The sequence below is a fragment of the Paenisporosarcina sp. HGH0030 genome (assembly GCF_000411295.1).
In the GTDB taxonomy this organism is placed as follows: Bacteria; Bacillota; Bacilli; order Bacillales_A; family Planococcaceae; genus Paenisporosarcina.
This window is the reverse complement of the sequence record NZ_KE150424.1, coordinates 54964-112634: the sequence shown is the minus strand read 5'-3', so window position 1 is coordinate 112634 and position 57671 is coordinate 54964. Positions and strand designations below refer to the sequence as shown.

Genomic DNA, 57671 nt, shown 5'->3' with positions numbered 1-57671 from the left:
CAGATTTGATGTTTTTTTCCGTAGCACGTTTAGCGATTGATTCACCGATTGCGATTGCAGACTCTACATTACCTTTACCATCGAAATCTTTTTCCATAGTAGAAGCACTTACAAGTGTTACACCAGCAGTATCATCGATCAATTGCGCGTATAGATGTTTATTAGAACGGAATACGTTTAAACGAGGACGTTCAGCTGTACCCGTGATTTTAGAACGTACACGTGCATGACGTTTTTTACGAACTTGATTTTTATCTTGTTTCGTAATCACAGAGGTCACTCCTTTCTAATGCTTAGGCAGCATTATTTACCTGTTTTACCTTCTTTACGACGAACAACTTCGCCTTCATAACGAATACCTTTACCTTTATACGGCTCTGGTGGACGTGTTTGACGGATGTTAGATGCTAATGCACCAACGCGCTCTTTGTTAATTCCTTTGATGCTGATCTTAGTGTTTGTAGGAACTTCTACAATTAAGCCATCTTCAGGAGTAAATTCTACTGGATGAGAGTAACCAACGTTCAATACAAGTTTTTCACCTTGTAAAGAAGCACGGTAACCAACACCAACTAATTCAAGATTGCGTTCGAACCCTTTAGATACACCTTCAACCATGTTTGCAAGCAAAGCACGAGTTGTACCGTGAATCGTACGGTGTTCTTTAGATTCAGAAGGACGTGTTAAAGTAACAACGTTTTCTTCTTTTTCGATTTTAATATCTGCATTAAAAGTACGAGTAAGCTCGCCTTTTGGACCTTTTACAGTAACTTCATTGTTTGCACCAATTGTTACAGTAACGTCAGCAGGAACCTCAATTGGTTTTTTACCTACACGAGACATTTATTTGCACCTCCATTCGTTTGTTGCTTTTTACCAAACGTAAGCTACGATTTCGCCGCCAACTTGTTTAGCGCGTGCTTCTTTATCAGTTAATAGACCATTAGAAGTTGAAACTAAAGCAATCCCAAGTCCATTTAATACTCTAGGTACTTCATTAGTTTTCGCATATACACGAAGACCAGGTTTTGAAATACGTTTTAAACCAGTAATAACGCGCTCGTTGTTTTGACCGTATTTCAAGAAAATGCGAATGATACCTTGTTTGCTATCTTCAACATATTCTACGTCACGAACAAAACCTTCACGTTTAAGGATCTCAGCGATCTCTTTTTTCATGTTTGAAGCAGGTACTTCCAGTTTTTCGTGTCGAACCATGTTCGCGTTACGAATACGTGTAAGCATATCTGCAATCGGATCTGTCATTGTCATTACATTAACCTCCTTCCCAGTTTAGGGGATTACCAGCTGGCTTTTTTCACGCCAGGAATTTGTCCCTTGTAAGCAAGTTCACGGAAACAAATACGGCAAAGTTTAAATTTACGTAAGACCGAATGCGGACGTCCGCAACGTTCACAACGTGTGTAAGCTTGTACATTATGCTTTGGCGTGCGCTTTTGTTTAGCGATCATTGATTTTTTAGCCACGTTTACGCCTCCCTTATGTTTACTTTTGGAACGGCATTCCGAATTGTGTTAGTAACTCACGAGCTTCTTCGTCAGAGTTCGCAGTTGTTACAATTACGATATCCATACCGCGTACTTTAGACACTTTATCGTAGTCGATTTCAGGGAAGATCAATTGTTCTTTCACACCTAATGTGTAGTTACCGCGACCGTCGAATGCTTTTTTAGAAACACCACGGAAGTCACGTACACGTGGAAGAGAGATAGCAATTAATTTGTCCAAGAATTCGTACATACGCTCACCGCGTAATGTTACTTTCGCGCCGATTGGCATACCTTCACGAAGACGGAAGCCAGCGATTGATTTCTTAGCTTTAGTTACAACAGGTTTTTGACCTGTGATGATAGTTAATTCTTCTACAGCAGCGTCAAGTGCTTTAGTGTTTTGAACAGCGTCACCAACACCCATGTTGATAACGATTTTGTCCACTTGTGGCACTTGCATTACTGATTTATATTCAAACTTGCTCATTAGAGCAGGAGAAACTTCCTTAAGAAATTTTTCTTTTAGGCGGTTCATGTGTGTACCTCCCTTCTTCTTTTACTTATTTATCGATTTGTTCGCCAGATTTTTTTGCAACACGAACTTTTTTGCCATCTTCCACTTTATAACTTACGCGAGTCGGCTCGCCTGATTTAGGGTCGATTAACATAACGTTCGATACGTGAATTGATGCCTCTTGGCTGACAATTCCACCTTGTGGATTTGCCTGGTTTGGTTTCATGTGCTTTTTCACAAGATTCATACCCTCAACTAGCACACGGTCTTTCTTTGGAAAAGCAGCAATGATTGTACCAGTTTTGCCTTTTTCTTTCCCTGAGATCACCATAACTTTGTCGCCTTTTTTAACATGCATTCTGTCGCACCTCCTTGTTTAGCACTTTCGAGTTGATTAAAGAACTTCCGGAGCTAAAGATACGATTTTCATGAAGCTATTGTCACGTAATTCACGTGCAACAGGTCCGAAAATACGAGTTCCGCGCGGGCCTTTATCGTCACGAATGATAACGCATGCGTTTTCATCGAATTTGATATAAGTACCGTCTTTACGGCGTACACCGCTTTTAGTGCGAACGATAACAGCTTTAACGACGTCACCCTTCTTGACAACGCCACCTGGTGTTGCTTTCTTAACTGTACACACGACGATATCGCCGATGTTAGCAGTTTTACGACCAGAACCACCAAGCACTTTAATTGTTAAAACTTCACGTGCACCTGAGTTGTCAGCAACTTTCATACGACTCTCTTGTTGGATCACTTAGGTAACCTCCTCTCGGAATTTGGTCTGTTCCGAAATTTCTATTTAGATAATAACCGCTTTTTCTACAACTTCCACTAGGCGGAAACGTTTTGTAGCAGACAACGGACGAGTTTCCATGATACGAACTACGTCGCCTAATTTAGCTTCGTTTTGCTCATCATGCGCCTTGAACTTTTTAGAGTACTTAACACGCTTACCGTAAAGCTTATGCTTTTTGTATGTTTCTACCATAACAGTTACAGTTTTGTCCATTTTGTCAGAAACAACACGGCCCGTGTATACTTTGCGTTGGTTACGCTCAGTCATGCTCGAAAACCTCCTTTATCAGTTATTTGCACTGATTTCTCTTTCACGAATCACAGTTTTCATACGCGCAATAGCTTTACGTACTTGGCTAATGCGAGCTGTGTTTTCTAATTGACCAGTCGCCAATTGGAAGCGAAGGTTGAAAAGCTCTTCTTTCAGTGATTTCACTTTTTGTTCGATTTCTGCAGTGGTAAGGTCACGGAGTTCATTAGCTTTCATTAGATTCACCACCAATTTCTTCACGTTTTACGATTTTACATTTCACAGGAAGCTTATGTGATGCAAGTCGAAGTGCTTCGCGTGCTACCTCTTCAGAGACACCAGCGATTTCGAACATGATCTTTCCTGGTTTAACTACCGCTACCCAACCTTCAGGAGAACCTTTACCGGAACCCATTCGAACCTCAAGAGGCTTTTTAGTGTAAGGTTTATGTGGGAAAATTTTAATCCATACTTTACCGCCACGTTTCATGTAACGTGTCATTGCAATACGAGAAGACTCGATTTGACGGTTAGTGATCCAGCTAGCTTCAACAGCTTGTAAGCCGAATTCACCGAAAGTGATTTCTTTACCGCCTTTCGCTTCTCCGCGCATTTTTCCGCGGTGTTCGCGACGATATTTAACGCGTTTAGGCATTAACATATTATTTGCCTCCTTCCACAGAATTCTTCTTAACTGGAAGGACTTCACCACGATAGATCCAGACTTTAACACCAAGCTTACCATAAGTTGTGTCAGCTTCAGCGTGTGCATAATCAATGTCAGCACGTAAAGTATGAAGTGGTACAGTTCCTTCACTGTAGTGTTCAGCACGCGCGATGTCAGCGCCGCCTAGACGTCCAGATACTTGAGTTTTAATACCTTTAGCGCCTGCACGCATAGTGCGTTGTAATGATTGTTTTTGTGCACGACGGAAAGATACGCGGTTTTCTAATTGACGCGCAATGTTTTCAGCAACTAATTTTGCGTCTAGATCCGCACGTTTGATTTCAACGATGTTGATATGAACACGCTTGCCAGTAGTAGCGTTTAGGTTTTTACGAAGTGCTTCCACTTCAGTACCACCTTTACCAATTACCATACCTGGTTTCGCAGTGTGAATTGTAACATTAACACGGTTTGCAGCGCGCTCGATTTCTACTTTAGAAACAGAAGCCTCTTTCAAACGTGTTTCGATGTAGCTACGAATTTTTAAGTCTTCGTGAAGAAGAGTTGCATAGTCTTTTTCTGCGTACCATTTAGACTCCCAGTCACGAATAATGCCGATACGTAATCCTATTGGATGTACTTTTTGACCCACGAATTATCCCTCCTTCTTCTCAGATACCACGATTGTAATGTGGCTTGTGCGTTTGTTAATTGCGCTTGCACGCCCCATTGCACGTGGACGGAAACGTTTTAATGTTGGACCTTCGTCAACAAAAACTTCAGAAATAACTAGTTTATTTACATCTAAATCATAGTTGTGCTCAGCGTTTGCAACCGCAGATTTCAACACCTTTTCAACAACAGGTGATGCCGCCTTAGGTGTAAGGCGCAAAATCGCAACTGCTTCACCGATTTGCTTGCCTCGGATTAAATCAACGACTAATCGTACTTTACGAGGGGCAATACGCACTGTTTTAGCAATAGCTTTAGCTTGCATCAGGATATCCTCCTCTCAATTAGCGTCTTGTTTTCTTATCGTCATTGCCATGGCCTTTATACGCACGTGTTGGTGCGAATTCGCCCAATTTGTGCCCTACCATATCTTCAGTCACATATACAGGAACGTGTTTACGTCCGTCATATACTGCGATCGTTAATCCGATAAAAGTCGGGAAAATTGTTGAACGGCGAGACCAAGTTTTGATCACTTGTTTTTTCTCAGAGTCCTTTTGTGCGTCAACCTTCTTCATAAGATGGTCATCAACAAAAGGTCCTTTTTTCAAGCTACGACCCATTTTGGAACCTCCCTCAGTGATCTCGCTACGGCTCTCTGTTCGAACCGCAGAAGAATCACATTATTTTTTACGACGACGAATGATAAGTTTGTCGGATTTGTTTTTCTTTTTACGAGTTTTGTAACCAAGAGTTGGTTTACCCCAAGGAGTCATTGGTGATTTACGACCGATTGGAGAACGTCCTTCACCACCACCGTGTGGGTGATCGTTCGGGTTCATTACAGATCCACGTACAGTTGGGCGTTTACCTAACCAACGGTTACGACCTGCTTTACCGATGTTGATTAACTCATGTTGTTCATTACCAACTTGACCAATTGTAGCACGGCAAGTTCCCAAAATCATGCGAACTTCACCAGATTGAAGACGAATAATTACGTACTTATCTTCTTTACCAAGTACTTGCGCAGAAGTACCAGCAGAACGTACTAATTGTCCACCTTTACCAGGTTTCATTTCGATGTTATGGATTGTAGAACCCATAGGGATGTTTTGTAATGGTAGTGCGTTACCTACTTTGATATCAGCTTCTGGACCTGACATGATAGTCATGCCAACTTCTAAGCCTTTAGGTGCTAGGATGTAACGTTTTTCACCGTCTAAGTAGTTAATTAATGCAATATTCGCAGAGCGGTTTGGATCATACTCAATAGTAGCAACGCGTCCTGGAATGCCATCTTTAAATCGTTTGAAATCGATGACACGGTATTGACGCTTATGGCCGCCACCATGATGACGAACAGTTAACTTACCTTGGTTATTACGGCCGCCTTTACGTTTGACAGGCTCAAGCAATGATTTCTCAGGCTTGTTAGTCGTGATTTCAGCGAAATCAGAAGCTGTCATGTTACGTCGACCATTGGAGGTAGGTTTGTACTTTTTAATCGCCATGTTTATTCCCTCCTTCTTGTTAGTTCAATTTGAATCCTGTATGGATTAAACTTCGAATAATTCGATGTCTTTGCTATCAGCAGTCAACTTAACAATTGCTTTACGGCGTTTGTTAGTGTATCCACCAAATTTACCAACGCGTTTGAATTTACCTTTGTAGTTCATGATGTTAACTTTCTCAACATCTACTCCAAAGATTTCTTCGATTGCGTGTTTAACTTGAGTTTTGTTGGCGCGAGTGTCCACTAAGAAAGTGTACTTTTTCTCTTCCATGATTTCAGAAGAACGCTCGGTAATGACCGGACGTTTAATAATATCACGTGCTTCCATTATCCAAGCACCTCCTCGATTTTTTCTACTGCAGCTTTTGTCACAACAATTTTGTCGTGTCCAAGCAAGTCAAGAACATTAATGCCTGTTGCTGTTACGACTGTTACTCCTGGGATGTTACGAGCAGATAATGCTACGTTTTCATCAAGTTCAGCTGTAACGAACAAAGCTTTTTTCTCGATAGAAAGGTCTTTCAACACTTTCAAGAAATCTTTAGTTTTTGGTGCGTTGAAAGCTAAGCCTTCAAGAACTACGAAATTCTCTTCTAACACTTTCGCAGAAAGAGCAGAACGTAGAGCTAAGCGACGAACTTTCTTCGGTAATTTGTAGCTGTAGCTACGTGGAACTGGACCGAATACAACACCACCGCCACGCCATTGTGGAGAACGAATCGAACCTTGACGAGCACGACCTGTTCCTTTTTGTTTCCATGGCTTACGACCACCACCAGCAACTTCAGAACGGTTTTTAACTTTATGATTACCTTGACGAAGTGACGCACGTTGAGCGACTACAGCATCAAATAATACATTACTGTTTGGCGCGATTCCGAAAACCGCATCGTTTAATTCGATTTCACCAACAGATGAACCTGTTTGGTTAAGTAAAGATACCTTTGGCATTCCTGTTTCCTCCTTCCTCTATATAATTAGTTAGCTTTGATAGCAGTTTTAACTACTACTAATGCTTTACGAGAACCAGGAACATTACCTTTAACAAGTAGCAAGTTACGACCAGCATCAACTTTTACGATTTCTAAGTTTTGGATTGTTACCATTGTGCCACCCATTTGACCAGGTAATTTCTTTTGTTTGAATACGCGGTTCGGAGCAACAGGCCCCATTGAACCAGGACGACGGTGGTAACGAGATCCGTGAGCCATAGGTCCGCGAGATTGTCCGTGGCGTTTAATAACACCTTGGAAACCTTTACCTTTTGTCACACCTGATACATCTACTACATCGCCTTCTGCGAAACTTTCAACCTTGACTTCTTGACCAACTTCGTACTCAGCAATATTCAAGCCGCGGAATTCGCGGATGAAGCGCTTAGGAGCAGTGCTAGCTTTTGCTACGTGTCCTTTAGCAGGTTTGTTAGAAAGCTTTTCACGCTTATCTTCAAAACCTAACTGGATCGCTTCGTAGCCGTCTGTTTCAACTGATTTCTTTTGAAGCACTACGTTTGGAGACGCCTCAATTACAGTTACAGGGATTAAGTCACCGTTCTCAGCAAATACTTGCGTCATACCGATTTTTCTACCTAAGATTCCTTTGGTCATTTGTCACACCTCCTACAGTAATTGTGTTTAGTTCTATTTGTTGTTTACCATTAAAGTTTGATTTCAATATCAACGCCAGATGGTAAGTCAAGCTTCATTAACGCATCAACAGTTTGTGGTGTTGGGTTAACGATATCGATCAGACGTTTATGCGTACGCATTTCGAATTGTTCACGAGAATCTTTGTACTTGTGAACCGCACGAAGAATTGTGTACACAGACTTCTCAGTTGGAAGTGGAATCGGACCTGATACACTTGCACCTGAACGTTTCGCAGTTTCCACAATTTTTTCAGCAGACTGATCAAGAATTCGATGATCATACGCTTTCAAACGGATACGAATTTTTTGTTTTGCCATAATTTTCCCTCCTTTTCGCCTATTTACTAGACATTCTCAACGAAAATTTTCCAACATCCCGCCATGGCAAAGCGGCCGGGTGTGTCGGTAACCTCTCGCATCATCGCAGTCAGATAAAGACCAACTTCAATATTATACATAAAGAAAAAGAATAACGCAAGTGGTTTCACGAAATTCTTTTTATCGCTTTCCTATTGTATGATGAATCCTTTTTTCTTTCAATAGCTTGAGTAATTGTCCGAACATTAAGTTCTTCCATTAAAGAACCATAATCGCAATCCAACCGAAAACCAGTAGCGGAATATTGTAATGGATAAACGTCGGTACGCACGTATCCCAAATGTGATTGTGTTGGCCGTCTACATTCAATCCAGCAGTTGGTCCCAGCGTACTATCTGACGCTGGCGATCCAGCATCTCCAAGTGCACCAGCTGTGCCAATCAAAGAAATAATGGCGAGCGTGCTGAATCCGAACTCTACAGCAAGCGGCACGAAGATTGCTGCGATAATCGGTATCGTCGCGAATGAAGAACCAATTCCCATCGTGATTAATAATCCAATGACAAGCATGAGCATTGCTGCGAGCGCTTTGTTTCCTTCTAATAATGAAGAAGCACTGCCTACCAATGATTCAATGTCTCCAGTTACTTGAATAACAGAAGCAAATCCATTTGCAGCAATCATTACGAAACCGATGAATGCCATCATGCGCATACCTTCAGTTAATAAGTTATCGGCTTCCTTCCATTTGAGAACTCCAGCAACGTACAGCTTCAGAATTCCAGCAAGAGCTCCAATTATCATTGACTCGGTTTGTATTTGAGCTACGAGAGCAGCAACTAACGCAACAATTGTAAAGACAATATCTTTTTTACTAACTAGAATTGCTTCTGAAGCTTCTATAGTAATATCTTGTTCATACTCTCTTGGTCTTCTGTAAGAAAAGAAGATGGCAATCAACAGTCCGACGACCAATCCTCCTGTTGGAATTAACATGGCATACGGGATATCTTTCATATCAATTGCAAGACCCGCGGCTTCCATTTGCGTTGCGATGATCTCATGGAAGATAAATCCGAACCCATACGGCAATAAAATATAAGGTGCTGTTAAACCAAATGTCAGAACAGATGCAATCAGCCGACGATCAAGTTTAAGCATATTCATTACATTCAAAATGGGAGGTACAAGTAATGGAATAAAAGCAATATGAATAGGGATTAAATTCTGGGAGAATACAGCCATTAATAGTAACGTCAAAATAATGAGCGTTTTAGCCAAAGCGGTCTTTTCTGTTTCTCCATCTTTTTTAATTAGTTTTAGTATGCTTGCAACAAGAAGCTCTGGAATCCCTGTTTTAGAAATAGCGACGGCAAACCCACCGAGCAATGCATAGCTCAACGCAATGGAAGCCCCTCCGCCTAGTCCGTCTGTAAAAGCAGTGATTGTATCTGTCATGGTTAAACCACCTGCTAGCCCACCCGAAACGGCCCCTACAAGTAATGCAAACACAACGTTAACTCTCAACAAGCTTAATAGCAGCATGACTCCTACAGCGATTAATACAGCATTCATCTATATAATCTCCTTTACGCTTTAGTTCACTAGTGTAGTAGAACAACAGATTAAAGAATATCAAGTTGTGTTGAAAAAGTCAACAATCCAAGGTGTTGAGAATCATTCCAATAATAATATTGGTAGTGGATTTAGAGGTTAATAGAAGGGGTACCTAAACCGAGGCTAATTTAAACGATATTGTTGTTTACCGTACATTTGCACTTGCCACATATTCGGCGTGCACGTGAGACTCACACTTCACACTCTTGCGGATAGCTAGTCGCAATGCAGACTTTCGTTCTTTATTAATTATTTATTACCTTAGTTAATTAGCTTTCTATAGAAATAGCTAAATTCAGTGTTTGCGCTTTAGTGAATCTATGAAAAAGCACTGCTTCTGTTTCTGCATCGCTACACTTGCTTCGTCCGCTGAAAGGGAGAAGCATTCCCTCTTTTATTATGAGCTTGTTGAACGATAGCTATTTATCATACATTTCGCTTGTACCATCTAAGGTGCAAATGCACTTTTTTCCTTATTCAAGATCAACATCTTTAATTAACATTGCTTAAACAGAAAAAAACCTTGCCAGCGTCCCGGCAAGGTTTATGAAAAGGTTAAATTATTTAGTGATAGTAGCAACTACGCCAGCACCAACAGTACGTCCACCCTCACGGATAGAGAACTTAGTACCTTCTTCAAGCGCGATTGGAGCGATAAGAGCAACAGTCATTTCGATGTTGTCTCCAGGCATAACCATTTCAACGCCTTCAGGTAAGTTACAGATACCAGTTACGTCAGTTGTACGGAAGTAGAACTGAGGACGGTAGTTAGTGAAGAATGGAGTGTGACGTCCACCTTCTTCTTTTGATAAAACATAAACTTCTGCTTTGAATTCAGTATGTGGAGTGATTGAACCTGGTTTAGCCAATACTTGTCCACGTTGGATATCTTCACGAGCTACTCCACGAAGAAGAGCACCGATGTTGTCACCAGCTTCTGCATAGTCAAGAAGTTTACGGAACATTTCAACGCCAGTTACTGTAGTTGATTTCGGCTCTTCAACGATACCGATGATGTCAACAACGTCTCCAACTTTAACTTGTCCACGCTCAACACGACCAGTAGCAACTGTACCACGACCTGTGATTGAGAATACATCCTCAACAGGCATCATGAATGGTTTGTCAGTTTGACGTTCTGGAGTTGGGATATAAGAGTCAACAGCGTCCATTAATTCAACGATTTTCTCTTCCCAAGATTCTTCACCTTCAAGAGCTTTAAGAGCAGAACCTTTGATTACTGGAATGTCGTCGCCAGGGAAGTCATATTCAGAAAGAAGATCACGAACTTCCATTTCTACTAATTCAAGTAACTCTTCGTCGTCTACCATGTCACATTTGTTCATGAAGACTACTAGGTAAGGAACACCAACTTGACGTGAAAGAAGGATGTGCTCACGAGTTTGTGGCATTGGGCCGTCAGCAGCAGATACTACTAGGATCCCGCCGTCCATTTGTGCAGCACCAGTGATCATGTTTTTAACATAATCGGCATGTCCTGGGCAGTCAACGTGTGCATAGTGACGAGCTGCAGTTTCATACTCAACGTGAGAAGTGTTGATTGTGATTCCGCGCTCTTTTTCTTCAGGAGCGTTATCGATTTGTGCATAGCTCATTGCAGTACCACCAGAACGTTTTGCAAGAACTGTTGCGATTGCAGCTGTTAAAGTTGTTTTACCATGGTCAACGTGACCGATTGTACCAATGTTAGCATGTGTTTTAGAACGATCGAATTTAGCTTTTGCCATTAGGGATGTCCTCCTCAAAATTATATGATTAGTTTTTGTTATGAATGATGATGGTCTAGATCCATCACCATTCATAGCTTACAAAATAGTTATACAAGATTAAAAATCAAACTTCAATGATTAACCTTTATTTTTTTTGATAATTTCTTCTGAAATTGATTTTGGTACTTCTTCGTAGTGATCGAAAGTCATAGAGAATACTCCACGACCTTGAGTTGCAGAACGAAGTGTTGTCGCATAACCAAACATTTCTGCAAGTGGAACCATTGAACGAACAACTTGTGAATTACCACGAGCGTCCATACCTTCTACGCGACCACGGCGAGAAGTGATGTTACCCATAATATCTCCTAAGTATTCTTCAGGAATTACTACTTCCACTTTCATCATTGGCTCAAGAAGAACTGGTTTACATTTTGAAATTGCGTTTTTCAATGCCATAGATGCAGCAATTTTGAACGCCATTTCATTTGAATCGACATCATGGTAAGAACCATCAAATAGACGAGCCTTAATGTCGATAAGTGGATATCCAGCTAGTACACCATTGTTTAAAGAGTCACGAAGACCTGCTTCAACAGCTGGGATGTATTCACGTGGTACAACACCACCGACAACGCCATTTACGAATTCAAAGCCTTTTCCTTCTTCGTTTGGAGAGAATTCAATCCAAACGTGTCCGAATTGACCACGACCACCTGATTGACGAACGAATTTACCTTCAACTTGAGCAGACTCACGGAATGTCTCACGGTAAGATACCATTGGAGCACCAACGTTAGCTTCTACTTTAAATTCACGGCGCATACGGTCAACTAAGATATCAAGGTGAAGTTCACCCATACCAGAGATGATTGTTTGTCCAGTTTCTGTGTCAGTATGAGCACGGAAAGTAGGATCTTCTTCTTGAAGTTTTTGTAAAGCTTGACCCATTTTATCTTGGTCAGCTTTTGACTTCGGTTCTACAGATAAAGAGATAACTGGCTCTGGGAATTCCATTGATTCAAGAATAACTTGGTTTTTCTCGTCACATAGAGTATCACCTGTTGTAGTGTCTTTAAGACCAACAGCAGCAGCGATATCACCAGAAAAAACTTTAGAAATCTCTTCACGGCTATTCGCGTGCATTTGTAAGATACGACCTACGCGCTCACGTTTACCTTTTGTAGAGTTTTGTACGTATGAACCTGATTCAAGAACACCAGAGTACACACGGAAGAATGTTAATTTACCAACATAAGGGTCAGTCATTACTTTGAATGCTAATGCAGAGAATGGTTGTGAGTCGTTAGATTCACGAACAACTTCTTCATCAGAATCAGGTAAGATACCTTTTATTGCTGGTACGTCTGTTGGAGCTGGAAGATAATCAACTACTGCGTCAAGCATTTTTCGAACACCTTTGTGTTTGAATGCTGAACCACAAATAACTGGGTAGAATTCAACTGCGATTGTTGCTTTACGGATAGCCGCTTTCAACTCTGCATTTGAGATTTCTTCACCTTCTAGGTATTTCTCCATAAGATTTTCGTCAACGCTAGCTACCGCTTCGATTAATTTCTCACGATATTCTGCAGCTTGAGCTTTATGTGATTCAGGAATTTCGCCTTCTGTAATTGCAGTACCATCTTCGTTACCGTAGAAAGTAGCATTCATTTCAATAAGGTCGATAATTGCACTGAAATCTTCTTCTGTACCAATTGGAAGTTGTACTGGATGCGCGTTCGCTTGAAGACGCTCGTGTAGAGTTCCTACAGAATACAAGAAGTCTGCACCCAATTTATCCATTTTGTTAATGAAAACAATACGTGGTACGCCGTATGTTGTAGCTTGGCGCCATACTGTTTCAGTTTGTGGTTCAACACCAGATTGTGCATCAAGAACCGTTACAGCACCATCAAGTACGCGAAGTGAACGTTCAACTTCAACAGTGAAGTCTACGTGACCTGGAGTATCGATGATGTTTACGCGGTGGCCTTTCCATGCAGCTGTTGTTGCAGCAGAAGTGATCGTGATTCCACGCTCTTGCTCTTGCTCCATCCAGTCCATTTGTGATGCACCTTCGTGCGTTTCACCAATTTTATGGATTTTACCAGTGTAATAAAGAATACGCTCTGTAGTAGTTGTTTTACCAGCATCAATATGGGCCATGATACCGATGTTACGTGTATTCTCTAAGGAGAATTCTCTAGCCATTTTGTATTTCTCCTTCCATCTCAAATTAGAATGATTAGTGGATGAAAAATCCTACCAGCGGTAATGAGCGAATGCTTTGTTCGCTTCCGCCATTTTGTGCATATCTTCACGTTTCTTCACAGAAGCACCTGTGTTGTTAGAAGCGTCAAGAATTTCATTAGCTAAACGCTCTTCCATAGTTTTCTCCCCACGAAGACGAGAATAGTTAACTAGGTAGCGAAGACCTAATGTAGAACGGCGTTCTGGACGAACTTCGATTGGCACCTGATAGTTAGAACCACCAACACGGCGAGCTTTAACTTCAAGTACTGGCATGATGTTAGCTAATGCTGCATCAAATACTTCCAAAGGATCTTTACCTGAACGTTCTTGAACAAGTTCAAACGCTCCATAAAGAATTTTTTGAGAAGTACCTCTTTTACCATCTACCATCATTTTATTGATTAAACGAGTTACAAGTTTTGAATTATAAATTGGATCTGGTAACACGTCACGTTTGGAAACAGGACCTTTACGAGGCATGTGTTTTCCTCCTTTCGATGAGATCTATAGTTTTATTTTTAATTAGCTTTTTTTAACTTTAGGGCGTTTAGTACCGTATAGTGAGCGGCTTTGCATACGACCGTTTACACCGGCAGTATCAAGAGCACCACGTACGATATGGTAACGAACACCCGGTAAATCTTTAACTCGTCCTCCACGGATTAGAACAACACTATGTTCTTGAAGGTTATGACCTTCACCCGGGATGTACGCAGTAACCTCAATTAGGTTAGTTAAACGTACACGCGCATATTTACGAAGCGCTGAGTTTGGTTTTTTTGGTGTCATTGTACCAACACGAGTACAAACCCCACGTTTTTGCGGTGAACTAACGTTTGTTAACGTTTTTTTAGAGCTGTTATACCCTTTGTTCAATGCTGGTGAGCCAGATTTGACTGTTTTGGATTTACGAGGCTTACGTACCAATTGGTTAATTGTAGGCATCGATTATTCCTCCCTTCTTGTTATCGTTGTAATACCACACATCCAGGTGGTTCATTTTTGGGTAAAAAACAAAGTCTTTGTGTTTTCATACACAAAAACTGTTACACAGTAATTGCAACAACTGCTGCACCCACTTGAAGTCCGCAGGCTTTACCGAGTTCTATTTTAGACTCTACAAAGTCAATCTTCACACCTTTTTCTTCCGCTAATAGAATAGCTGGTTGGGTGATCCGGTTGTCTGCATCACGAGCCACGAGAATTTCTACTACATGGCCACCATGGATTGCTTTTACTGTTTGCTTAGTACCGATGACGGTTTTCATCGCCTGATTTACTTTTTCATAAGACATTTAGCATATCCTCCAAAGACCCAGACCTTCAACTATCAACCTTAAATATATTATCATCCATTATTTTTTCTGTCAACCCATTTCACAAGAAAAGCGGAAAGACCGCAACACTTATCGGTTGTCATTAAAATTCCGGGGGGCCGCTTATACAAACCCCCGGAACAGGATGAAATTATTCTGCGCTCACTGCTACTGCAGCTTCGTTTTTCTTCTCATCAACAATCTTGATCTGACGGTAACGTTGCATACCAGTACCCGCCGGAACGAGTTTACCGATAATAACATTTTCTTTCAGGCCAAGCAATTCGTCGCGTTTTCCTTTGATCGCCGCGTCTGTTAACACACGCGTAGTTTCTTGGAATGATGCAGCTGATAAGAACGATTCTGTTTCAAGTGAAGCTTTTGTAATACCGAGAATAACTGGGCGACATGTTGCAGGTAGTTTACCATTTAACACTGCCTCTTTATTCGCATCCGCAAATTGGTGAATGTCGAGTAACGAACCTGGTAACAGTTCCGTTTCACCCGCCTCGATGACGCGCACTTTACGAAGCATTTGGCGAACCATTACTTCGATATGTTTGTCTCCGATTTCTACCCCTTGCATACGGTATACTTTTTGAACTTCTTTCAACAAGTACTCTTGTACAGTTGAAACGTCTTTAACTTTCAACAATTCTTTCGGATCAATCGAACCTTCAGTCAATACTTCACCGCGTTTAATGGCATCATTCAGTTGAACTTTCAAACGACCATTATAAGGAGCTAGGTATTTACGTGTTTCAACATCACCTTGAACTGTAATTTCTTTTTGACCTTCACGGATTTCATCAATTGCAGAGATAACACCTGTAATTTCAGTAATGACCGCTTGACCTTTAGGATTACGAGATTCGAAAATCTCCTGGATACGTGGAAGACCTTGTGTAATATCGTCTCCAGCTACCCCACCTGTATGGAACGTACGCATCGTTAACTGAGTACCTGGCTCACCGATTGATTGGGCAGCAATGATACCAACTGCTTCTCCAACCTCAACGTTTTCACCAGTTGCCAAGTTGATTCCGTAACATTTTTTACATACGCCGTGTTTCGTGTTACATGTGAAAGCAGAACGAATAGTTAATTCTTCGAATCCAGCATCCAAAATAACGCGAGCTACGTCTTCAGTAATCAAAGCATCTTTCTCCAGAATAACTTTTTTCGTTTCTGGATGGAAAATAGTTTTACGTGTATGACGACCGACAATACGCTCGTCGAACCCTTCGATTACCTCTGTTCCGTCCATTAATGCGCCGATCAATAAGCCACGGTCCGTTCCGCAATCATCTTCACGAACAATAACATCTTGAGCAACGTCAACCAAACGACGTGTTAAGTAACCTGAGTCAGCCGTTTTAAGAGCTGTATCCGCAAGACCTTTACGAGCACCATGCGTAGAGATGAAGTATTCAAGTACCGTTAAACCTTCACGGAATGATGATTTAATCGGAAGCTCGATAATACGACCGGCCGGATTGGCCATCAAACCACGCATACCTGCAAGTTGAGTAAAGTTGGATGCGTTACCACGCGCTCCAGAGTCACTCATCATGAAGATTGGGTTCAAGTTGTCTAATGATTTCATTAGTTTTTCCTGAATAACGTCCTTCGCAGCACTCCAGTAAGAAATAACACGATCATAGCGCTCTTCTTCTGTAATTAATCCACGACGGAATTGCTTCAGAACTTTATCTACTTTGTCTTGAGCTTCTTCTAATACTTTACCTTTGTCTGGAAGTACCACGATATCTGAGATACCGATTGTAATACCAGCTTTAGTTGAGTATTTGAAACCAAGATTCTTCATACGGTCAAGCATTTTCGACGTTTCAGTAATATGGAAACGTTTGAATACTTCAGCGATGATGTTTCCAAGAATTTTCTTCTTGAATGGTGACACAAGTTCCATTTCATCAATGTGTGTACGCACATCAGTAGTTGTTGGAACAAAGTATTTAGACGGTGTTTCAACTTGAAGGTTGAAATCCGTTGGTTCGTTAATGTACGGGAATGTTTCAGGTAAAATTTCATTGAAAATTACTTTACCCACTGTCGTCAATAACAACATTTTGTTTTGTTCTTCAGTGAATGTTTGGTTGTTCAATGAACCTGCAGCGATTGCAATACGTGTATGCAAATGCGCATGTCCGTTTTGATAAGCAATCAACACTTCATTTGGACCGTAGAATGTAGAACCTTCGCCTGTTGCACCTTTACGCTCAAGTGTTAGGTAGTAGTTACCTAATACCATATCTTGAGATGGTGTAACAACTGGTTTTCCATCTTTCGGGTTCAAAATGTTTTGTGCAGCCAACATCAATAAGCGAGCTTCAGCTTGCGCTTCTGCTGATAAAGGAACGTGAACCGCCATTTGGTCACCATCGAAGTCAGCGTTATAAGCTGTACATACTAGAGGGTGAAGACGAATTGCGCGACCTTCTACTAGAGTTGGTTCGAAAGCTTGAATTCCAAGACGGTGAAGCGTCGGTGCGCGGTTTAGTAAAACCGGATGCTCCTTAATGACGTCTTCTAATACATCCCAAACTTCTGAATGCATACGCTCAATTTTACGTTTTGCACTCTTAATGTTGTGAGCTAAGCCACGCTCAACAAGTTCTTTCATCACAAACGGCTTGAATAATTCAATCGCCATTTCTTTTGGAAGACCACATTGATACATTTTCAAGTTTGGACCTACAACGATAACCGAACGACCAGAGTAGTCAACACGTTTACCAAGTAAGTTTTGACGGAAACGACCTTGTTTCCCTTTCAACATATGTGAAAGTGATTTCAATGGACGGTTACCTGGTCCAGTAACTGGACGGCCACGACGACCATTATCAATCAACGCATCAACAGCCTCTTGTAACATACGTTTTTCGTTCTGAACGATGATGCTAGGTGCACCAAGGTCTAATAAACGTTTTAGACGGTTGTTACGGTTGATAACACGACGATACAAGTCATTTAAATCAGAAGTGGCAAAACGGCCACCATCTAATTGAACCATCGGGCGTAATTCTGGTGGAATTACCGGAAGTACGTCTAAAATCATCCAGTCTGGTTTGTTCCCAGAGTTACGGAATGATTCAACTACTTCAAGACGCTTAATTGCACGCGTACGTCGTTGACCAGCTGCAGTTTTAAGCTCTTCCTTCAGCATTTCTGTTTCTTTTTCAAGATCAAGTTCTTGAAGAAGACGTTTGATCGCCTCAGCACCCATTGCAGCATAGAATTTCGTACCGTATTTTTCACGGTATGCACGGTATTCTTTCTCAGACAATAGTTGTTTGCGCTCAAGTGGTGTATTCGCTGGGTCTACAACTACGTAAGAAGCAAAGTAAATCACTTCTTCCAAAGAACGTGGAGACATATCCAGGATAAGTCCCATACGACTTGGAATCCCTTTGAAATACCAAATATGTGATACTGGAGCTGCTAATTCAATGTGACCCATGCGCTCACGGCGCACTTTTGAACGTGTAACTTCAACGCCACAACGATCACAAACGACACCTTTATAACGAACACGCTTATACTTACCGCAATGACATTCCCAGTCCTTTGTTGGTCCGAAAATACGTTCACAGAACAAACCATCTTTTTCAGGTTTAAGTGTGCGGTAGTTAATCGTTTCAGGCTTCTTCACTTCACCGTATGACCAAGAACGAATCTTGTCAGGAGATGCTAAACCAATCTTCATGTACTCAAAATTATTAACGTCTATCAAGGAGCCTACCTCCCTTAGTCTGGGTCTTTTAAAGACTTTATCCACTTAGCTCAGGCGGATAACTTTTATGGAAATGGAAATGCGGGCAGGTATGATGGCCTGCCCTTATTTCTTAAAACTAATTTATATATATTGCCTTATTCGGCTGAGCCGACTGGCACTTCGTCCGTCATTGGCAGGATGTTGAGTGCATCAGCTGGTTGAAGATCGTCTTCCTCATCCAAATCACGCAATTCAATTTCTTGGTCGTTGATTGTCATCATCTTAACGTCCATACCTAAACTTTGAAGTTCTTTAATTAATACTTTGAATGATTCTGGAACACCTGGTTCTGGAACGCTTTCACCTTTAACGATGGCTTCGTATGTTTTCACACGACCTACCACGTCATCGGACTTCACTGTCAAGATTTCTTGAAGTGTGTAAGCGGCACCGTATGCCTCAAGTGCCCAAACCTCCATCTCACCGAAACGTTGTCCACCAAATTGTGCTTTACCACCAAGCGGTTGTTGCGTAACAAGAGAGTAAGGTCCAGTAGAACGAGCATGTAATTTATCGTCAACCATGTGGGCTAACTTAATCATATACATAATCCCGACAGAAACGCGGTTGTCGAATGGCTCACCTGAGCGACCATCATACAATGTTGTTTTACCGTCACGGTTCATACCTGCTTCTTCCATCGTATCCCAAACGTCAGCTTCATTGGCACCATCAAATACTGGTGAAGCCATATGAATGCCAAGAGTACGGGAAGCCATACCTAAGTGAAGCTCCAATACTTGACCGATGTTCATACGAGATGGAACCCCTAGAGGGTTAAGCATGATATCAACTGGTGTGCCGTCCGGAAGGAAAGGCATGTCTTCTTCTGGAAGGATACGCGAGATAACACCTTTGTTACCATGACGTCCAGCCATTTTATCCCCAACAGAGATTTTACGTTTTTGAACGATGTATGCACGAACGAGTTGGTTCACACCTGGTGGAAGCTCGTCGCCATCTTCGCGGTTAAACACTTTAACATCCAGGATAATTCCGCCTGCACCATGAGGTACACGTAGAGAAGTATCACGGACTTCACGTGCTTTTTCACCAAAGATTGCATGTAATAAACGTTCTTCAGCCGTTAACTCAGTAACCCCTTTAGGTGTTACTTTACCTACTAAGATATCGCCGTCGCGAACTTCCGCACCGACACGAATGATTCCGCGGTCATCTAAGTTACGAAGCGCTTCTTCACCCACGTTTGGAATATCACGTGTGATTTCTTCAGGTCCGAGCTTAGTATCACGGGATTCTGACTCGTATTCTTCGATATGCACAGAAGTGTACACATCGTCTTTTACAAGACGTTCACTCATGATAACAGCATCTTCATAGTTGAAACCGTCCCATGTCATGAAAGCAACAAGCACGTTACGTCCAAGTGCCATCTCACCGCGCTCCATAGAAGGACCATCAGCAAGAATATCAAGTGGTTTCACGCGATCGCCAACTTTAACGATTGGGCGTTGGTTATAACTCGTCCCTTGGTTAGAACGAATGAATTTTTGTAATTTATATTTTGTTAAATCGCCTTTAACTTCTTTGCCGTCGATTTCTTCAATGCGACGAACTCGAATTTCTTTCGCTTCTACATGTTCAACGATTCCGTCAAACTTAGCGATGACCGCAGCACCCGAGTCACGCGCATTCACATGTTCCATCCCTGTTCCTACAAAAGGAGCTTCAGGATTTAACAATGGAACCGCTTGACGTTGCATGTTCGCACCCATAAGGGCACGGTTGGAGTCATCGTTCTCTAAGAACGGGATACACGCTGTCGCTGCAGAAACAACTTGTTTAGGCGATACATCCATATAATCGATTGATGAACGTTTGAATACCGTGTTATCTCCGCGGAAACGACCAACAACTTCTTCGTCGACAAATTCACCATTGTCAGAAAGACGGGCATTAGCTTGCGCTACTACGTAGTTGTCTTCTTCATCTGCTGTTAAATAATCGATGCGAGTTGTCACAAGGCCTGTCTCAGGATCTACGCGACGGTAAGGTGTTTCAATAAATCCGAATTTGTTCACTTTCGCGAAACTTGAAAGTGAGTTGATCAACCCAATGTTTGGTCCCTCAGGCGTTTCAATCGGACACATACGACCGTAGTGGGAGTAATGAACGTCACGTACTTCAAAACCAGCACGTTCACGCGTTAAACCACCGGGTCCTAATGCCGATAGACGGCGTTTGTGCGTCAATTCAGCAAGTGGATTTGTTTGATCCATGAATTGAGACAACTGAGAACTACCAAAGAACTCTTTAATTGATGCAATAACCGGACGGATATTAATCAATTGTTGTGGCACTATAGATTGTGTGTCGTTAATTGACATACGCTCACGTACCACACGTTCCATACGGGAAAGACCAATACGGAATTGATTTTGTAATAGTTCCCCTACTGAACGTAAACGACGGTTACCTAGATGATCAATGTCATCCGTGTTTCCAATGTTGTAAAGTAGGCCGAAGAAGTAACTAACAGAAGAAATAATATCAGCAGGTGTGATGTTTTTTATCGCATCTTCAATATAAGCATTGCTGATGACATTAATTTCTTGTTGCGCTTCATTGTTTGGAGCGTAAATTTTGATTGATTGTAACGTGATATCGCCTTCTAATACGCCACCTACTTGAGAAATTGTGCGGAATCCGATTCCATTTTCAAGATGTGGGATTAAACGATCAAGTAAACGACGGTCAATCACTGCACCTTGTTCCGCTAAAATTTCACCAGTTTCTGGATCAACTAGCGTTTCAGCTACTGTCTGGTTGAATAGACGGTTTTTAATGTGCAGTTTTTTGTTCATTTTGTAACGACCAACATTCGCTAAGTCATAGCGTTTTGGATCGAAGAAACGTGAGTACAACAGGCTCTTCGCACTTTCAACTGTTGGCGGCTCGCCTGGACGAAGACGCTCATAAATTTCAAGCAACGCTTTATCTGTGCTCTCCGTGTTATCTTTTTCTAAAGTATTACGAAGGTATTCGTTATCGCCGATAAGGTCGATAATTTCTTGATCAGAACCAAAGCCAAGTGCACGCAGAAGTACCGTTACTGGTAATTTACGTGTGCGATCGATACGTACATATACTACGTCCTTCGCATCGATTTCGTATTCCAACCATGCGCCACGGTTAGGAATAACCGTTGCACCGAAACCTTTTTTACCGTTTTTATCTGTCTTATCATGGAAGTAAACACTTGGTGAACGGACTAACTGAGATACGATTACGCGCTCAGCACCGTTGATGACGAAAGTACCTGTTTCTGTCATGAGTGGGAAATCACCCATAAACACATCTTGTTCTTTCACTTCATCTGTTTCTTTGTTGTGCAAACGTACTTTTACGCGAAGTGGTGCAGCGTAAGTTACGTCACGTTCTTTTGATTCATCGACCGGATACTTAGGTTCACCTAATGTATAATCGATGAATTCCAGTGAAAGATTACCTGTGAAGTCTGCAATCGGAGAAATGTCTCGGAACATTTCACGCAAACCTTCTTCCAGGAACCATTCATAAGATGCTGTTTGAATTTCGATTAAATTCGGAAGTTCCAGCACCTCATTAATACGCGCAAAACTTCTGCGCTGGCGGTGTTGTCCGTACTGAACTAGTTGACCTGCCAACTCATTCACCCCTCAATAAAGCAATATTAGGACTTTTCGGCACACCATATTTAGTGTATGATGTCGAAAAGACAAAAAGAAAACGAGTTCTATAAGAGCTCATTTTCGGTTAACTAAATTTATTCTTGGTAAGTATACCCACTCGCAAAACACCTTTATACAAAAGGGCATACGACCGCAAAATAATATTTTTGCATTTTATTATAATATCATAGCGATTTTGTCAAGTCAATAATCATTTGACTTTCTCAGCCTTAATGATCCAGTAACCTCTTACCTTATCGATCACTTCAACTTGACCGAAAATTTCTTCTAATCGATCGAAAGTTGACGGAGCTCCTTGTTTCTTCTGAATGACAACCCACAACTCTCCACCCACACGCAATTTCGCATAGGCATCTAAATAAAAACGAAAAATCGTTTGTTTTCCAGCACGGATCGGCGGGTTTGTTAATATTGCAGCAAAGTCAGTTTCCGTAACGTCGGTTAACCCGTCACTTTCATAGATTCGTACATTTTGTACCCCGTTACCCTCCGCATTTTTACGCGAAAGTTGCACTGCACGTTCGTTGATGTCCACCATGTGAATTGTACGATCTGCCTCAGTTTTAGCGATGGATAAACCAATTGGTCCATACCCACACCCTACATCAAGCACAGGTCCTTCAGTCGCAGGCATTACAAACGCATCAATTAAAACACGGGACCCAAAATCTACTTCGCTTTTACTGAAAACACCCGTATCCGTTTCAAAATGAAACAGCTCACCACGCAGTGTAAAACTCCATGACTTAGGCTTACTTTCAGTTTGAGGTTTTTTTGAATAATAATGATCAGCCATTCGGGCACCCTCCAACCTGTTGATGAAATGAAGAAAAAGCCCGCCGTTAACTGACGAGCTTTCCATTACTTATTAAAAGAAATTATTTAACTTCTACTGAAGCGCCAACTTCTTCAAGTTTAGCTTTGATTTCTTCTGATTCTTCTTTAGTTACGCCTTCTTTAAGAGCTTTAGGAGCGTTATCTACAACTTCTTTAGCTTCTTTAAGACCTAATCCAGTGATTTCACGAACCACTTTGATTACTTTGATTTTTTGATCTCCTGCAGAGTTAAGGATTACATCAAATTCAGTTTTTTCTTCTTCAGCAGCAGCACCGCCACCAGCAGCCATAGCCATTGGTGCAGCAGCTGTAACGCCGAATTCTTCTTCGATTGCTTTTACTAAGTCGTTTAATTCAAGAACTGTCATACCTTTGATTGCTTCAAGGATTTGAGTGTTGTTCATTGTATGTTCCTCCTAATAGGAATATTTTTTTGTTTGGGTTATACCCGGGTTTAAACAGCTAAGCCGTGTAACGAATTACGCGCCTTGCTCTTCTTTTTGTTCTGCAACAGCTTTTGTTGCAAGCGCGAAGTTGCGCATTGGAGCTTGTAGAACGCTGAGTAGCATTGACAACAAACCTTCGCGAGAAGGAAGTTCTGCAAGTGCTTTAATATCTTCAGCAGTTGCGATTGCACCTTCGATCACACCAGCTTTGATTTCAAGGTTCTCGTTCTTTTTAGCGAAATCGTTAAGGATTTTCGCTGGCGCTACTACGTCTTCTGTTGAAAACGCAATTGCGTTTGGACCTGTAAGACTTTCGTTCAAGCCTTCAAGACCAGCAACTTCAACTGCACGGCGAGTCATTGTGTTTTTATACACTTTGAATTCAACGCCAGCTTCACGAAGTTGTTTACGAAGTTCAGTTACTTGAGAAACACTCAAGCCACGGTAGTCAACTACTACTGCAGTTGCTGCTGTTTGGAACTTTTCAGTAATTTCTTCAACACGAACTTTTTTAGCTTCGATTGCTCTGCTCATCTGGACACCTCCTAATAGAATGAGTCATTTATACCGCCAAAAGAAAAGCCCCTGGATCTATATAGACACAGGGGCTGAAACGTCATCTTAAAAAGAATCTGAATGCATGTCCTCGGTAGGATCATTATGCGACAAGTCGCCCCTACTGTCTACGGTACAAATAATTTATTTACAACAAAAGTCATCTTAACAGATAGACTTTAAACTGTCAACCTTATTTGTTAACTTTTACGCTAGAAGAATCCACTTTTACAGATGGACCCATTGTAGTTGTAACGTTAACTGATTTCATGTAAGTTCCTTTAGCTGCCGCAGGCTTAGCTTTTTGAACTACATCAAATACTGCCAAGAAGTTTTCAACTAACTTGTTGTCGTCGAAAGAAACTTTACCGATTGGTGCATGGATAATACCAGCTTTGTCAGCACGGTACTCAACTTTACCAGCCTTGATTTCTTCGATCGCTTTAGTTACGTCGAATGTTACAGTACCAGTTTTAGGGTTTGGCATTAAGCCTTTTGGTCCTAAAACGCGACCTAATTTACCAACTTCACCCATCATGTCAGGAGTAGCTACGATTACATCGAAGTCAAACCATCCTTGTTGGATTTTGTTAATGAACTCTGTATCGCCAACAAAGTCAGCGCCAGCAGCTTCTGCTTCTTTTAATTTTTCGCCTTTAGCGAAAACTAATACACGTTGAGTTTTACCAGTTCCGTTTGGAAGTACTACTGCTCCACGGATTTGTTGGTCATTTTTACGTGTGTCGATTCCTAATTTGAATGCCACTTCAACTGTTGCGTCAAAGTTAACAGTGCTCGTTTTTTTAGCAAGTTCGATTGCCTCTTGAGCTGCGTACAATTTAGTACGGTCTACCAATTTCGCTGCATCTTGCAACTTTTTACCTTTTTTAGCCATTGTAAAATGTCCTCCTTGATTGTGGTTTTAGCGGAATAAACCTCCCACGAATAAGGGTTGCGTGTCTTATAGACATCCGCAACCCCCCAAAAACTAATGCATCATCAAGTGCAGGGATTAGTCTTCGATGACGATACCCATGCTGCGCGCAGTACCTTCAACCATCAACATAGCTGCTTCAACTGATGCTGCGTTTAGGTCTGGCATTTTTTGTTCAGCGATTTCGCGAACTTTATCACGCTTCACCGTAGCAACTTTTTTGCGGTTTGGTTCACCAGAACCTGACTGGATACCAGCCGCCACTTTAAGTAATACTGCTGCAGGTGGAGTTTTTGTAATGAATGTAAATGAACGGTCTTCAAATACAGAAATTTCAACAGGGATAATTAGTCCAGCTTGATCTGCCGTACGTGCGTTGAATTCTTTACAGAATCCCATGATATTAACACCTGCTTGACCCAATGCTGGACCAACCGGCGGTGCTGGATTTGCTTTACCAGCAGGAATTTGTAATTTTACTACCTTAACAACTTTTTTAGCCACGAGACACACCTCCTTAAGTCCGTGATGTGGTAATTGGGTTGCCCCTCCCACTCAATATCTGTCTGTCAGCTACTAGCTGAGCATAAGCTAAAATTTTCGCAGACTACACTATTTCAGTCTGACCTTTGAAATAATACCATTTTTCCAAAACTTAAGCAAGTAGCTTTTGGAAAAAGGTTCTATGAACTAGATTTTAAATGCTTTTTTTCCATTCAAGATTGCTAATGTCTAGTTGCAAGCGCCAGCTCTCACCTAAGCTTAGGGCCACAGGATGTGGGTCATGAAGGCGTTCCGACACGATGTCGGGAATTTAGCCTTCCTTCCCCTAATCTAGCGAAAGCTAGCTTTCGCATCGAGTGGCGTTTTCACTTTTCTAATTACATTTTAATAACTTGGTCGTAGTCAAGTTCCATTTTCGTTTCGCGTCCAAACATATCAACAGAAACTTTCAACTTACCTTTTGCATCATCAATCTCTTCCACTTTACCTTGGAAGTGTGCAAATGGTCCTTCAAGAACTTCAACCATTTCCCCAACCGTGTATTGCGCTTCAATTTTGCGCTCTGTCATGCCCATTTGTTTCAGGATGAATTCTACTTCTTCCGGCAATAATGGTGTCGGTTTTGCTCCACCACCTGAAGAACCGATAAATCCAGTAACGCCTGGAGTATTTCGCACGACATACCAAGAATCGTCTGTCATCACAAGTTCAACTAAAACATACCCAGGGAATGTTTTACGCATAACTGTACGTTTTTTACCATCTTTAAAATCCGTTTCTTGCTCTTCCGGGATAATGACGCGGAAGATCAGATCGGACATACCCATCGTTTCAACACGCTTTTCAAGATTTGCTTTTACTTTGTTCTCGTATCCAGAATACGTGTGAACAACATACCAATTCTTTTCCATAAGTAGCAGGACTGTTCGTCCGTCCCTCCATTTCTTAGACAAATGAAAAAACCCGTTCTAAGTTTCTGACGGGCTATTCTCCACAAGTGCTATCTGTTATCAAATTACAGTTTAAGGAACCAGCGAAACGCTTGTGAAATTCCTAGGTCAACGACTGCGAAAAATACTGCCATAATTACGACCGTTGAAAGTACAATGACTGTATAACGAGTCATTTCCTTACGTTTAGGCCAACTAACTTTTCTCATTTCCGAGACAACATTACCAAAGAAACCACTGATATTAGTCATTCTGATTTAACCCTCCGAGTAAAAATTATCTATGTCTATATTTACAACGTTTGCTTATGAACCGTATGCGCTTTGCAATGGGAGCAATACTTTTTCAGTTCCAGACGCTCACTCGATCCTTCTTTTGAAGCAGGAACTGTATAGTTTCGCGAACCACATTGCACACAGCTTAAGACGACTTTATTAGCCATTTTATCACCTTTTAAGTCAGCATTTGTCTTTTTAAAGACTATCACCTACGGTTTAGACTGTCAACAAACGCCCAGGTGAAGATTTCAATGAACGCCACCAATTTCAATGTGCCGTTCAAGTTTCCGCTTCACACGCTGTAATGCGTTGTCTATGGATTTTACATGACGATTTAATTCTTCTGAAATTTCATGGTAAGACTGTCCATCCAAATACAAGGCAAGTACTTGCCTCTCCAATTCGCTCAGAATTTCACTCATTTTTTCTTCCATGTAATCAAAATCTTCACGGTGAATCATCAGTTCTTCGGGATCATCAATAGCAGAGCCCGAAATCACATCCATTAGTGTGCGGTCTGATTCTTCATCAAAAATCGGCTTGTCCAATGACACATATGAATTGAGTGGGATATGCTTTTGACGTGTAGCTGTTTTGATAGCAGTTATAATTTGACGTGTAATACAAAGTTCTGCGAATGCTCGAAACGATGAGAGCTTGTCCCCTCTGAAATCACGAATCGCTTTGTAAAGTCCAATCATTCCTTCTTGAATGATATCTTCTTTATCAGCCCCGATTAAAAAGTAAGACCTGGCTTTCATACGCACAAAAGATCGATATTTGGTGATTAAAAAGTCAAGCGCATCAGAATCGCCAGTGTGGACCAATTCCACAAGCTCGTCATCTAGTAAGTCTTCAAATTGGTGCAGCTTCACGTGTACATAGTCACTCTTAATCAACAGTATCACCTCGGCCGTCTGCATAGTTTGACCCTAGTATACAGGATGTGGAAATCGAGCGTCAACGACTCATTTCATCCCTCTGCGCCATTTTTCAAAAATTTCTGCCACTTCATTACTTAGCTGGATTTTGGAAAACGGGCGCTGCTCCTGGATAGCCTTCACCTTCTTCGTGATATTCTCCTGAACTAACTCCATTTCAATTTCAAGTTCTCGTGCAGACTTTCTTAGTGCGCCTTGTGCGAAAATCACCCATTGTTCCGTCAAATCAGATGTAGCTACATGCACTTGATCACGTCTTGTCATTAATTGTGATGTTAATTTTTCAATACGTTCATCCGCAGTTTCGTTTTCCCTGGTGAAAATAACTTCGACATCATATTGTTTCTTCTTTTTTTCAATCCCAGGTACGAGATGTGCATCAAACACTACAATGACTCGCCAACCTGAATAAGCTTTGTATTCCGCCATCATTTCAATCAGCCTGTCTCTGGCATCAATGAGCTTGTCTGTTTTTAATGCACGCAATTCTTTCCATGCGCCGATAATGTTATAGCCATCGACGAGTAAAATGTCCATCTCAATTAACCGGCAGGCGGTTCCGCAATACTTCGTACATCAGGATAGCAGCTGCTACGGATGCATTTAACGACGTTACGCGCCCAACCATCGGCATGTTATAGAGGAAGTCGCACTTCTCTTTCAGCAAGCGACTCATTCCTTTTCCTTCACTGCCTATAATGATTGCCAATGGTAATTTCGCATCCATGCGACGGTAATCAGCCGAGCCTTTAGCATCCGTTCCCGCGATCCACACGCCACGCTTTTTCAAATCTTCAACAGTTTGTGCTAGATTACCAACGCGTGCTACCGGCACATGCTCAATTGCCCCTGTAGATGTTTTCGCCACGACTGCAGTTAGTCCAACTGCACGACGCTTCGGAATAATGACACCATGCACGCCAGTCGCATCAGCTGTTCGCAAAATAGAACCCAGGTTATGTGGATCTTCCAACTCATCCAAAATCAAAAAGAATGGATCTTCATTGCGTGAAGCAGCACGTTCGAAAAGCTCATCAATTTCTGCATAACGATAAGCTGCTACTGAAGCTGCTACCCCTTGGTGATTGGCTCCGTCCGTCAATTGGTCCACTTTGTTTTTTGGCACAAACTGGACGATGATGCCCGCTTCTTTCGCAAGTTGTAACAACTCGGCGATTCCCGCTTTCTTGACACCTTCCGCTACCCATACTTTGTTCATATCTCGCCCGGAGCGAAGGGCCTCCAGCACTGGATTTTTCCCTGATACGATTTCATTGTCAAGTTCAGTCACGATATCGATTCTCCTTTCGGTTCTTCTATAGTGGTAATAGCTTTTTCGATTATTTCCTTCACGCGTTCGAAGTTGCCGGATAGGTACAAACTTCCGAGAACCGCTTCAAACGCCGTACTATATTTGTACGTTTGTACATCTGTATTTTTGGGAATGGTGCCAGACTTGGCATTACGCCCGCGTCTTAGCACCGCTTCTTCATCTTCCGTCAAAAACTTTTCTTGGAGTAGCACACGCACCACGGATGCCTGGGCTTTCGCCGAAACATATTTAGTTCCTTCTTTATGCAGTGTATTGGGTCTAACTCGTCCTGAACGAATCAAATGTTCACGAATCGCTTGCTCCAGGACGGCATCCCCCATATACGCAAGGGCCAGTGAATTCAATTGTTTTACATCTGCCGGACGAAGTGAATATTCTTTGTTCATCCGCGTTTCCAACGGATGCCTTGCGCCGTATCTTCCAATAAAATATTCATTTCTTTCAATTGATCCCGGATGGCATCTGCACGAGCGAAATCTTTATCTTTACGCGCCTGGATTCTCTCCGCAATAAGAGCGTCAATTTCTTCATCCAGTACTTCTGTTTTTACTTCCACTTCAATACCCAAAACAAGTGAAAGTTCTTTCAATGCTTTCATGAATGCAGTAAGAACAACCGCTTCCGTATGTTTTTCAATTAGATATACATTAGCCAGACTCGCCAGTTCAAACAAGGCAGCAATTCCGTTGGCCGTATTGAAATCATCGTCCATTGCCGTAACGAATTGGGTGCGGACTTCTTCGATTTTGTTTAACCAGATATCCTTGTGATCCCCTAGTTCAGGAGATGCTTCAAGACGATGCGCCAAATTCGAGTATGATGTTCGAATGCGCGCCAGCCCATTTTCCGCATTTTCCACAAGCTCTTGCGAGAAATTGATTGGGTGACGGTAATGAACCGACAACATAAAGAATCTCAACACTTGCGGATCGATTTGTTTACGAATGTCGTTCACCAATACAAAGTTACCAAGGGACTTCGACATTTTTTCGTTGTCAATATTGATATATCCATTATGCATCCAGTAGCGCGCAAATTGCTTACCTGTATATGCTTCAGACTGTGCAATTTCGTTTTCATGATGCGGGAATGTCAAATCCTGTCCACCTGCGTGAATGTCAATCGTGTCTCCCAAAATTTCACGAGCCATAACGGAACATTCAATATGCCATCCCGGACGACCATTGCCCCAAGGACTCTTCCAGAAAATTTCACCCGGCTTCGCATCTTTCCACAATGCAAAATCAAGTGCATCTGCTTTCTTTTCGCCCGCTTCAATGCGTGCGCCGATTTTTAAATCATCAACCGATTGTTGGGACAATTTGCCGTACCCTTCAAACTTGCGTGTGCGGTAATAAACGTCACCTTGCGACTCGTAAGCATAGCCTTTTTCGATTAAGACTTCGATGAATTCGATGATAGAGTCCATATGTTCCGTGACACGTGGGTGAGCATCCGCTTTCTGGCAACCAAGTGCAACCACATCTTCAAAATAAGCGGCGATAAAACGTTCGGTTAATTCGGATACTTCTTCACCCAGTTCATTTGCCGTTTTGATGATTTTATCGTCAACATCCGTAAAGTTAGAAACGAAATTCACTTCATATCCACGGTACTTCAAGTAGCGACGTACGGTATCGTAGACGATTACCGGACGGGAGTTCCCGATGTGGATGTAGTTATATACTGTCGGTCCACATACGTACATTTTCACCTTGCCTTCTTCAAGCGGCACAAATGGTTCTTTTTGACGCGTCAATGTGTTGTAAATATGAATGCTCATTTAACGTTTCGCTCCTTTTCGAATTGTTCACTGACAAGCGCGACTTGCTCGCGCAAGACGGCAATTTTTTCTTCTAGCATATTGCATTTATCCGCTACTGGATCCGGCAAGTCCTGGTGATCCAAGTCACGTTTCACTTTGATTCCATCTTGCACGACGACTGTTCCAGGAATACCTACAACCGTTGAATTTGGCGGAACATTTTTCAATACAACCGAGCCTGCACCGACTTTACTGTTTTCGCCGATCGTAATCGACCCAAGTACTTTTGCTCCTGTTGCTACCAATACATTATCGTGTAACGTGGGATGTCGTTTCCCTCGTTCTTTACCTGTACCACCAAGTGTCACTCCTTGGAAGATCGTTACATTATCGCCAATTTCACACGTTTCCCCTATGACTACACCCATTCCGTGGTCTATGAAAAAGCGGCGACCAATTTTGGCACCCGGATGGATTTCAATTCCGGTGAAAAATCGACTCACTTGCGATACGACTCTCGCCAGGAAAAAGAATTTCCGCTTAAAGAGCGCATGTGCGACACGGTGTGCCCAAACCGCATGTAACCCGGCATACGTCAGCACAACTTCCAGCACACGTCTGGCAGCTGGATCTTGCTCGAAGACGACTTCAACATCTTCTTTCATTCGACTGAACATCATCGTTCCTCCTGTGTTAGTTTTTGTTAAATGTTTTGTTTGATTTTGATTCGATCGGTAGCCCTATATTTGGCTTGTGAATAATTTAACGCTCAAACAGGTCTCATCTCCAAGTTTACTTTACGAGACAACCTCACAGTTTTTTGACCAAAATAAAAAGCGCCCCTGTCATTGACTGACAGAGACGCTGTAATAGCGCGGTTCCACTCTGATTGGAAGGATGTTTTGCGGTCCTTCCCACTTGGCGTCTTGTAACGTAGACGGTACGGCTCGCTTACTAAATGGTTCAGCTGAGCGCTCAGAGGTGCATTTCCATAGTGCCTAAGCTCAGACCACTTTCAGCCGGTGGTGGTCCTCTCTAAAGAGCGTGCCTTATGTACTTCTCCTCATCAAAGCGTTTTGATGTTTTGGTTAAAGATAGCTTCATTTTCACACCATCATGCATGAAAGTCAAACTTATTGTTTTGCGAATTTCTCCACACGCGCAAGTACTTTTTCTTTGCCGATTAACGCGATTGCGTTAGGCAATTCCGGACCGTGTGTTTGACCAGTCGTCACAACACGGATTGGCATGAATAAGTTCTTGCCTTTATGTCCCGTTTCTTTTTGCACGACTTTGATTGCTGCTTTGACAGCATCTGCTTCAAACACTTCCAGTTGCTCAAGTTGCGTTTTGAAAGATGCCATAACTTCCGGCACTTGTTCGCCAGCTAAAACAGCAGTAGCTTCTTCATCATATGCAAGTTCATCCTTAAAGAATAGGTCAGTTAGCTCAGTAATTTCAGCACCGAAACTCATTTGTTCATGGTAAAGCGCGATAACGCCCGTTGCCCATTGTTTTTCTTCTTCTGTCAATGTTTCAGGCAAGCGACCAGCTTTTTGTAAATGAGGCAATGCAAGTTCAACTACTTCTTCAAGAGACAGTTGCTTCACATATTGATTGTTCATCCACGTTAGTTTTTGTTTATCGAACATCGATGGTGATTTAGATAAGCGATTGACGTCAAACTGGCGAATGAATTCTTCTTTCGTGAAGATTTCTTCTTCTCCTTCAGGAGACCAGCCAAGAAGCGCAAAGAAATTGAACATTGCTTCTGGGATATAACCAAGATCTTTATACTGAGCAACGAATTGAATAATCGATTCGTCACGTTTTGAAAGTTTTTTACGGCTTTCGTTGATGATTAATGTCATATGACCGTATTCAGGCGCTTTCCAACCAAATGCGTCAAATACCATCATTTGTTTTGGTGTATTTGATAAATGTTCTTCCCCACGGAATACGTGAGAAATCTTCATGAAATAATCATCCAAAACAACTGCATAGTTATAAGTCGGAATACCATTTGCTTTAACAAGCACCCAGTCACCAACATCTTTCGATTCAAATGAAACCGAACCGCGCACCAAGTCTTCAAATGTATACGTTACATCTGCAGGTACACGCATGCGAATGGTATGTGCAAGACCTGCCGCCTCTTTTTCCGCCACTTGTTCTTTCGTTAAGTTACGGCATGTACCTTTGTACATTGGTGCAGCGACACCTTTTGCTTTTTGCTCTTCACGCTCAACTTCCAACTCTTCCGTTGTGCAGAAACATTTATACGCATGACCATTTTCAAGCATTTCTACTGCATGCTTTTGGTAAATGTCCAAACGTTCCATTTGACGGTAAGGAGCATATGGTCCACCGATATCAACAGACTCATCATATTCCATGCCAAGCCATTTCAAGTTTTCCAGTTGCGATAATTCGCCACCTTCAATGTTACGTTCAATATCCGTATCTTCAATACGAACAATGAATTTACCGCCGTGATGGCGTGCAAATAAATAGTTGAATAAGGCAGTGCGGGCTCCACCAATATGTAAATTTCCTGTTGGGCTTGGTGCGTAGCGTACGCGAACTTCTTGTGTCATGTGTGTGTCCTCCTCGAATACGTGCTAAACTTTGTCCAGTTTAACACAGGTCATACTTATTTTTGAATGAGTAATATCGTCGCCTGTGCCGCGATGCCTTCTCCACGTCCCGTAAAGCCAAGCTTTTCGGTTGTTGTCGCTTTGACATTCACTTGCGTTGGTTCCGCATTTAGCAGTTGTGCGATGCGGTCACGCATTTGATTAATATAAGGTGCCATCTTTGGTGCCTGTGCAATAATCGTGCAATCCACATTGCCTAATTTATAGCCTTTTTCTTCAACGATGTTCCAAATGTATGCAAGTAATTTTGCGGAATCTGCATCTTTAAATTCAGGGTCCGTATCGGGAAAATGACGTCCAATATCCCCTTCACCAATTGCGCCCAGTGCCGCATCCGTTACTGTATGTAATAAAACATCGGCATCTGAATGCCCGATTAAACCTTTTTCGTATGGAATCGTCACGCCACCTAAAATAAGCGGTCTATTCTCTGCAAATTCATGTACATCAAACCCTTGTCCAACTCGAAACATTTAGTTTTCCTCCTGCTGTCGTTTTTGTAAGATGGCTTCGCCTATCAATAAATCTTCTTGTGTCGTCATTTTTACATTATCATACGTACTCTCTACCACGTACACAGGGATATTCAGTCGTTCGACTAACATGGATTCATCTGTCCCGAGAAACCCATCTTGTTCTGCTTGCTGTTGCGCCTTCATCAAGATGTCCTTACGGAAAGCTTGTGGAGTCTGGATCATCCACAATTGATCACGGTCCACCGTTTCTTCAATAATGTGATTGCGTACACGTTTCATGGTGTCTTTTGCTTTCACACCAGCGATGGCAGCACCGGTCTCATGAGCTTTTTGAACCAATTGGGAAATCACGGCTGGTTCGATGAAAGGCCTTGCCGCATCGTGCACGAGAATCAAGTCTGCCTCATGCTCAGCTGCTTGGACGCAGGCATACACACTGTATTGACGTTCCTCGCCACCTTCAGGCATCCCTTTCACTTTCGTAATGTTATACTCGTTCAACATCTCCTGAATCGTCACACGCTCTTCAGGCTTCACTGCGAGCCAGATCCCAACGCAATTTGTATCTTGTTCAAAGACCTCAAGTGTATGGATGAGAATTGGCTTATCGCGCAATGTAAGAAATAATTTATTACGTCCGGCCTTCATCCGTTTCCCGCTACCCGCAGCCGGTAATACAACGATATATTTCATTTCAAGTATTCTCCTCTTTCTTGATGGAAAAGGAGGCCGCCTTAGCTGTCTGGTGTTGTTGACAGAAAGGGCAGCCTCTTATTTTAGGTGTAATTGTTTATTTCGTTTTAGCAAAAATCATTCGCCCAGCCGAAGTTTGAAGAACACTTGTAACAATGACGTTAATTGCTTGGCCGATATACGACTTGCCATCTTCCACGACAATCATCGTTCCGTCGTCTAGATAAGCTACACCTTGATTTTGTTCTTTGCCATCTTTGATGACCACGATATGCATTTCTTCACCGGGAATCACGACTGGTTTGACCGCATTCGCAAGATCATTGATATTCAGAACAGGCACTTGATGCAATTCACACACTTTATTCAAGTTGAAATCATTGGTCACTACCATGCCGTCCATTTTCTTCGCAAGACGCATCAGTTTCAAATCAACTTCTGCCACATCATCAAAATCTTCTTCTGTAATCAAAACAGCTGAAGCTCGCTCGGACTGAAGTTGTTTCAAGATATCAAGACCACGTCGACCTCGTGTACGTTTCAATGTATCCGAAGAATCGGCAATATGCTGAAGTTCAGTTAATACAAACTGAGGTACGACAAGCACCCCTTCAAGGAAACCCGTTGCAGAAATATCAGAAATCCGACCATCGATAATGACACTTGTATCGAGTAATTTATATGATGCTTGTTGCAATTCCTGAGGGTTGTTTTCATCGAACTTTTTCTTTTGTACAACCGTTTTATTAGCAGTAAACATTTGAACAATTTCATCGCGCTTCTTGAAGCCTACCTGGAAACCAAGATATCCTAAAGTGATGGTCAGCAATATGGGAAGTACCGCATCAATGACTGGAAGCTGTATGGAATCCACCGCAAAATTCAAAAGAAATGCGACACTAAGCCCAATAATCAGACCGAGTGTACCAAACAACAAATCACCAATTGGCGCTTTCAGCAATCGATCTTCCATCCAACTTAAAAACTCGATCAAATAGTCGGTCAACAGTAAAGCAAGTACAAACAAAAGAATGGCTCCTATTAGCACAGACACATACGGATTGTTCAGCCACGGGTTAGAAGATAAATGTATAAGATCGTATAATTGCGGTAAAAAAAGTAACCCGAGCGTTCCACCAATCAAGATAAATGTAATTCGAATAATCCACTTTAACACTGGCCCACCTCCTGTTTTTGATTATACACGTTTTCAAACGGAAACACCTACTTGACGAAGAAGGCAATCGTAAAGTTTCTTATGAAAAGCGTCAGTCACTTGGAATTTATGGTGTAGGGAAGTTAATCGGCGTGGCAGAGGTTTTAATCCGCACGGTTCGGTTTCACCTAGATTCTCCCAGCGGAATCTCCTCCTTCGAGATACTAGAGAAAAAGCTTTCCCAAAACGCCTAAGCGTTCGGGAAAGCTTCTTTTAATGCCTGATTTACGGTTTCAACGCCAACCACTTGAATACCTTTCGGATAGTCCCAGCCGCCAAGGTTCGACGCTGGAATAATTGCGCGTTTGAATCCAAGTTTCGCCGCTTCCTGCACGCGTTGTTCCACTCGGGACACACGACGCACTTCACCTGTTAACCCCACTTCTCCAATAAAGCAGTCATGTGCACTCGCCGCAACATCACGGAAACTGGAAACGATGGTCGTCAAGACAGCCAAATCGATGGCTGGCTCATCCAGCTTCACGCCACCGGCTACTTTAATGTAGGCATCTTGCGTTTGCAGCAGCATTCCGACCCGCTTCTCTAATACGGCCATCAGTAAAGAAATCCGGTTTTGATCAATCCCGCTTGCCATACGCTTCGGATAGTTGAAACTCGTCGGCGTAATCAAAGCCTGAATTTCAACCAGAATCGGTCGTGTCCCTTCCATAGAAGCGACAACGGTTGAACCTGCCGCTCCTTGTGAACGTTCTTGCAAGAACAATTCAGAAGGGTTCAATACTTCTTTTAATCCACCTTGTAACATTTCAAAAATAGCAATCTCGTTGGTTGAACCAAAACGGTTTTTCTGTGAACGCAAAATGCGATACGTATGGTGACGTTCGCCTTCGAAGTACAGAACTGTATCCACCATATGTTCAAGTAATCGCGGTCCGGCAATCTGACCTTCCTTCGTTACATGACCCACAAGGAAAATCGCAATGTTTTTCGTTTTGGCAATGCGCATCAATTCCGCTGTACATTCCCGCACTTGTGAAACGCTACCTGGGGCAGACGTAACTTCAGGATGGTGAACTGTTTGAATGGAGTCAATTACGACAAACTTTGGTTCGACTTGATCGATTGCCTCATTCACTAGTTCCAAGTTGGTTTCTGAATAAATATAGAGCTCAGAAGATGCCACACCCAAACGTTCTGCACGAAGTTTCGTTTGTCGGATGGACTCTTCCCCAGACATATACAATACGCGTTGCCCTTTGTTCGCCAGTAATGAGGAAACTTGCAGCAACAGTGTGGATTTACCGATACCGGGGTCTCCACCAATCAAAATAAGTGACCCAGGTACAATTCCGCCTCCAAGTACACGGTTCAATTCAGCAAGATCCGTATCTACGCGTGGTTCATCAACCGTTTCAACAGCTGTAATCGGGGTCGCTTTTTGTGCGATTTTTTCAGAATGCTGGAACGTGCGGCGGGGTCCTTTTACGACCACTTCCACTTCTTCCACCATGGTGTTCCATGCGCCACAACCAGGGCAGCGTCCCATCCATTTAGCAGATTCATAGCCACATGAGTTACACAAGAATTTTGTTTTACGTTTAGCCATAGTACCTCCTACTTTCGCAGATTCCTTTACTACTATCAACAACATCGTTTACATAGAGCATTATGTAAAAAAGAGCATTCCGAACAGCCTCGCCGGAATGCTCCAATAGTTTTATTCTGTTACTGCTTCTTTTGTACGAACGATAAATTCATCGTTTTCAACATCGAACACAATATTGTTTCCTGTCAACACCGTACCTTTTAATAGTTCTTCAGACAAGCGATCTTCCACGTGTTTTTGAAGTGCACGACGGAGCGGACGTGCACCGTACTCTGGGTCGTACCCTTCTTTTGTGATTTTTTCTTGAGCCGCTTCTGTTAACACAAGCTCAATTTCCTGCTCTTTCAAGCGTTTCGTTAATTGAGCAGTCATTAATGTCACGATTTCTTTCAAGTGTTCTTTTTCTAAAGAATGGAACACAATCATTTCATCGACACGGTTTAAGAATTCAGGACGGAAGGCTTTTTTCAACTCTTCGAGCATTTTGCCTTTCATGTCTTTGTATTTCTGTTCGCCGTCTTGCAAATTGAAGCCGACGTATTTGTTTTTCTTCAACGCTTCCGCGCCGACGTTGGATGTCATAATAACAACCGTGTTTCGGAAGTCGACTGTGCGTCCTTTAGAATCAGTTAGGCGACCATCTTCCAACACTTGCAACAAGATATTGAAGACATCTGGATGTGCTTTCTCGATTTCATCTAAAAGAATAACAGAATACGGTTTGCGACGAACTTTTTCTGTCAATTGACCGCCATCTTCAAATCCAACGTAACCAGGAGGTGAACCGACAAGTCGAGAAGTCGAGTGTTTTTCCATGTACTCGGACATGTCGACGCGAATCATTGCATCTTCGTCGCCAAACATGCTCTCTGCAAGTGCACGGGCAAGTTCTGTTTTACCGACACCAGTTGGCCCAAGGAAAATGAATGAACCAATTGGACGTTTTGGATCTTTCAATCCAGCGCGTGCTCGGCGTACTGCGCGAGAAATCGCTGTAACTGCTTCCGCTTGACCGATAACACGTTGGTGCAATGTATCTTCTAATTTCAATAATTTCTCAGACTCGGTTTGTGCCAGTTTTGAAACCGGAATTCCCGTCCACATGGAAACAACTGCCGCGATATCTTCCACAGTTACTTCAGATTCAGCTCTGCCTTGTTCTTCTTTCCAAGACTTCTTCGTGCTTTCGAGTTCTTCTTTCAGCTTTTGTTCCGTATCACGGAATGATGCTGCTTTTTCAAACTCCTGGCTTTGAACAGCCGCGTTTTTCTCCGAACGGATTGCTTCTAAACGAGTTTCCAGTTCTTTTAAATTCGGCGGTGTCGTGTATGAACGCAAACGCACTTTCGAACCGGCTTCATCAATTAAATCAATGGCTTTGTCCGGTAAGAAACGGTCGGAAATGTAACGGTCGGACATTTTAGCCGCTGCAGTAATCGCTGCATCCGTAATTTTCACACGGTGATGGGCTTCATAACGATCACGAAGTCCTTTGATGATTTGAATGGACTCTTCAACTGAAGGTTCATCCACTTGAATCGGTTGGAAACGACGCTCCAAAGCAGCATCTTTTTCAATATATTTACGGTATTCATCAAGCGTTGTTGCACCAATACATTGAAGTTCGCCACGAGCAAGTGACGGTTTCAAGATATTTGATGCATCAATAGCGCCTTCTGCACCACCGGCACCAATCAATGTGTGGAGCTCATCGATAAATAGAATGACGTTACCCGCTTGGCGAATTTCATCCATCACTTTTTTCAAGCGATCTTCAAACTCACCACGGTATTTTGTACCCGCAACAACTGTACCCATATCCAATGTCATGACGCGTTTGTCACGCAGAATTTCCGGAACTTCATTTTGCACGATTTGTTGTGCCAAACCTTCAGCGATAGCTGTTTTACCGACACCCGGTTCCCCAATAAGAACAGGGTTGTTTTTCGTACGACGTGATAGCACTTCAATGACACGCGTGATCTCTTTGCTACGTCCAATGACAGGATCCAAGCTTCCTTCGCGTGCAATTTGGGTTAAATCACGAGCCAAGCTATCAAGCGTTGGTGTGCTCGCAGCAGGATTGTTTCCGCTGTTCGCTTGAACATGATCGTTGCTACCCAGTAATTGCAGCACTTGTTGACGTGCTTTATTCAAGCTGACACCTGAATTGTTAAGCACACGAGCCGCTACACCTTCACCTTCGCGAATCAATGCCAGCAATAAATGCTCTGTGCCGATGTATGAATGGCCCAGTTTACGCGATTCGTCTACTGATAACTCAATGACTTTCTTCGCACGTGGTGTGTAATGAACGATTGGACCTACGTCACCAGTTCCCATTCCTACCAGCTCTTCAATGCCTTCTTCAATCATTTGCGGACTGACTTCGATTGCTTCCATTGCTTTGGCAGCAATTCCGCCACCCTCTCGAATTAATCCTAATAATATATGTTCAGTACCAATTGACTCGTGCTTCATACGAATGGCTTCTTCTTGAGCTAATTGGAGTACTTTTTGTGCGCGTTGTGTAAATCGATTAAACATCATGAGGTTCCTCTCCTTCATTGTCTAAATTATTGTCTACTTGCAACCGTTCCCTAAACAACTTTGCCCGAAACACATCGCGTTCTTCGGGTTGCAGGGACGTATCTGCATACTTCTGTAAAAAACCTGGTTGCATGAAAACCATGCATTCATTCAAAATTGAAACATCGACACCTTTAATCAAACCTAGATCGATGCCAAGACGCACGTCTGATAAACAGCGTCCCGCTTCTTCTGTTGTTAAAAGCCGTGCATACGTCAAAACACCAAGTGAACGATACAGACGATCTTCCAATACATTCGGTCTCGTATGTAAGAGAGCCGCTCTTGCTTCACGTTCTTTTTGAATAATTTGTTCAGTGATGCTTTGCAAATCAGTTAAGATATCTTCTTCTGATTTCCCGAGAGTTGTTTGATTTGATACTTGATACACATTGCCGAGGGCTTCACTACCTTCTCCGTAGATGCCGCGTACGACCATCCCGAGACGTGTAATCGCTGTTACAATGCGATCCATTTGCTTTGTCATCGTGAGTGCTGGTAAATGCATCATCACCGATGCCCGCAGGCCAGTGCCCGTATTCGTCGGACAACTCGTTAAATAGCCAAACTGTTCATCAAATGCATAGGGCAGTTCTTTTTCAAGGACGTCATCTATATGGTTTGCCTGACGCCATGCTTCGTTTAACTGCATTCCCGGGAAAATACATTGTATGCGAATATGATCTTCTTCATTGACCATCACACTGACCGCTTCATCATCTGATAATAAAACGGACCCTGCTATTTCCGAGTGAGCCAATTTCGGACTGATTAAATGCTTTTCAACCAGCACTTGCCGATTGAGCGCAGATAGCTCTTTTATATCTATATACGAAAAGGTCGACTCAAGTTCCGCTTCTGCATCAAGTAAAACTGAGGAAATCGCTTGATCTACTTGCAGCGCTTCATTTTCCGTAAAAGAAAGTGGAAATCGGTAACCTGTTAAATTTCGGGCGAGCCGGATTCTCGTGCTCATCACGATATCTGCATGCTCTCCCTCGCCGGCCATCCAACTTGTAACGGAATTATTCAGAAAACGTTCAATGGACATCGCGGTTTTCACCTCCGCTGTGCAGCTGTTCCTCTAACGAGCGAGCTTCATCCCGAAGTCGTGCCGCCTCTTCAAAATTTTCAATCTCAATCGCCGTGCGCATGGACGTACGAATTGCTTCAATTTGTTTTTTCAATTGCAGTGTTTGGCCAAATGTACCTGGCGCTTTCCCCACATGTTTCACATTGCCGTTGTGCAATTTTTTGAAGACGTCCGGTAATTGTTCGTGAAAACTCTCATAACAATGTGCACACCCAAACTTCCCTTGGTTTAAAAACTGTCGGAATGTCCATCCACATGAACTGCATGTCTTAGCTTCTGGTTGAGGTTTTTGTTGCACTTGTTTGCTTTCCGGGACGCCAAACCAATTGGACAATAACTGATGTAGCGAAAGTGGATCCTGCTGAAAATCCAAATGAAACGGATGGAAATTTTTTGCGCAGACCTCACAATAATGTCGTTGCACCTGTTCTCCATTTTGTATTTGCGTCACGGTAACTTTTGCCGGACGATGTTTACAATTCTCACAAATCATCTCGCGCTCGCCTCACTTTAACTGTTCATACTTGAATGTCATAAGCATCGCTTGCAATATGCGTGAACGCAATTCATCTCGATGCGGCAATGGGGTATTGAGGGTTGTACGATCGAGTGCCGCGAGCATCATTTTCGCCTCACGCTTCGTCACTACATTCTCATCGATTAAACGAAAGATAATATCTTCCGTCATCGTTTGAGAAGCTCCACGCTCTAAACTTGCCAGAATGGTTTCAATTAAATCAGCCTTCGTATGAGCGCGTACCCGAACTATTCGAATATACCCCCCGCCCCCCCGCTTACTTTCAACGAGGTAACCACGGTCAGCGGTGAAGCGCGTATTAATCACATAATTAATTTGTGAAGGCACACATTGAAACTGCTCCGCAATCTCACTGCGCTTTATCTCAACATGCCCTTTTTCATCTAATTCGATAACTTTCTTTAAATACCCTTCAATAATATCTGATATATTCCGCATGCAATCACCTCCTGATCAATTAACTCTGAGTGCGATTAAGGTTAGTGGCTATATTTCACGTGGGCATCCCAATAGGATGCACCATGTACCTGACTTTGACTAACTTTGACTTTATTATATAAGGGGAGATAGGAAGTGTGCAATTCATATGCTTTCGTTCCGTTTTTTCTAAAATAAAAAGCTATTTTCTTAAGTGGAAATTATAGCAAGAATATTCAGATATTATTAATCTTATTGACTAGTATACTTGGATAGTGTGACGATTTCACCGCCTACTTTGAGTTTGTGAAAATTTATCAATCAAACGATAGATTATCGCTCAAACACGTCTCACATCCTTGTTAACTTTTAGAGATACGTCTACAAGTTCATTGATTTAATGGTTTTTGTTTCCGCTACGCTCCTGTTACACAAAAAAGTGCCATCCTTTTATGCAAGGATGGCACTTCTATTAAAACAGCATGAAAGCAATCGGCGTAACAATGATTAAAGTCAGAATAACACGTTGAACCCAGATAACGATTAATTTCGGTATTGAAATCGGAATTTCTGTTGCCACGATGCAAGGAACAACTGCAGAGAAGAAAATGATGGACGATATAGATACAACCGCAATTACGAATTTTACAATCATCCCAGATTTCACAACCAGCAATGCAGGTAGGAACATTTCAGCTATTCCAAGTGCACTTGCTTTTGCGACTAGCATCGGTTCAGGAAGCTGCAAAATGTAGGTGAACGGATAGAAGATGTAACCGATCCAGTCAAATATCGGCGTGAATTCTGCTAACACTAAACCAAGTAATCCAATTGATAAAATTGATGGTAAAATCGCCATAGCCATTAATAAACCGTCTCGCAAGTAAACTAGGTGATTGTTTAACGGTTTCCTGCGCTTCATTCCAAGCGGCTGTCAAGCGACTTCCTTCAGGTTTCACCTCTGGTTGTGGCACACTGCCTTCATAATAATCGTCTTTAATACGATTCAGCGGCCAGATGCGAGTTGTAATTGCCGTCACGATGAACGTGACGATTAGTGTTACCCAAAAGTACAAATTCCACATATCCATTAAGCCAAGTGTTTTCGCAACGATAACCATGAACGTAGCAGATACAGTCGAGAAGCCCGTTGCAATAATTGCTGCTTCTCGTGCTGTGTATTTCCCTTCTTTATAAACACGATTCGTTATTAGCAAGCCCAATGAATATGAACCAACGAAAGAAGCTACTGCGTCAATTGCAGATCGACCTGGTGTTCGCCAAATTGGTCGCATAATCGGTTGCATGAGAACCCCAATAAATTCAAGTAATCCATAACCTACTAATAATGCTAAAAATACCGCCCCGATTGGGACTAATAAACCTACGGAAATCACTAATTTATCGAACAAGAATGGTCCCATATCAGGAGCAAATAACCACGCCGGACCAAATCCAAAAACAATCATAATCCCAACGACTAAACCTATGATTTTAAAGAAAGAAAACACCATGTTGACGGTCGATTTTTTCCAAGTCCCCGAGTAAAACGGGTATAATGCACCAGCTAGAATAAGTACTAATGAGTAATATGGTAAAACCCCAGTTGCATTTGCTTGAATCCATGACACGATGTGGTCAAGCATGATTGAATTTTTTCCACCAATTGTGACCGGCACGAAAAACATGAACGCACCAATAAAACTGTATACAAAAAACTTCCACATTCCCGTACTTGAACGTATTTTTGAACGTTCTCCCACTTGTTGCATATTAAATCCCCCTTTGTGATAGAACTCTCCCCGTGATAAATTCCAACCATGCATACACTCCTGTTTTGACCGTGGCACTTGTCGGTACATCTCGTGTTGGATCCAGACAGACAAAATCGATATGTCGAACCGCATCCTGTTGGCCGATCCGCACTAAACTTTGGAATAACTCTTCCGCCGTCATGCCTCCTGGTGTAGAAGCGGGAACACCCGGTGCGACTGCAATGTCCAACACATCCATATCGACAGTTACGTATACGCGGTCCACTCGTTGTGCTAATTCCTTTAATTGTTCTTCGACGCACTGAGCCACCCCTAGCTCACGTGCTTTACGTAAAGTAATCATTCGAATACCGTGTTCCTTCGCATAAGCCACCAATGGTGCTGCATTGAAGTACCCGTGAAGACCAATATTGACGACATCTTCCCCGTAGACAGTGCCCCCATCAATCAGTTGACGAATGGGTGTGCCATTTGCAGGTCCCAAATCGGCCGGGTCGCGCACATCTAGATGTGTATCTAGTTGTAAAATGCCAATCCGCTCGTCTGGGTAGGCCTTCTTAAGACCTCTTACCGCACATGCAGTTACAGAATGATCGCCACCAATTAAACATGTGGTCGATCGATCAAATGTGCGGACTAATTCATATGTAGCGTCTTCAATGTGTTCATGTGACATTAAAATATCGGTCGTATGCATAACGACATCTCCCGCATCACGAACGATGTAGCTAGATAAATCCATGTCCTCATCTAAGTTATACGTGGAGAACCCTTTCCACAATTTGCGGAATTCCATTGGATATAAGGAAGCGCCGGAAACACTGATTGAAGAGCGGGAAATGGGCGCGCCATAAATCACCATGTCCGGAGACTGTTCAGCAAGCGGTTTTACCCACTGATGTACGAAATCTCCGGAAGCATCGCGCCATGACCATTCAGGCGGTTGTAAATGTTTCATTTAACCCACCACCTGTACACCTTTTTTCCACACCGAACCAACGTGATTCACGCCGAAAAGATATTGCAGCTCCTGGTAATTGGATACATTCCACATTACGACATCCGCTTGTTTGCCCGCTTCCAATGAACCGACATTCTCTTGCATGCCAATGGCACACGCAGCGTTCATCGTTGCGGCAACCAATGCTTCCGCAGGAGTTAGACGCATAGAGATGCAGGCCAAATTCATGACCAAAGGCATCGAAGTCGTTGGTGACGAACCAGGATTGCAGTCTGTTGAGATGGCTACGGCTACACCTGCATCAATCATCGCACGGCCTTTTGCTGCTTCTTCACGTAAATACAGAGCGGTCGCTGGCAAAAGACAGGCAATGACGCCTGCTTCAGCCATTAAACGCACACCTTCATCAGATGCTTTCAATAGATGTTCCGCTGAAATTGCACCAACTTTGGCAGCCAGTTCCGCGCCACCGTAAGACTCAATTTCATCAGCATGAATTTTGGGAATCAAGCCGAGTTTTTTGCCTGCTTCTAAAATTCGTTCGGACTGTTCCGGTGTGAATACTCCGACTTCACAAAAAACATCGTTAAAAACAGCTAATTTTTCTTCCGCAACTTTCGGCAACATGTCATTTACCAAAAGATCGATGTACTCGTCTTCTTGTCCTTTATATTCCTGAGGGACTGCATGAGCGCCCATAAACGTTGGAACCAAGTCAATCGGATGACTTTCATTCAATCGTTTCATCACTCTCAGTTGTTTCAATTCTGTTTCCAAATCTAGTCCATAGCCACTTTTGCCTTCCACGGTTGTCACGCCATGCTCAAGGAACGAGTCTAGGCGGCGCGTTGTTTGTTCCACCAGTTCGTCTTCTGACGCATCTCGTGTCATACGTGTTGTCGCATGAATACCGCCACCAGCATTCATGATTTCCATGTACGTTGCACCTTCGAGACGCATTTCGAATTCACGTTCACGGCTTCCTCCATATGCTATGTGCGTATGCGGATCGACCAGACCCGGTGTCACCAAACGCCCTGTTGCATCGATAATATCCGCTTCATGGGCACGTGTGCCATATAAAGCTTCAAGCTCAGACGTCGTGCCCACCGCCACTACTTTTCCATTTTCCATCCACACACTGCCATCTGCGATCAACCCGAGGTCAGACATTCCTTCCCGAACTCGGGGGCCGTTTTCACCGGCTACCGTTACAAGTTGTGCTGCATTTTTTATCCAAACCGGAATCATGCTTCAGACCCCTTTAGCATCGGAATGTTGACGCCTTTTTCACGCGCAGTCTCAATCGCCAAATCATAGCCTGCATCAACGTGACGGACGATACCCATTCCTGGATCAGTTGTTAATACACGTTCCAGACGAACTTCTGCTTCTTTTGTACCGTCCGCTAAAATGACCATTCCGGCATGAATGGAATAGCCCATGCCTACACCGCCGCCATGGTGAACGGATACCCATGTCGCGCCGCCCACTGCATTGACCATCGCGTTCAAAATCGGCCAATCCGCAACAACGTCCGAGCCATCTTTCATTGCTTCGGTTTCACGATTCGGTGAAGCTACTGATCCTGAGTCCAAATGGTCACGTCCGATAACGATTGGCGCACTCAATTCGCCGCTTGCTACCATATCGTTAATGATTTTCCCGAAACGTGCACGTTCGCCATAACCCAACCAACAAATGCGTGAAGGAAGGCCTTGGAACTGAATTTTCTCCTGAGCCATTTTAATCCAGTTACATAAATGCTTGTTGTAGCTAAATTCGCGTAAAATCACTTCGTCTGTTTTGCGAATATCTTCCGGGTCACCAGAAAGTGCTACCCAACGGAATGGCCCTTTACCTTCACAGAACTGTGGTCGAATGTAAGCTGGAACGAATCCTGGGAAGTCAAACGCACGTTCAACCCCTTCGTCTTTTGCCACTTGACGGATGTTGTTGCCGTAATCAAATGTAATGGCGCCTTTGTCCATCATCTCTACCATTGAAGAAACATGCTTCGCCATCGATGCTTTAGAAAGCTTGACGTACTCCGTCGGGTTTTCTGAACGAAGCTTCGCTGCTTCTTCCAATGACATTTTTGATGGGATATAGCCGTTCAATGGATCATGTGCAGAAGTTTGATCCGTTAACACATCCGGAATAAAGCCACGTGCGATCATTTCCGGTAAGACGTCTGCGGCATTGCCAAGCAACCCAATCGATAACGCTTTTCCTTCCGCTTTTGCCTCTTCCGCTAAACGGATTGCTTCGTCCAACGAATCTGTTTTTACGTCAGTATAGCGCGTTTCAATACGTCGATCGATACGCGTCTCGTCTACTTCAATACCGATACAAACTCCGCCAGCCATTGTTACTGCTAATGGTTGAGCACCGCCCATTCCACCAAGACCAGCTGTCAATGTAATGGTACCTTTCAACGATTCTCCGAAATGTTGTTTTGCCAGTTCAGCAAATGTTTCATATGTTCCTTGGACAATCCCTTGTGATCCGATATAAATCCAGCTACCTGCTGTCATTTGTCCGTACATCATCAAGCCTTTTTTATCTAGCTCATGGAACGTTTCCCAGTTTGCGTACGCTGGCACAATATTCGAATTGGCAATCAACACACGTGGTGCATCTGTATGAGTTTTGAAAATCGCTACCGGTTTTCCGGATTGAACCAGCAAGGTTTCATCGTTCTCCAACTCTTTTAATGAGCGCACAATAGCGTCGTAACTTTCCCAGTTACGCGCAGCTTTACCGATTCCTCCGTATACCACTAAATCTTCAGGATGCTCTGCCACATCTGGGTGTAAATTGTTGTTTAACATACGAAGTGCGGCTTCTTGTTGCCAGCCTTTCGTGTTCAATTCTGTTCCTCTATATTGGATAACTCGTTCAGTTGTATTCGCTTTCATTTTCATTCGCCCCCTTATTAATAGTTTCATTGTATCGTGAAAGTTCTGATAATTTATTTATAATTTAGTTTATTATTTATGTTTTATTGAATTATTTCTTTGATTTGAAAAGATTTTTATAATTTATTCCCGTTTCAATCATTTTTACATACAAAAAAGACCGATTGGATAATCGGCCTTGTAAAATACTTTTTTCTCCAAATAGACAACTAATGATATAACCAGAGAAACTAATTTATAATCGAAAAACTCGATTCATCTTCCCCAATTAAATCGATACTGGGTTGGGGTTTTCCCAGTTGATGCTCTGAACTTCGCATTGAAATAAGATTGATGTGTGAAACCCGCCAATCTCGATACTTCTTCTAAAGTTGCGTTTGTTTCTTTTAATAATCGTTTTGCTTCTCCAAGGCGAATTTCTTGTAGCGTTTCCCTGAAATTCTTGCCTGTACTTTTCGAAAACCTTCGACTTAATGTGCTTTTATTCATTTGCAAAGCATCTGCACAAGCCGCCAAGTTCCAATTCGAATCCCAATAATTTGATTCCATCATCATTCTTACTCTATCTGAGAAATTAGACGTCCCTGATTCCACTAAACTTGTTACTTTCATCAAATCCGCTGTGAAGTCACCAAAGCTTTGAATGATGTGATACATAACCGGCTCGCGAATGATGTCTTGAAATAGTCGATGGTACTGTTTTTCAAGGGGGGGATTTTGAATCGAATTGGCCGACATATATCTTCTGATTTGCGCAAGAACACTAGTCAAACGGATTCGCACCATTTCAGGATCCGGGTAAGGTGCTTCAAGGGTTAGAAAATCTTGCTCCAACCATTGACGAATTGCTTTAACGTCCTGTTTTCCTAGCATTTCAATCCACATGCGTTGCTCTATGGGAGACAAAAACGGATCCATTTCACACCACGATAAGTCTTCAGCTTCAACGGATAAAATATCATAGCCATCATAAAAAACACGTTCTTGGAAGCGACGCATTTTTTGATAAAGTGAACGAATATCTTGGTCGCCAGGTGATTCGTATAAGTAGATAGACAATAGTGTATTGGATTGGCGTTTCCAAGACGCATAAAACGCCAGATAGGCTTCCTGCATGCTTTCAAGTTCAGGAAGTCGGTGTACAACAACAATAAAATCGGTAAACGGAAATAGTTCAAAATGCGAGGGGAATGCGAACTCTTCCAGCGATTTCACCAATTGCGTTCCCTCTTCCCGACTCGCAGGAACAATTGCACTTAAGAGTACAGAAGTCCTTGGGTACGTTTTCGCCAACAATAAATCTTCATATGTAAAATTCGATTCTTGATATGCATCCAGTTGAGGAATCCCTTTCTTTTCGTTGCGCACACGAAAACGCGTTTGCTGGATATGCTTAATCAGATGTTCGGGCTGGAAAGGACGGAACAATAAATCTTCCGCTTTATGTTTAAGTGCACGGTATGCAGTTTGAAACGTTCGATCTGAGGATACCCCTAGCCACCTCGCTCCTGAAGGCAGGATACTTTCTTCCGAGGCAGACCATAAGTCCATATCAATAATATAAAAATCAAATTCCCTGGAAACCATATCTTTTTGTAGAGTTGTGACTGAGTCCCCCAACTCCACAAAAACATCTCGCAACTGCGAAGAAATCATCCATTTTATTCCTTGTGCTTCTAGTGAGTCCTTCGTCAGAACGTATACATGCATAAAGAAAACCCCTTCTTCCATTACCTATCATTCGCACAACCATCTATAAAAAGTACTCGTAAACACTTTAGGTACAGGTAAAGAATATACGTACATTGTCATGTCTGTACTCTTCATAAGCAAGAACTTTTAAAAAATCTCAAAGATCACAGCAGTCCCTTTCAAAAAAAAAAATTATTTTTCAGTACCTTGCATAGAATAATACTGCATGATATATTGTTCTTAACAGTACTGCATATTGTCTAGTAGTGGAAGGAGAGGGTTTAAGGTGAATATTCAATTCAAGAAAGGCGTACTTAATCTTTGCGTCCTTGTGTTATTGGATCAAAAAGATCGATATGGATATGAACTTGTACAAAAAATCTCGGACCAAATCTTAATTTCCGAGGGATCTGTATATCCGTTATTGCGACGTCTGACCAAGGAAGGTTATTTCACTACTTATTTACAAGAGTCTACAGAAGGTCCTTCCCGTAAATATTACAAACTGACCGATTTAGGCAGAACGTATTTACAGGAACAGTTAAATGAATGGAAAAGCTTCACAAACGGCGTGAATACTTTGATTGAGGAGAGTGTAAAAGATGACGGAACAACAATTTCTAAATGAACTTGAAATGGCTTTGACTAAACTTCCTTCCGATGAAAGAAACGATATTTTCCAGGATATTAAAGAGTATTTTACGGATGGACGTGTTGATGGTAAATCAGATAGCGAAATTGCCGCGTCCCTTGGCTCTCCAAAAGAAATTGCTGAAGAGCTTCTTGCCAATTATGTACCCGAGAAAATTGATTCAAATACAGACACGAAAAAGATTCATATAACGAATGATAACTTCACAAAAGTTGCCATGAACATCAAAATTGGCTCTTTACATGTATATCCATCTGATTCAGATGTCACCATCATTGAGCTAGTAAACGCGCATGAAAAATTAGCATTAACAGCAGACGTTATTGGAGACACACTATCGATTGACCTAAAAGCCCCTAAATTTGCATTCTTTGGATTTCTTCAGATCTTCAAAGGCGTAAAGGTCAATGTGGCTCTCCCCCAAAAACTATATACAGCTATTTCCATGAAGACAGATAATGGAGGCATTGTAGCGATAAAAGTTCTTGGAAAAACAGTGAAAGTAACTTCTGACAACGGAAGCATTGAAATAAAAGAAATTGCAGCAATGGTTCTGGACGTTGAAACAGATAATGGCCGTATAGCAATCGATAACGTTCAAGTCGACAAACTAACTACCGAGACGGACAATGGCAGAATTGAAATGCGGAATGTCGATGCCGAACAGGTTCACACAGAAACAGATAACGGACGCATCATCATGGAATATGTGAATGGAAATATTACCGGAAGAACGGATAACGGACGGATTTCACTTTTAACAACGAGCCTTGACCGCATGATTGATTTGGAAACGGACAATGGCAGCATTTCGGTTGCGACTGAAAATAATCCGACAGACGTTTCGATTCGTGCAAGGGTTGACCATGGAAAAATTGATGTGTTTGGGGAGAAGAATTCCCGCACGACTTTCGGAAGTGGCACGAATACGGTTCAACTTTCTACGGATAACGGAAAAATAACTGTCTTTAAGAAAGAAGCAAACGTACCCGTTTAATTTCCATCAAACATATATAGACATCAAAAAAGCCCCTTGTGAGGGCTTTTTTTGTTCTTCTTCAAGCATGTATATAGACATTTGTTCCGATTGGCACGAAGGATGAAAGCTCCGTTACGTCATCGTTATACATCCGAATACACCCGTGCGAAACTTTCTTGCCAATGGACGAGGGATTATTTGTGCCGTGTATTCCGTAATGTGGTTTAGATAAACCCATCCATAACACCCCATATGGGCCACCTGGGTCATACTCTTTGTTCACAACAATATAATTTCCTCTTGGTGTAGGTGTTAACATTTTCCCGACTGCTATCGGATATGTTTTCAGCAATCTACTGGCATCGTAAAGTTTCAGCTGGCGTTTACTTACATTTACATCAATCCAAACCACCATAATTCCATCTCCCAAAATTGACTTACTTTAGGTATATGGCATGCCAAGTGGTTATGACCACGTTAGGTTGGAAAGTCATTCAATAGATGAGGCGAACATCGATTTTCGCATACAAAAAAGCAACTCCATTTTCGAAGTTGCTTTTGTTTACCTTATTTTGGAACGTCGCCCCCATAGGATGTCCATTCTTCACGGGATGGACCATACACTCCGATCATCGGCAGTCCTGCCAGGCGCATCAACATTGTCATTTGGCCGCGGTGGTGGATTTGGTGCTTAACGATAACGTTCAGTGTAGTAGCATTCGTCCACATTTCTCCATACATGTCGTGTTCTTCAGAAAGATTGACATCCGTCCATTGTGAACGAATGGCTTCCTTGAATGCCATGTTTGCCTGTTTGTATCCAGCAGCAATTTCTGCTGCTGATTCCGGCATTGATGCATCGTGATGTGGTGCTTCAAACTCCAGTCCGACACGTGACATCATTTCATTGATAGAAACGATTGTATGCCAAGCAAGGAAACCTAACGAACGTTCTCCTTCTTTGACTCTTGTTCCTAACGAATCATCGTTAAACAAGTCCAGTATTTGTTGGGTAGAGTCACTTTCGTAAGTCCATTCAGTTAAAAACTCATCAATTGTATGATACATAATTTACCTCCTTAAGATTTCTTTTCTCTTAAGTATCTTTCGTGACAATAGACAAAATCCCTTCCTTACGCTTCGATTAATTGTTTTCTTCTCTCTTCAATGTCAACGAGTTCAGCATCCAATACGTGCTTATTGCCGGCTAATGAGTGCATGACTTTCATGATTTCTTTTACCGTATTTTGCAAGTTCCCTTGAGATTTGGATATTCGTGAATGAATGGTCCACTCACTGAAAATATCATCAAAAAAGTAATCGGCCATTTTGATAAACTCTCCGCGTTCCACGATAAAAGAATTGGCTTCAAGTGCCTGCACATCTTTGACTTCCGTTCTGAAGCGATGGAGAGCCATTTGTGCTTTATGAATCGTATCTTCTGAGTCATCGATTACACTATGCTTCATCGCAGTCACAATCATTCCGCCACCCAAAAACGTATCCCATGTTGAATAGTTGTGTGCAGATTCGAGCTGACTGATTGCTTTGGATAAAAGTACATTTGCTCTACTTCCTGCATCCCGTGCTTCTTCGATTTCACGAAGCATCGTTTGGACAACTGTTTTCCGGTCATACAGTTCTTCCATCACCGCTTTATCTTGCGGGGAATTGACTCGCAACCATCGCTCTTTTTCAATCATTAACCGTTGCCAGTTCGCATGAAGGTCTTGGAACTGTACATCTGCTAATGCTTGACGAATGTTAGCTGATTCTACTTCCAGGTCTCGAACCACCTTCACCGCTTCGTTCCACTTCAATTCTATTGAAGCTGCTTCAGCCATTTCTTGATCACGGACATCTTCCTGCGACCCTTTCCACTTTCTCATCACGTTGGAAAATGAAAACTCATCCAATTTTGCGACATCCCGTTGTTCTTTTGTCAGCTTACTTTCGAGTTCATTTCGTTTATGTGTGTGTTCCAGGATTTCAGTTTGAAGAGAAGCTAATTTCTTTTGCAAGCGTTCTTGTTCATTGATTAATAGTTTTAGCTCCGATTGTCTTTGTTGAAACGTTGACCACATAGCCCATCACTCCCTTAGCTACTATACGAAATTCCAGAGATGAAGTTTCAGTTAATTTGTTTGGTAATTTAGTGAAATGTTGGAACTTTTGAGTGGGTTTTAGAGTCTAATAAGTAACTATTAATTTCGTGATGGATGGGATGGGTTTTGAGATGAAAAAGTGGATACTTCTGTTTGTCATACTGTTCCTTCTTGCGGTATATGCTGCTCTGTCAACTAAATTTCATTATCCCGAGCTTCCATTTTCTAATAAAACCAAGCAGGAAGTCGCAAAACTTGCTGTCTCATCGGAATTGCCGCTTTCTAAAGTGGCACAGCAAGACGGCTATGTTTGGCTTGTAACGGATGATTCCCTCGATGTGGCACTTAATTCCCTCAAGCAGCGAATGAAAAAGAATGGATGGGAATTTGTCGAACAGTACGGCTCTAGCTATATGTTTGAAAAGAACAATGAAAAAGTATTCATTGGAAGTCAACAATGGACAAGCAATTTCCTGCTCTTTCAATTGCCGATTGGGTTGTAAATTTATTCTCTTTTAAATAGAGAAATGAATCGGCTCGGGCCAACAGGATGTTGGTCACGAAGGCGTTGCCACACGAGGTGGCGTTCTTAGCCTTCGCTCCTTTGTCCTCGTTGCGGGGTCTTGCCTGCCCATTATTCCGCAGGAAAGAAGCGGGCCAAAGGTTTTGATTTGGACCGATTCTTTGCGACGAGTAACCGCAGGAGCAGCACTTTTGAAGCGTGAGACACACAAGTATTTGGTTTTCATACTTGTTGGCTCATGCGGAACATGCGGCTCGAGCAAATGTACGATAAACAATACCATAGTAAATCAAAAAGCCCTTCGAGAATAATTCGAAGGGCTTTTCTTACAACTATTTTTTCTTTTTAATGCCGAACGGCCACCATACACCACGATCAAACGATACGGTAATGGCCGGTATGAGTAATGGCAAGACAATCAAACCGTACAGCAATAATCCAATAACCACGATGGACGCGATTTGCATCAGGCTCAGAACCCCTGAAGGCATCATGGCACCAAATGTACCTGCTAATATAATAGCTGCCGTGATGATGACCGTTCCCATTTTGGCCATCGAAACACGCATAGCTTCTCGAACAGACAAACCACTTTCCACCTCTTCTCGGAACCGGTCGAGAAGGAAAATGGAATAATCGACGCCAAGTGCAATCAGCATAACGAAACCGAAGAATGGAACAGCCCAGCTGATGCCGTCATATCCAAGTAGATTCTCGAAAATCAGTTCAGCAATGGCAATTGACGTAAAGTACGTCAGTAATAACGAACCGATCATGAACAATGGCATGATCATGGAACGGAATAAGATCGATAAGACGACAAACAAACTAATCAACATAATCATGACAGTGCTTGAAAAATCGCTCGAAGAGATATCGGCTAAATCACTATTTACGCTCGATATGCCACCAAAGGCAATGCTTGCATCTTCAAACGGCGTTCCCTTTACTTCGGATGCCACCGCGTCTTTCAATCGTTGCACAGTTTTAATGGCTTCAGGAGAATATGGGTCATCCGAAAGGACTACTTCCATTTTTATCCCTTTGCCATCAGCGAATGTATATCGGTTCAATACTTGAGAAAATTCTTCACTTTCAAGTGTACCTGCAGGAATATACAGTCCAGTATCACGCACACTATCACTTTCACTCATCGCCTTCATCATGTCGCTGACTTCCGTAAGTCCGTCTGCAATTTGTGTTAGAGCCTTATTGGAAGCTGCAAGCCCCTCAGTTACCTTAGATAATCCTTTACCGCCGCCACTTGCTCCGGCAAGGCCTTGCTGAATTTGACCAAGTTGACCACTGATGGCCGTCAAAGCACCGACTGTTTGTTGCACATTACCGGTCTGTTGTAACCCTTGTGTTGTCAGTGCCAACTGGTCGTTTAGCTGACCAAGTCCTGCCGCAACTTCTCCAAGTCCACCACTATTGCCAGCTCCAGCCAATCCGCTTTGAATTTGCTCAAGACCCGCTCCAATTTCAGTGAGTCCTTCGCGAGCTTCCGTTAATCCATCCGCCATCAAACCAAGTTGATGATCGACATATAAGTCTTCGATTATTTCCCCAGTAGGTCGGGTGACTGTTCTAATCTTCTCAAAACCTTCGATTTGTTCAAAGCGTTGACTTAAACTCTCCACATACGGAATCATTTCTTCGTTTGCTAGCTTCTCATCCGATTCAATAATGACTTGAACTGGCAACGAGTCCCCTTTGCCAAAGCCATTTTCTATGGCGCGTAAGCCTTTAACCGATTCATAGTTACTGCCGATTTCATCCACTGTGTTAAATGACAAGGAGTTATCGTATGTCAGCAACAAAGGAACCGTCATAATTGCGACAACCAGCATAGATAGAACGGGGCGATTGACGGAAAGCTTGCTCATCCATCCCCATAAGCCGCTGTCGTGGTGCGCTGCCGATTTTTTCGAAGGCCAGAATAGTTTTTCTTTCAATACCAACATAAACACTGGCACAATCGTAAACAATACGAGCAATAGAACAGCTATCCCTACCGCAACGGCAACTGCCGATTTAAATATTGGGAAATCCGCAAAACCGATCGCGAAGAACCCGATAAATACAGCAAGACCACTGATTAGTAACGTACGGCCGGCAGTTTTGTAGGTGTTTACAATGGCTTCTTCTACCGAGTGACCTGCAGATAATTCTTCCTTGTAACGGCTCAGCAGTAAAATACAGTAGTCCGTTCCAATCCCGAACAATATCGCCACCAAGAAAATCTGGGTATAGTTAGAAACCGGGAAACCAAACCAATCGATGAAAAATGCCACAAGTGATTGGCTCAATAAATACGTAAGACCCACTGCCACCAAAGGAATGAATGGCGTGACAATCGAACGGAAAACAGCAAGCAACAAACCAAAAATCAACACAACTGTAATAATCTCTGTCCGCTTTAAGCCTTCTTGCGCACTTTTATTAACATCATTGTTGATGATGGCTTCGCCTGTCACGTAAGCTGTCATGTCTGACGGAATGATTGAATCGCGAATTTCTTGTGCAACATCATTAACTTCTTCATCTGGCCCATCCACTGTAATGGGAATGAGTACTGTTTTTTTATCTTCCGAAACGAGTTGACTCTCGAGCTCATCACTTTCAACGGGATTTAAGACACTGGTCACCGTTTTTGAAAGTGCTGAGATTTTCTTCGCCATATTTCCCAATTGTTCACGGTCGACATCCCTCAGTGCTTTATCAAGTTCCACAACAACGGAAATCGTTTGGTCACTTTCGCCTGCATCCGCCAACATTTTGGCGGCTTGTTGTGACGACGCATCTCCAGACAGCTGGATTGAGCCCGCTTCTTCCGCTTGTTTCGTCAAATTTGGGGCGATGATAAATAAGAGAATCGTGATGGCGAGCAAACCGATGGTGATCGGCCATTTCCATTTTAATATCGTTTTCATTCGTCAGACTCCATTCATTTTCAAAATTTCTCTTAACTTGCGGAACGTCACTAAAAATTGGTCAATTTCCCGATCATCCACTTGATTGGACATCAATTTTCCAATATATTCATGCAATACTCGGTCTGATTCGTTGATGACATCTTCTCCTAAATTCGTCAGCACCAGAATCTTCTCTCGCTTATCGCCTGAAGGCTTTGTGTCAATCAACTCTTTTTCCATCAGTTTTTTTATACGATTGGATATGGCGCTTTTATGTACGCCTTGCAAAATGGCGAGTCGACTTGATGTTATTTCCCCTTCTTTGTAAATCAGTTTCAATACTTGAATTTGTTCAGGTGAATATTCTTTCCATATCGGTTCATCCACACTTCGAATGACGCGTTCAGTCCCATATATGAGTACCTCTTCAAAGAGTGATACCGCTTCTTTTATTCTTTCATCCATAATAGTTTACCCCCTAAACCAATAATAGTAGTTTAGGGGGTAAACTATGCAAAGTCAATGATGGTCTTGTGACAAATTGGAGCGGGGTATATGATGAAAAAAACAAGTATTGTAGAAAGGAGGATTCAACCTATGTGGAGAAAATTGAAGGAATGGGCACGTTTCATGAAGAAATCTCTTTATACGCTATACTTCGCAACAAAAGACACACGTGTTTCTTTGCCTGTGAAAGTATTTACTGTCGCAGTCGTCGCTTATGCATTTAGCCCAATTGATTTGATTCCCGACTTCATACCGATTCTCGGATATGTCGATGATGTATTGATTGTACCCGTCGGCATTTATTTTGCACTGAAAATGCTTCCTCAAATCGTCATTCAGGACAGCACTAAATTAGCTGAAGAACAGTTGCAATCAGACAAACCCAAAAATTGGTTTGCTGCGGTGATTATCCTCATGATTTGGTTTGCTGTGTTAGTGTGGGGTACTTTTGTTTTCATCTACAAATGAACATAAAAAATCTCCTCAACAACATCGAGGAGATTCGGCTTATGCATAAACAGATGATCGCTCACCATTCTTGACCA

General features: G+C 42.4%; 62 protein-coding genes, 1 pseudogene and 2 other annotated features (1 of these 65 running past the window's edge). Of the genes and pseudogenes, 4 read left to right on the top strand and 59 right to left on the bottom strand.

The window, feature by feature from the left end:
* The 54 genes and pseudogenes from rplR to HMPREF1210_RS18695 form a co-directional block, all read right to left on the bottom strand.
* Positions 1-271, bottom strand: the 5' portion of a protein-coding gene (gene rplR / locus HMPREF1210_RS16780; RefSeq protein ID WP_016429898.1) for a 50S ribosomal protein L18. Its footprint begins 86 nt before the window's first position; the window shows 271 of its 357 coding nt (coding positions 1-271); its start codon is at positions 269-271; the stop codon falls past the left edge of the window.
* Between the two features lie 32 nt (positions 272-303).
* Positions 304-843 (bottom strand): 50S ribosomal protein L6, encoded by a 540-nt coding sequence (gene rplF, locus HMPREF1210_RS16775; RefSeq protein ID WP_016429897.1) that lies wholly within the window; start codon positions 841-843, stop codon positions 304-306.
* 30 nt (positions 844-873) lie between these two features.
* Positions 874-1272 (bottom strand): 30S ribosomal protein S8, encoded by a 399-nt coding sequence (gene rpsH / locus HMPREF1210_RS16770; protein WP_016429896.1) that lies wholly within the window; start codon positions 1270-1272, stop codon positions 874-876.
* A gap of 29 nt (positions 1273-1301) precedes the next feature.
* Positions 1302-1487, bottom strand: coding sequence for a type Z 30S ribosomal protein S14 (locus HMPREF1210_RS16765; RefSeq protein ID WP_016429895.1), 186 nt, complete (start codon positions 1485-1487; stop codon positions 1302-1304).
* Between the two features lie 19 nt (positions 1488-1506).
* Positions 1507-2046 (bottom strand): 50S ribosomal protein L5, encoded by a 540-nt coding sequence (gene rplE / locus HMPREF1210_RS16760; RefSeq protein ID WP_016429894.1) that lies wholly within the window; start codon positions 2044-2046, stop codon positions 1507-1509.
* Positions 2047-2071: 25 nt separating this feature from the next.
* A complete protein-coding gene (rplX, locus tag HMPREF1210_RS16755) occupies positions 2072-2383 on the bottom strand; it encodes a 50S ribosomal protein L24 (protein ID WP_016429893.1) in 312 nt (103 codons plus the stop codon).
* 36 nt (positions 2384-2419) lie between these two features.
* On the bottom strand, positions 2420-2788 hold the full coding sequence (gene rplN / locus HMPREF1210_RS16750) for a 50S ribosomal protein L14 (protein WP_016429892.1): 369 nt from the start codon (positions 2786-2788) through the stop codon (positions 2420-2422).
* Between the two features lie 45 nt (positions 2789-2833).
* Positions 2834-3097, bottom strand: coding sequence for a 30S ribosomal protein S17 (gene rpsQ, locus HMPREF1210_RS16745; protein WP_016429891.1), 264 nt, complete (start codon positions 3095-3097; stop codon positions 2834-2836).
* A gap of 18 nt (positions 3098-3115) precedes the next feature.
* A complete protein-coding gene (gene rpmC, locus HMPREF1210_RS16740) occupies positions 3116-3316 on the bottom strand; it encodes a 50S ribosomal protein L29 (protein WP_016429890.1) in 201 nt (66 codons plus the stop codon).
* Positions 3306-3740: a 50S ribosomal protein L16 gene (gene rplP, locus HMPREF1210_RS16735; RefSeq protein ID WP_016429889.1), complete on the bottom strand. Its 435-nt coding sequence runs from the start codon at positions 3738-3740 to the stop codon at positions 3306-3308. Before rplP ends, rpmC begins: the two co-directional genes overlap by 11 nt.
* 1 nt (position 3741) lies before the next feature.
* Positions 3742-4398: a 30S ribosomal protein S3 gene (gene rpsC, locus HMPREF1210_RS16730; protein ID WP_016429888.1), complete on the bottom strand. Its 657-nt coding sequence runs from the start codon at positions 4396-4398 to the stop codon at positions 3742-3744.
* A 3-nt stretch (positions 4399-4401) separates the two neighbouring features.
* Positions 4402-4743, bottom strand: coding sequence for a 50S ribosomal protein L22 (rplV, locus tag HMPREF1210_RS16725; protein ID WP_016429887.1), 342 nt, complete (start codon positions 4741-4743; stop codon positions 4402-4404).
* Positions 4744-4762: 19 nt separating this feature from the next.
* Positions 4763-5041: a 30S ribosomal protein S19 gene (gene rpsS, locus HMPREF1210_RS16720; protein WP_016429886.1), complete on the bottom strand. Its 279-nt coding sequence runs from the start codon at positions 5039-5041 to the stop codon at positions 4763-4765.
* Between the two features lie 60 nt (positions 5042-5101).
* A complete protein-coding gene (rplB, locus tag HMPREF1210_RS16715) occupies positions 5102-5932 on the bottom strand; it encodes a 50S ribosomal protein L2 (RefSeq protein WP_016429885.1) in 831 nt (276 codons plus the stop codon).
* A 45-nt stretch (positions 5933-5977) separates the two neighbouring features.
* Complete coding sequence (gene rplW / locus HMPREF1210_RS16710; RefSeq protein ID WP_016429884.1) at positions 5978-6262, bottom strand: 50S ribosomal protein L23; 285 nt, start codon at positions 6260-6262, stop codon at positions 5978-5980.
* Positions 6262-6885 (bottom strand): 50S ribosomal protein L4, encoded by a 624-nt coding sequence (rplD, locus tag HMPREF1210_RS16705; protein ID WP_016429883.1) that lies wholly within the window; start codon positions 6883-6885, stop codon positions 6262-6264. The genes rplW and rplD overlap by 1 nt, the downstream gene beginning before the upstream one ends.
* A gap of 26 nt (positions 6886-6911) precedes the next feature.
* The gene (gene rplC, locus HMPREF1210_RS16700; protein ID WP_016429882.1) at positions 6912-7541 is read right to left on the bottom strand and encodes a 50S ribosomal protein L3; all 630 of its coding nucleotides are present in this window, start codon (positions 7539-7541) and stop codon (positions 6912-6914) included.
* Between the two features lie 50 nt (positions 7542-7591).
* Entirely contained in the window at positions 7592-7900 is a 309-nt protein-coding gene (gene rpsJ / locus HMPREF1210_RS16695; protein ID WP_004233624.1) for a 30S ribosomal protein S10, read from the bottom strand.
* Between the two features lie 258 nt (positions 7901-8158).
* Positions 8159-9475, bottom strand: coding sequence for a Na+/H+ antiporter family protein (locus HMPREF1210_RS16690; RefSeq protein ID WP_016429881.1), 1317 nt, complete (start codon positions 9473-9475; stop codon positions 8159-8161).
* A gap of 602 nt (positions 9476-10077) precedes the next feature.
* The gene (gene tuf, locus HMPREF1210_RS16685) at positions 10078-11265 is read right to left on the bottom strand and encodes an elongation factor Tu (RefSeq protein WP_016429880.1); all 1188 of its coding nucleotides are present in this window, start codon (positions 11263-11265) and stop codon (positions 10078-10080) included.
* Positions 11266-11385: 120 nt separating this feature from the next.
* The gene (gene fusA / locus HMPREF1210_RS16680; RefSeq protein WP_016429879.1) at positions 11386-13461 is read right to left on the bottom strand and encodes an elongation factor G; all 2076 of its coding nucleotides are present in this window, start codon (positions 13459-13461) and stop codon (positions 11386-11388) included.
* A 51-nt stretch (positions 13462-13512) separates the two neighbouring features.
* Positions 13513-13983, bottom strand: coding sequence for a 30S ribosomal protein S7 (gene rpsG / locus HMPREF1210_RS16675; RefSeq protein WP_016429878.1), 471 nt, complete (start codon positions 13981-13983; stop codon positions 13513-13515).
* A gap of 42 nt (positions 13984-14025) precedes the next feature.
* Positions 14026-14448 (bottom strand): 30S ribosomal protein S12, encoded by a 423-nt coding sequence (gene rpsL, locus HMPREF1210_RS16670; RefSeq protein WP_016429877.1) that lies wholly within the window; start codon positions 14446-14448, stop codon positions 14026-14028.
* A 101-nt stretch (positions 14449-14549) separates the two neighbouring features.
* Entirely contained in the window at positions 14550-14798 is a 249-nt protein-coding gene (locus tag HMPREF1210_RS16665; RefSeq protein WP_016429876.1) for a ribosomal L7Ae/L30e/S12e/Gadd45 family protein, read from the bottom strand.
* 172 nt (positions 14799-14970) lie between these two features.
* A complete protein-coding gene (rpoC, locus tag HMPREF1210_RS16660; RefSeq protein ID WP_016429875.1) occupies positions 14971-18573 on the bottom strand; it encodes a DNA-directed RNA polymerase subunit beta' in 3603 nt (1200 codons plus the stop codon).
* Between the two features lie 137 nt (positions 18574-18710).
* Positions 18711-22262: a DNA-directed RNA polymerase subunit beta gene (gene rpoB / locus HMPREF1210_RS16655; RefSeq protein WP_016429874.1), complete on the bottom strand. Its 3552-nt coding sequence runs from the start codon at positions 22260-22262 to the stop codon at positions 18711-18713.
* Between the two features lie 235 nt (positions 22263-22497).
* On the bottom strand, positions 22498-23103 hold the full coding sequence (locus tag HMPREF1210_RS16650) for a class I SAM-dependent methyltransferase (RefSeq protein ID WP_016429873.1): 606 nt from the start codon (positions 23101-23103) through the stop codon (positions 22498-22500).
* An 82-nt stretch (positions 23104-23185) separates the two neighbouring features.
* Entirely contained in the window at positions 23186-23548 is a 363-nt protein-coding gene (gene rplL, locus HMPREF1210_RS16645; RefSeq protein WP_016429872.1) for a 50S ribosomal protein L7/L12, read from the bottom strand.
* 75 nt (positions 23549-23623) lie between these two features.
* Entirely contained in the window at positions 23624-24124 is a 501-nt protein-coding gene (gene rplJ, locus HMPREF1210_RS16640; RefSeq protein WP_016429871.1) for a 50S ribosomal protein L10, read from the bottom strand.
* A 33-nt stretch (positions 24125-24157) separates the two neighbouring features.
* Positions 24158-24297: a sequence feature (ribosomal protein L10 leader region), on the bottom strand.
* 41 nt (positions 24298-24338) lie between these two features.
* Positions 24339-25040 (bottom strand): 50S ribosomal protein L1, encoded by a 702-nt coding sequence (rplA, locus tag HMPREF1210_RS16635; protein ID WP_016429870.1) that lies wholly within the window; start codon positions 25038-25040, stop codon positions 24339-24341.
* 117 nt (positions 25041-25157) lie between these two features.
* Positions 25158-25583 carry a 50S ribosomal protein L11 gene (gene rplK, locus HMPREF1210_RS16630; protein WP_016429869.1) on the bottom strand — a complete coding sequence of 142 codons (426 nt, stop codon included), beginning with the start codon at positions 25581-25583 and terminating at the stop codon, positions 25158-25160.
* Positions 25584-25960: 377 nt separating this feature from the next.
* Entirely contained in the window at positions 25961-26494 is a 534-nt protein-coding gene (gene nusG, locus HMPREF1210_RS16625; protein ID WP_016429868.1) for a transcription termination/antitermination protein NusG, read from the bottom strand.
* 104 nt (positions 26495-26598) lie between these two features.
* Positions 26599-26784: a preprotein translocase subunit SecE gene (gene secE / locus HMPREF1210_RS16620; protein ID WP_016429867.1), complete on the bottom strand. Its 186-nt coding sequence runs from the start codon at positions 26782-26784 to the stop codon at positions 26599-26601.
* A 41-nt stretch (positions 26785-26825) separates the two neighbouring features.
* A complete protein-coding gene (rpmG, locus tag HMPREF1210_RS17880; RefSeq protein WP_081637847.1) occupies positions 26826-26975 on the bottom strand; it encodes a 50S ribosomal protein L33 in 150 nt (49 codons plus the stop codon).
* Positions 26976-27059: 84 nt separating this feature from the next.
* Positions 27060-27710: an RNA polymerase sporulation sigma factor SigH gene (gene sigH / locus HMPREF1210_RS16615; RefSeq protein ID WP_016429866.1), complete on the bottom strand. Its 651-nt coding sequence runs from the start codon at positions 27708-27710 to the stop codon at positions 27060-27062.
* A gap of 69 nt (positions 27711-27779) precedes the next feature.
* Positions 27780-28289 carry an NYN domain-containing protein gene (locus HMPREF1210_RS16610; protein WP_016429865.1) on the bottom strand — a complete coding sequence of 170 codons (510 nt, stop codon included), beginning with the start codon at positions 28287-28289 and terminating at the stop codon, positions 27780-27782.
* A gap of 1 nt (position 28290) precedes the next feature.
* On the bottom strand, positions 28291-29043 hold the full coding sequence (rlmB, locus tag HMPREF1210_RS16605; RefSeq protein ID WP_016429864.1) for a 23S rRNA (guanosine(2251)-2'-O)-methyltransferase RlmB: 753 nt from the start codon (positions 29041-29043) through the stop codon (positions 28291-28293).
* Positions 29040-29471 carry a Mini-ribonuclease 3 gene (locus tag HMPREF1210_RS16600; protein WP_016429863.1) on the bottom strand — a complete coding sequence of 144 codons (432 nt, stop codon included), beginning with the start codon at positions 29469-29471 and terminating at the stop codon, positions 29040-29042. Before HMPREF1210_RS16600 ends, rlmB begins: the two co-directional genes overlap by 4 nt.
* Complete coding sequence (gene cysS / locus HMPREF1210_RS16595; RefSeq protein ID WP_016429862.1) at positions 29468-30868, bottom strand: cysteine--tRNA ligase; 1401 nt, start codon at positions 30866-30868, stop codon at positions 29468-29470. Before cysS ends, HMPREF1210_RS16600 begins: the two co-directional genes overlap by 4 nt.
* On the bottom strand, positions 30865-31527 hold the full coding sequence (cysE, locus tag HMPREF1210_RS16590; protein ID WP_016429861.1) for a serine O-acetyltransferase: 663 nt from the start codon (positions 31525-31527) through the stop codon (positions 30865-30867). Before cysE ends, cysS begins: the two co-directional genes overlap by 4 nt.
* A gap of 177 nt (positions 31528-31704) precedes the next feature.
* Positions 31705-31929, bottom strand: a binding site (T-box leader).
* Positions 31930-31983: 54 nt separating this feature from the next.
* Positions 31984-33447, bottom strand: a complete 1464-nt coding sequence (gene gltX, locus HMPREF1210_RS16585) for a glutamate--tRNA ligase (protein WP_016429860.1) — start codon at positions 33445-33447, stop codon at positions 31984-31986.
* A 56-nt stretch (positions 33448-33503) separates the two neighbouring features.
* Positions 33504-33980, bottom strand: a complete 477-nt coding sequence (ispF, locus tag HMPREF1210_RS16580; RefSeq protein WP_016429859.1) for a 2-C-methyl-D-erythritol 2,4-cyclodiphosphate synthase — start codon at positions 33978-33980, stop codon at positions 33504-33506.
* Positions 33981-34676: a 2-C-methyl-D-erythritol 4-phosphate cytidylyltransferase gene (ispD, locus tag HMPREF1210_RS16575; protein WP_016429858.1), complete on the bottom strand. Its 696-nt coding sequence runs from the start codon at positions 34674-34676 to the stop codon at positions 33981-33983.
* A gap of 97 nt (positions 34677-34773) precedes the next feature.
* On the bottom strand, positions 34774-35853 hold the full coding sequence (locus HMPREF1210_RS16570; RefSeq protein WP_016429857.1) for a PIN/TRAM domain-containing protein: 1080 nt from the start codon (positions 35851-35853) through the stop codon (positions 34774-34776).
* Between the two features lie 229 nt (positions 35854-36082).
* On the bottom strand, positions 36083-37459 hold the full coding sequence (gene radA / locus HMPREF1210_RS16565; RefSeq protein ID WP_016429856.1) for a DNA repair protein RadA: 1377 nt from the start codon (positions 37457-37459) through the stop codon (positions 36083-36085).
* Positions 37460-37570: 111 nt separating this feature from the next.
* Positions 37571-40009 (bottom strand): ATP-dependent protease ATP-binding subunit ClpC, encoded by a 2439-nt coding sequence (gene clpC / locus HMPREF1210_RS16560; protein WP_016429855.1) that lies wholly within the window; start codon positions 40007-40009, stop codon positions 37571-37573.
* Positions 39999-41099, bottom strand: a complete 1101-nt coding sequence (locus HMPREF1210_RS16555; RefSeq protein ID WP_016429854.1) for a protein arginine kinase — start codon at positions 41097-41099, stop codon at positions 39999-40001. The genes clpC and HMPREF1210_RS16555 overlap by 11 nt, the downstream gene beginning before the upstream one ends.
* A complete protein-coding gene (locus HMPREF1210_RS16550; RefSeq protein WP_016429853.1) occupies positions 41089-41634 on the bottom strand; it encodes a UvrB/UvrC motif-containing protein in 546 nt (181 codons plus the stop codon). The genes HMPREF1210_RS16555 and HMPREF1210_RS16550 overlap by 11 nt, the downstream gene beginning before the upstream one ends.
* Positions 41635-41646: 12 nt before the next feature.
* Positions 41647-42117 carry a CtsR family transcriptional regulator gene (locus HMPREF1210_RS16545; protein ID WP_016429852.1) on the bottom strand — a complete coding sequence of 157 codons (471 nt, stop codon included), beginning with the start codon at positions 42115-42117 and terminating at the stop codon, positions 41647-41649.
* Positions 42118-42568: 451 nt separating this feature from the next.
* Positions 42569-43868: pseudogene (locus HMPREF1210_RS16540) on the bottom strand (YjiH family protein).
* Position 43869: 1 nt separating this feature from the next.
* Positions 43870-44829 carry an agmatinase family protein gene (locus tag HMPREF1210_RS16535; RefSeq protein ID WP_016429849.1) on the bottom strand — a complete coding sequence of 320 codons (960 nt, stop codon included), beginning with the start codon at positions 44827-44829 and terminating at the stop codon, positions 43870-43872.
* Positions 44830-46083, bottom strand: coding sequence for an imidazolonepropionase (gene hutI, locus HMPREF1210_RS16530; protein ID WP_016429848.1), 1254 nt, complete (start codon positions 46081-46083; stop codon positions 44830-44832).
* Complete coding sequence (hutU, locus tag HMPREF1210_RS16525; protein WP_016429847.1) at positions 46080-47753, bottom strand: urocanate hydratase; 1674 nt, start codon at positions 47751-47753, stop codon at positions 46080-46082. Before hutU ends, hutI begins: the two co-directional genes overlap by 4 nt.
* Positions 47754-48008: 255 nt before the next feature.
* Positions 48009-48302, bottom strand: coding sequence for a helix-turn-helix domain-containing protein (locus HMPREF1210_RS18695; RefSeq protein WP_369758251.1), 294 nt, complete (start codon positions 48300-48302; stop codon positions 48009-48011).
* 1429 nt (positions 48303-49731) lie between these two features.
* On the opposite strand from HMPREF1210_RS18695, the gene HMPREF1210_RS16515 reads away from it, so the two are divergent.
* Positions 49732-50073 carry a PadR family transcriptional regulator gene (locus tag HMPREF1210_RS16515; protein ID WP_016429845.1) on the top strand — a complete coding sequence of 114 codons (342 nt, stop codon included), beginning with the start codon at positions 49732-49734 and terminating at the stop codon, positions 50071-50073.
* The gene (locus tag HMPREF1210_RS16510; protein WP_016429844.1) at positions 50048-51094 is read left to right on the top strand and encodes a DUF4097 family beta strand repeat-containing protein; all 1047 of its coding nucleotides are present in this window, start codon (positions 50048-50050) and stop codon (positions 51092-51094) included. Before HMPREF1210_RS16515 ends, HMPREF1210_RS16510 begins: the two co-directional genes overlap by 26 nt.
* Positions 51095-51155: 61 nt before the next feature.
* Here the strand turns inward: HMPREF1210_RS16510 and HMPREF1210_RS16505 are convergent, their stop codons facing one another.
* From HMPREF1210_RS16505 to HMPREF1210_RS16495, 3 genes are all read right to left on the bottom strand, one after another.
* On the bottom strand, positions 51156-51491 hold the full coding sequence (locus HMPREF1210_RS16505) for a L,D-transpeptidase (RefSeq protein ID WP_016429843.1): 336 nt from the start codon (positions 51489-51491) through the stop codon (positions 51156-51158).
* 152 nt (positions 51492-51643) lie between these two features.
* Positions 51644-52144, bottom strand: coding sequence for a DinB family protein (locus tag HMPREF1210_RS16500; RefSeq protein ID WP_016429842.1), 501 nt, complete (start codon positions 52142-52144; stop codon positions 51644-51646).
* Positions 52145-52209: 65 nt separating this feature from the next.
* Positions 52210-53160: a hypothetical protein gene (locus HMPREF1210_RS16495; protein ID WP_016429841.1), complete on the bottom strand. Its 951-nt coding sequence runs from the start codon at positions 53158-53160 to the stop codon at positions 52210-52212.
* A 152-nt stretch (positions 53161-53312) separates the two neighbouring features.
* Between HMPREF1210_RS16495 and HMPREF1210_RS16490 the strand changes: the two genes are divergently transcribed.
* Positions 53313-53684, top strand: a complete 372-nt coding sequence (locus tag HMPREF1210_RS16490; protein WP_016429840.1) for a hypothetical protein — start codon at positions 53313-53315, stop codon at positions 53682-53684.
* 352 nt (positions 53685-54036) lie between these two features.
* Here the strand turns inward: HMPREF1210_RS16490 and HMPREF1210_RS16485 are convergent, their stop codons facing one another.
* Both HMPREF1210_RS16485 and HMPREF1210_RS16480 read right to left on the bottom strand, forming a co-directional pair.
* Positions 54037-56637 carry an MMPL family transporter gene (locus HMPREF1210_RS16485; protein WP_016429839.1) on the bottom strand — a complete coding sequence of 867 codons (2601 nt, stop codon included), beginning with the start codon at positions 56635-56637 and terminating at the stop codon, positions 54037-54039.
* Between the two features lie 3 nt (positions 56638-56640).
* Positions 56641-57084 carry a MarR family winged helix-turn-helix transcriptional regulator gene (locus HMPREF1210_RS16480; RefSeq protein WP_016429838.1) on the bottom strand — a complete coding sequence of 148 codons (444 nt, stop codon included), beginning with the start codon at positions 57082-57084 and terminating at the stop codon, positions 56641-56643.
* A 132-nt stretch (positions 57085-57216) separates the two neighbouring features.
* Here HMPREF1210_RS16480 and HMPREF1210_RS16475 point away from each other — a divergent pair, with 132 nt between their 5' ends.
* Positions 57217-57594 carry a YkvA family protein gene (locus tag HMPREF1210_RS16475; RefSeq protein ID WP_016429837.1) on the top strand — a complete coding sequence of 126 codons (378 nt, stop codon included), beginning with the start codon at positions 57217-57219 and terminating at the stop codon, positions 57592-57594.
* The last annotated feature ends 77 nt before the right edge of the window (positions 57595-57671 follow it).

Excerpts from the sequence above, each read along its gene's own strand:
- rplF (WP_016429897.1), bottom strand. The coding sequence starts at position 843 with ATGTCTCGTGTAGGTAAAAAACCAATTGAGGTTCCTGCTGACGTTACT.
- rpsH (WP_016429896.1), bottom strand. The coding sequence starts at position 1,272 with ATGACAATGACAGATCCGATTGCAGATATGCTTACACGTATTCGTAAC.
- rplE (WP_016429894.1), bottom strand. The coding sequence starts at position 2,046 with ATGAACCGCCTAAAAGAAAAATTTCTTAAGGAAGTTTCTCCTGCTCTA.
- rplX (WP_016429893.1), bottom strand. The coding sequence starts at position 2,383 with ATGCATGTTAAAAAAGGCGACAAAGTTATGGTGATCTCAGGGAAAGAA.
- rpsQ (WP_016429891.1), bottom strand. The coding sequence starts at position 3,097 with ATGACTGAGCGTAACCAACGCAAAGTATACACGGGCCGTGTTGTTTCT.
- rpmC (WP_016429890.1), bottom strand. The coding sequence starts at position 3,316 with ATGAAAGCTAATGAACTCCGTGACCTTACCACTGCAGAAATCGAACAA.
- rplP (WP_016429889.1), bottom strand. The coding sequence starts at position 3,740 with ATGTTAATGCCTAAACGCGTTAAATATCGTCGCGAACACCGCGGAAAA.
- rplV (WP_016429887.1), bottom strand. The coding sequence starts at position 4,743 with ATGCAAGCTAAAGCTATTGCTAAAACAGTGCGTATTGCCCCTCGTAAA.
- rpsS (WP_016429886.1), bottom strand. The coding sequence starts at position 5,041 with ATGGGTCGTAGCTTGAAAAAAGGACCTTTTGTTGATGACCATCTTATG.
- rplB (WP_016429885.1), bottom strand. The coding sequence starts at position 5,932 with ATGGCGATTAAAAAGTACAAACCTACCTCCAATGGTCGACGTAACATG.
- rplW (WP_016429884.1), bottom strand. The coding sequence starts at position 6,262 with ATGGAAGCACGTGATATTATTAAACGTCCGGTCATTACCGAGCGTTCT.
- rplD (WP_016429883.1), bottom strand. The coding sequence starts at position 6,885 with ATGCCAAAGGTATCTTTACTTAACCAAACAGGTTCATCTGTTGGTGAA.
- rplC (WP_016429882.1), bottom strand. The coding sequence starts at position 7,541 with ATGACCAAAGGAATCTTAGGTAGAAAAATCGGTATGACGCAAGTATTT.
- rpsJ (WP_004233624.1), bottom strand. The coding sequence starts at position 7,900 with ATGGCAAAACAAAAAATTCGTATCCGTTTGAAAGCGTATGATCATCGA.
- HMPREF1210_RS16690 (WP_016429881.1), bottom strand. The coding sequence starts at position 9,475 with ATGAATGCTGTATTAATCGCTGTAGGAGTCATGCTGCTATTAAGCTTG.
- tuf (WP_016429880.1), bottom strand. The coding sequence starts at position 11,265 with ATGGCAAAAGCTAAATTCGATCGTTCTAAAACACATGCTAACATTGGT.
- fusA (WP_016429879.1), bottom strand. The coding sequence starts at position 13,461 with ATGGCTAGAGAATTCTCCTTAGAGAATACACGTAACATCGGTATCATG.
- rpsG (WP_016429878.1), bottom strand. The coding sequence starts at position 13,983 with ATGCCTCGTAAAGGTCCTGTTTCCAAACGTGACGTGTTACCAGATCCA.
- rpsL (WP_016429877.1), bottom strand. The coding sequence starts at position 14,448 with ATGCCTACAATTAACCAATTGGTACGTAAGCCTCGTAAATCCAAAACA.
- HMPREF1210_RS16665 (WP_016429876.1), bottom strand. The coding sequence starts at position 14,798 with ATGTCTTATGAAAAAGTAAATCAGGCGATGAAAACCGTCATCGGTACT.
- HMPREF1210_RS16650 (WP_016429873.1), bottom strand. The coding sequence starts at position 23,103 with ATGGCTGATCATTATTATTCAAAAAAACCTCAAACTGAAAGTAAGCCT.
- rplL (WP_016429872.1), bottom strand. The coding sequence starts at position 23,548 with ATGAACAACACTCAAATCCTTGAAGCAATCAAAGGTATGACAGTTCTT.
- rplJ (WP_016429871.1), bottom strand. The coding sequence starts at position 24,124 with ATGAGCAGAGCAATCGAAGCTAAAAAAGTTCGTGTTGAAGAAATTACT.
- rplA (WP_016429870.1), bottom strand. The coding sequence starts at position 25,040 with ATGGCTAAAAAAGGTAAAAAGTTGCAAGATGCAGCGAAATTGGTAGAC.
- nusG (WP_016429868.1), bottom strand. The coding sequence starts at position 26,494 with ATGGAAAAGAATTGGTATGTTGTTCACACGTATTCTGGATACGAGAAC.
- secE (WP_016429867.1), bottom strand. The coding sequence starts at position 26,784 with ATGACTAATATCAGTGGTTTCTTTGGTAATGTTGTCTCGGAAATGAGA.
- rpmG (WP_081637847.1), bottom strand. The coding sequence starts at position 26,975 with ATGGCTAATAAAGTCGTCTTAAGCTGTGTGCAATGTGGTTCGCGAAAC.
- HMPREF1210_RS16610 (WP_016429865.1), bottom strand. The coding sequence starts at position 28,289 with ATGGACATTTTACTCGTCGATGGCTATAACATTATCGGCGCATGGAAA.
- HMPREF1210_RS16600 (WP_016429863.1), bottom strand. The coding sequence starts at position 29,471 with ATGAACAAAGAATATTCACTTCGTCCGGCAGATGTAAAACAATTGAAT.
- cysS (WP_016429862.1), bottom strand. The coding sequence starts at position 30,868 with ATGAGCATTCATATTTACAACACATTGACGCGTCAAAAAGAACCATTT.
- cysE (WP_016429861.1), bottom strand. The coding sequence starts at position 31,527 with ATGTTCAGTCGAATGAAAGAAGATGTTGAAGTCGTCTTCGAGCAAGAT.
- gltX (WP_016429860.1), bottom strand. The coding sequence starts at position 33,447 with ATGACACAAGAAGTTCGCGTACGCTACGCACCAAGCCCAACAGGAAAT.
- ispF (WP_016429859.1), bottom strand. The coding sequence starts at position 33,980 with ATGTTTCGAGTTGGACAAGGGTTTGATGTACATGAATTTGCAGAGAAT.
- ispD (WP_016429858.1), bottom strand. The coding sequence starts at position 34,676 with ATGAAATATATCGTTGTATTACCGGCTGCGGGTAGCGGGAAACGGATG.
- radA (WP_016429856.1), bottom strand. The coding sequence starts at position 37,459 with ATGGCTAAACGTAAAACAAAATTCTTGTGTAACTCATGTGGCTATGAA.
- clpC (WP_016429855.1), bottom strand. The coding sequence starts at position 40,009 with ATGATGTTTAATCGATTTACACAACGCGCACAAAAAGTACTCCAATTA.
- HMPREF1210_RS16555 (WP_016429854.1), bottom strand. The coding sequence starts at position 41,099 with ATGTCCATTGAACGTTTTCTGAATAATTCCGTTACAAGTTGGATGGCC.
- HMPREF1210_RS16550 (WP_016429853.1), bottom strand. The coding sequence starts at position 41,634 with ATGATTTGTGAGAATTGTAAACATCGTCCGGCAAAAGTTACCGTGACG.
- HMPREF1210_RS16545 (WP_016429852.1), bottom strand. The coding sequence starts at position 42,117 with ATGCGGAATATATCAGATATTATTGAAGGGTATTTAAAGAAAGTTATC.
- HMPREF1210_RS16535 (WP_016429849.1), bottom strand. The coding sequence starts at position 44,829 with ATGAAACATTTACAACCGCCTGAATGGTCATGGCGCGATGCTTCCGGA.
- hutI (WP_016429848.1), bottom strand. The coding sequence starts at position 46,083 with ATGATTCCGGTTTGGATAAAAAATGCAGCACAACTTGTAACGGTAGCC.
- hutU (WP_016429847.1), bottom strand. The coding sequence starts at position 47,753 with ATGAAAGCGAATACAACTGAACGAGTTATCCAATATAGAGGAACAGAA.
- HMPREF1210_RS18695 (WP_369758251.1), bottom strand. The coding sequence starts at position 48,302 with ATGGAATCAAATTATTGGGATTCGAATTGGAACTTGGCGGCTTGTGCA.
- HMPREF1210_RS16510 (WP_016429844.1), top strand. The coding sequence starts at position 50,048 with ATGACGGAACAACAATTTCTAAATGAACTTGAAATGGCTTTGACTAAA.
- HMPREF1210_RS16505 (WP_016429843.1), bottom strand. The coding sequence starts at position 51,491 with ATGGTGGTTTGGATTGATGTAAATGTAAGTAAACGCCAGCTGAAACTT.
- HMPREF1210_RS16500 (WP_016429842.1), bottom strand. The coding sequence starts at position 52,144 with ATGTATCATACAATTGATGAGTTTTTAACTGAATGGACTTACGAAAGT.
- HMPREF1210_RS16495 (WP_016429841.1), bottom strand. The coding sequence starts at position 53,160 with ATGTGGTCAACGTTTCAACAAAGACAATCGGAGCTAAAACTATTAATC.
- HMPREF1210_RS16490 (WP_016429840.1), top strand. The coding sequence starts at position 53,313 with ATGAAAAAGTGGATACTTCTGTTTGTCATACTGTTCCTTCTTGCGGTA.
- HMPREF1210_RS16485 (WP_016429839.1), bottom strand. The coding sequence starts at position 56,637 with ATGAAAACGATATTAAAATGGAAATGGCCGATCACCATCGGTTTGCTC.
- HMPREF1210_RS16480 (WP_016429838.1), bottom strand. The coding sequence starts at position 57,084 with ATGGATGAAAGAATAAAAGAAGCGGTATCACTCTTTGAAGAGGTACTC.
- HMPREF1210_RS16475 (WP_016429837.1), top strand. The coding sequence starts at position 57,217 with ATGTGGAGAAAATTGAAGGAATGGGCACGTTTCATGAAGAAATCTCTT.